Origin of the sequence: Paenarthrobacter sp. NPDC091669 (assembly GCF_044756725.1) — a bacterium.
GTDB lineage: Bacteria > Actinomycetota > Actinomycetes > Actinomycetales > Micrococcaceae > Arthrobacter > Arthrobacter bambusae_C.
In genome coordinates this window covers 1-55,223 of sequence record NZ_JBIVTK010000011.1, presented here as the reverse complement: position 1 = coordinate 55,223, position 55,223 = coordinate 1, and the positions used below count along the sequence as shown (strand labels likewise).

Sequence of the window (55,223 nt, the reverse complement as noted above, 5' to 3'; positions counted from 1 at the left end):
CCGTCCAGTTCAATGACCGAAGGCTTCGGCGTCCGGTACTTGGGCCGGCGGACGTGGGGGCTTCTGGTCGGCGGCCCGGCAATCGTCCTGGAGACACCCCAGCGCACGTGGCTGATTTCCACGCCGGACCCCGAGACCACAGCCGCGTCCGTACTGGCCCACGCCAGCAAACTGAAGGACAGATGACGGCGGGTGGCTTCCAACCATCGTCGCAACAGATTTGCTGTGAACATACACGGTAGAGGGCCTGATCGAAGAGCACCGCTACATTCGACGTGGACGTGTAGCGTTTAGGGCCCCTTCACCGGGCAATTTTGCGGGCGGGTCTTACGGGAATCCAAGGGCTCCGGAGTTACGGGGATTTGGTTTGGAGCTTCTCACGAGCGAAGAGCGGCCTATGGGGGACCGTCTTACGGACGCCACGAATCGGCGAAAATATGGGAATGAGGATTGGAGAACTAGCGACGAAGACTAGCGTCAGCGTCAGATCGTTGCGTTACTACGAACAGCAAGGCTTACTTAAGCCACAACGTACTGCGTCGGGTCATCGTGATTATGCCACCGAGGACGAGCGTATTGTCCTTCAGATCTAATATTTGTTTGAAGCTGGTTTTTGCAGCCCCGTAATTCACGCGATGCTTCCAGCGCTGGTTAATCCCGAAGAAAACCGTGATCTGCTTCAGGCCGTCCTGGCTGCTGCACAGGCGCGGCTTCGTAGCGAAAAGGAATCTGTTGAAGCCGAACTTCTAAAACTGAAACGGCTAGTGGATCGATACGGGCTTGCACCTGACACGCATGTCACCCCCCCAAAAAAATCATGAAGATGACTCCTTCACAGCAGCCCATGCAATTACGTTTGATCATCGAGACAGACGACTTCGAAAGCGCCCTACGCTTTCACCGCGATGTCCTTGGCCTTACAGAACAGCCCCCCTTTGCAACTGACTGGGCACGGCATCTGCGCTCCCGCCGCACTTTCGGCGGGCCGGGCAGGGAACGGACCGGCAAGCATCCTGCCCGCTCCCCGGCGTGTCTAGTCGAAGTAGCTGAGCTACTTGGCAACGAATCCGAGGGCTCTGCGCCTTGCTACGCGCTCTTCTTTGGTGAGCTTTTGACGTTGGGTGTAGGTGACCCTAGCCTTACGTGCAGGGTGCCAAATTTGGGATCCGAACATCAATGGGGGAACGAATGCGGAAAACTGATGGTAAGTCGTGGGCGGCGGTTATGTTGATTAGCGTCTTAGCCAGCATTGCGACAGCAGTTCCGGCAGCGGCCGACGACACACAGGGGGAACTGTCAGCGACTGATGCAGTTGCAGCCGTTCAGGAGGTGGCAAGCCAGTCAAACACCGGACCAATCGAGGAAGCTGAAACCTTCACGGTTGAATCCGACGGGTCGCGAGTGGTTGTCGGTGAAGGAACGGAGGTGGCGATCGAGGCTGGCAATTCGCCGACGATCACTCTGGAATCCGAAATCTATGAGCCACTCCACGTGAACGGTGGTCTTGAAGGCGAGGTCGAGGTGACTTCGGACGGCACAAGTGTCTACGAAACAAAGCAGAACTACTCCGTTGTTCCGCTGCCGTACAAGGATGGCTCTATCCAGTTGATCAACGTAATTGCTGACTCAGCTGCTCCGGAGAGATACGAGTATGACTTTTCGTCGACGACGCCGGTGAGTATCACGCTCAAAGACGGTGTTGCTGTCATTTTGGACGTGAACGGCGACTTCATTGGCGGCGTCACGACACCCTGGGCTTATGACGCCCGCGGGGTCGCGGTTCCTACCCACTTCGAGATTGCTGGCAGCACCCTGATCCAGGTTGTTGAGCACTCGTCGGGATCATACACTTATCCGATTTCCGCCGACCCTTATTTGGGTCAAAAGCTTTTTTCATGGATCTCGGTTGACAGCTACTCGGGAGACTCTCGGGTAAACCTACAACCGACAGACTTCGGTCGGGGTATGCCGCCATGGGTGATGACCGGTGCTGGCTGGACGGAAGCAGTCGGTTGGGGAGGTGCGGCTCCAGTCGGATCCATCCTGCAAAGCAAGGCGACGATGCGCCAGCAGTTCGACTGCCACGCGTTCGGAAACGCCTTTGCTGGTACTTGGAACCTTGAGCGGTTCCGTCCGAACCGCACCACGGTCTGGAGCTGGGGCGTTGCTATCCACCGTTGCAACTGGACAACGGCGAACCAATATTGAGTCGAAATGAATGGAGTTTGCAGCATGAGCCAACAGCGCAAGGGGCTGAAAATATTTCTTTATGGCTCGATCGCCAGCGGAGTACTGGCGCTACTAACGGCATTACTGACTTCGGTTTTGTTCCAGGAAATTGAGAGCAAGGGAGACGTCACCAACGCGCAGGATTTCGGTTGGCGCGCAGTTGCGCTTGCCGTGTTGTCCGTCGTGCTTTTTACTGTTTATCTGATTCGTCGCAAGACTCTGAGTAAAAGGTTCAAGCAAACGCAAGAGCACTACCCAGCCCCGTGATGGGATTACGGCGTCGATGAAACGAGCAATAACAGGTAATGACTCGAGGCAGATTTTGCCTCGGGTCATTACCTTGTCGCTTCGCTTTGCGCCGATCTCTCAGTGGAGCTCCCCGCACCTAATTAAACCGGCTCATCGCAGTGCGCGCAGCAGCAGTGCCGCGCTAGCCCGTGGGCTGGCCCAGCCCGATCAGCGCGGGGTAAAGCGCATGTTTGCCGGAACGGCGCCGGCTATCTGGCAGACTTCGCAATAGCGCTGGCCCGCGGGCGGTTCATAGCGATCGACGAACTAGCCAGAGCCACCGAAGCCCCGTCTGAGCAGCTGCTCGACGTCCTGGAAGTCCAGGCCCTAGAAGGCCACGATGGCGGCTAACTCAGGTCATGGAGGGGGCGCAGGCCTCCCGGATGGCCTCGTGCCTCCGGTGCAGGTTGCGCTGGCCCGCGCCGTGGAGTCCATGCCAGCTAGCGGCGCACTGCCAGGGGAACTGCTCTTAGAACGGAAATGGGACGGGTACAGGAGCGTCGCGGTCCGCGACAACGCAACGGCCACGCTGTGGTCCCGGCAAGGGGGTACCAGAATTGGGCGCTGATAGACTCCTGCCGTGCAAAAGCAGCCGCGGTCGACCAGAGAGCTCCGCGTCGCGGCAGGCTTGCTCATTGCACAGGGTGTCCTGATGGAGGGCCTAGTATTCATCGGACTCTTAGTGTTCCTAGTCCTAGGCGTCACCCAGGACGCCATTACCCGGAATGCTCATATATTCGCCCTGCCATACCTGCAGGACAACCTCTATCTCATGATGACGATGAGTGGAGTCTTCGGTGCTCTCCGGGTGGTTGGCGGCATTGCACTCTGGAGGGACCGCCTTTGGGGCCTGGCACTTTCACTCGTCAACTGCGCAGTCACGCTCGTGCTCATGATCTTCCTCTTGCCCGCTGGCATCGCTGACGGGTTGCTTTCAGGTGCCGCGCTTGTGCTCATGCTTCACGGATGGCTCGGAACCCGATCCGTCAGCAAGGCGAACTTTCAATCCGATCTTCACTCCAGCGCGCGCTGAGGGATCCTTACCGGACGAGGCCCGCTCAGACGACGGAGGGCCGACTGACGTCGTAGGGGTCCCAGTCGAGATCCCAGAAGGCCCCGATGCCGTGATCCTGGATGTAGCGGCGCTCGGCCTCATGAATCGGGTAGAGACCACAGAGGTTTATTGGCAGAGTCTCGCCGATGTTGATGCCGGTGTAGTCCTCACGGTCAAGGACGGCGGGGGCGAAGATGACGAATGCGGTCATGTGGGAGTCAGGAGCGATCCTCTCGCCGAAGTTGATCGTGTCGCCGATTTGGAACGGGTTTCCCCGTTGGCCCTCTCCGATGTGCGCGAGGGCCAACGGCAACGGACGTCGTTTGACTTCACGCTGATACAGAGCTCGGGTCTGCCGAAGCGCCAAAGAGGGTGGTTGGCTAGGCTGATGCCGTAGGTGAAGCCGGTGATCATCCCGCACTCGGGAAGGTTGTCGTAGACGATCGCAGTCACACCGGGCAGCCCAGGATGGCCCTTTTCGATCGGAAAGAACCGTGGTTCGATCCCGCCGCTGAGGTCGTCGAGATGGGAGAGGAACTGCTCAAGGCGGGTGGGCATCCCGCTACTCTAGCAACGCTTCGGCTGATGGGACACGGGAGACAGACAGGAATCCCCGTCGATCAATCGGACCTACTCGCCGCCAGAATCACCCCTTGCGCTACCAGCGCATGCACGGTTGGGGATCGGCTTAAGTACTTCTGGCTCTACGACGCAGTAGGAGCGCGTTGCCCTGATGTGACCGCTAGCGTTGGCGCTTAGCTTCGCGGTCGGAACTTTCGGCGCTCGGCATTCCCTTTGATCCCGCGATGACGCCACCGATCAGGAGCACAAAGCCAAGTCCACCGATGGCGAACGGAAGGATAAAGGTTGGGGGCTCAACCCTAAGGGAGCCAGCTTCGTCGATCCAGGTTCCGTATTCGGTGCCGTAAAAGAAGATCAGCACCACAATCGCAGCCCCAATCAGAGCGCTGGCCCACGCCCACAAATTTCCTCGCATGGTCCCTATCCTCTCAGCTCAATTCACTTTCGGCGGCGGCTGCTTGCTGGCGCCCGTTCAGGGTTGCCCCTCCAGCCGCTGCAGGGCTGCGGTGGGAGTGCCCGGTGAGGGATCGGCTAACGGGCGTTCGACAAGCCAGCTGGGGGCTGATCGGCAGACTACCGTGTCACACTTCGCTGGCTTTTTGGACCGGCCCACCAGCAGGCTTCGGAGACGCTGAGTGGGATCAGCGCCCGACACCCTCGAGGAAGCATGTTTGAATGGATCATCATGGAAGCCGCGAATTTTCCGCTTGGCTCTGAATCCGATCTGCAGCACGCAATGGAACAGAATCTAGCTGAGCATGCCAGTCACTTGCACCGTAACCGCCTCGGTGCCTCCGTTGCGAAAACAGCCGATCTCCTGATCGCCGATAGCGGCCTGGCCGACGACACCTTCAACATCGTCGCCGCAGCCCAATTCGCTCAGGACACAGCACAAACCCGCACCGCGGAGACGGTCCGAACTCTGGCATCCACCGGCCGCCCGTTCTCCTGGTGGGTAGGCCCGGCCTCTACTCCTGGCAATCTTGCCGAATACCTTGAGAACGCCGGCCTCGAGGCGTCAGAGACAGAGACAGGCATGTGGAAGGGCCTGCACGGCGATCTCCCTGAGACGCGAGTGGAAGACCTGACAATCCGTCAGGTGACCACCCCGGAACAGCTCGCCGATTACGCCGCGATCCTCGCTGCAAATTGGAGCCCGCCAGCAGCCACGGTCCAGCAATTCTTTGCCGAGGCCGCAGACTCTGCCCTCGCCACCGATTGTCCCGCTCGCTACCTGGTCGGATACATAAACGGTCGCCCCGTCTGTTCGGCCGAAGTGTTCTTGCATTCGAGCGTCGCCGGGATTTACAACATTGCCACGCTTTCCTCCGACCGCCGACGAGGCTACGGCGGCGCAATCACCGTGGCCGCACTCGACACCGCGCGCGAAGCCGGATACGAAACCGCAGTATTGCAGGCCTCCGAGGACGGAGAACCCGTGTACCGCCGTCTCGGGTTTAAACCCTGTGGCCACTTCACGGAATACGCCATCAGTCCCTAACTCCGCCTTGCCACCTCACGTCCCCTCATCGGCACAAGAAACCCCTGTCCGTCACAGAGCCCATGGGATTGTCCGTGGAAGTGTGCGTGAAGGTTCGTTCTTGCTGGCTCTTCAACGTCCTGAACTCTGGGCGAATCGGGACTGCCCCAGATCAGTGTCACCCGCTTTAGTCCCTCGAGCGCATCAGTGGCGGGTTCAGTACCGCGCGGGCGGGTTGGCCCGGCGTCGGGCGTGCTTCAGGGGCGAGCCTGAACAGCGCAGCCGGCCGTCCGGCGTCGCCCACTGTCATCCGCCCGGTGTCCTCGAGGAAGCCGGGCGTCCCCGTCGCTTTCCGGTGGAAGTTACGCGGGTCCAGGCGGGTCCCCCACACTGCCTCGTAGACGGCGCGAAGCTGGGCGATGGTGAATTCGTCGCCACAGAAGGCAGCACCCAACGGCGAGTACTCGAGCTTCGACTTGGCCCGCTCCAGAGCGTCGCCGAGGATGTGCGCATGATCGAAGGCCAGCTCGAGCGTCCCATCCAGGACCTCCCGTACCGGATACCAGGCAGCCTGCTCAGCGTCGCTGCCCGCTGACAGCACCGGAAAGTCGGGCGCGAGCAGCAGGTGCGCGACGGTCAGGACGTCGCCGCGGGGGTCGCGCCCCTTGGGGCCATAACTGCCCAGTTGCTCCAGGTGCCCGGGAAGATGCTCGACGCCGGTCTCCTCCGCCAGTTCCCGACCCGCCGCTTCGAGCAGGTCCTCGCCCGCCAGAACGAAGCCACCCGGGAGGGCCAGCTTTCCTTTGAAGGGCTCGATGAGTCGGGTAATGAGCAGGACGTTCAGCTCACCGTTGCGCACTGTAAGGGCGACGACGTCGACCGTCACCGGGAAGCGCTCGGGCGCGAAATGGGATACAGGCATGTATCAAGCATAGGAAGTTATCGTCATGTTGACAATAAAGGTGAATGCGCCCTAGTGTGTAGTTATCGTCAAGTTGACGACAATAAAGTGAAAGCGAGAACATCATGGCCACCATCAAGCGCTACCCCTGGCTCAGCCACTTCCTCGGCAGCCCCACCGGCTACGTCGTCCACCTGCAAAAGGGGGCCGTCAAGCACCAAGGAGTGGGCCAAGCCTTCTTCTTCCGTCCTGCGAACTCTGTGTTGAGCGAGGTTCCCGTGGACGATCAAGAACTGCCCACCCTCTTCCACGCCATCACCCGCGACCACCAGGATGTCAGCGTTCAGGCCAACGTGACCTACCGCTTCATTGATCCTGTGGCTGTCTCCACCCGGCTCGACTTCGGACTGCAAACCGCAGGCAAGGCGCCGGCCACCGGACGCGAGCAGGTCTCCACGATCATCGGTCAGCTGTGCCAGAGTCACGCGATCGACCAGATCGCCACCACCACCCTCGCCGAGGCACTCGAACGCGGAGTCAGCCAACTCCGTCTGGTCCTCACAGAGGCCCTGCGGGCAGATGCCAGGCTGCAATCCACCGGCATCGAAATCCTCGGCGTGCAGGTGTTGGCCGTCAGGCCCGAAGCCGACGTCGAACGTGCGCTCCAGACGCCGGTGCGTGAACAGCTCCAAGCCGAAGCGGACCGGGCTGTGTACGAGAGGCGGGCAGTCGCCGTCGAACGTGAACGCACCATCTCCGAGAACGAGATGGCGAGCCAAATCGAACTGGCCGTGAGGCGTGAAAACCTGGTGGCCCAAGAGGGTGCCAACGCCCGCCGAGCAGCGGAAGAGAAGGCCGCCGCGGGCTTGATTGAGGCGCAAGGTTCTGCTGAACGGCAAGGCATTGGCGCAGCAGCCGAGGCGAACCAAATCCGTCTGGTTGGTGAGGCAGCCGCTGCCCGCGAAGCCGCCACTATGGAGGTTTATCGCAATATGGAACAGGCCACGCTTTTGGCACTGGCCCTGAAGGACGCTGCCGGAAGCCTCCCGAACATCGGGAACCTGACCATCACTCCGGACCTGCTCAGCGGAGCACTTGCCGGGCTGTTCAAGGAACCCGCCACAACTGAGCTCACCAAGTAAGGATCGTCATGGCCACCCCGCGCATCGTCATCGTCCACCGGCGGACCGAACTCCAGGAACTCCTGGACCGGCACGCCACCCGCGGCCAGGCCGAGTTCTTCCTTAGCACCCGCGGTCGCAGCATCCAGGACGTGCAGGACCGGCACGATCACCTCACCGCGGCCTTGGCCACCGTCCGCGCTGCCGTGCCGTCCGATTGGCGGCAGGCCGAAGTGGAACGCGCAGACCTCAGCCGTTTCCTGCTCACGGCCGAGGACATCATCGCCGTAGTGGGGCAGGACGGGCTGGTGGCGAACGTCGCCAAGTACCTGAACGGCCAGCCGGTCATCGGCATCGACCCGGAGCCCGGCGCCAATCCCGGGGTCCTGGTCCGGCACACGCCGGCCGCGGCCGCGGCACTTCTGACCACTGGCGATGTTGGGCGGCTGCGCTGCCAGGACCTCACCACCGTGACGGCAACGCTCGACGACGGGCAGCAGCTTTCGGCGCTCAACGAAGTTTTCATCGGGCACGCCTCACATCAATCGGCAAAGTACACCGTGACGGCACCCAGTTTCACCCAGCCCGGCGGGCAAACCGAGCGGCAATCGTCGTCGGGCCTTATCGTTTCCACGGGCACCGGCGCCACCGGCTGGTGCGCCTCGATCGCCTTGGAACGCGGTGGTCGGGCACTCCCGGCTCCGACCGATCCGCGGCTCGCGTGGTTCGTCCGCGAAGCATGGCCCTCCCCGGTCACGGGCGCCTCGCTGACCGAAGGCGTGCTCGAAGCCGGCGAAGTGCTGCGGATTACCGTGGCGTCGGATCAGCTGGTGGTCTTCGGCGATGGCATGGAGGATGACCGGCTGACAGCCTCGTGGGGGCAAGAAATCACCGTTCAGTTGGGGAAGCGGCCGCTGCGGTTGGTGGTGTGACCCCTTGGATTAGTCCACTCGGTGTAGTCTTGGCGGTTGGCCCACCTCCTGAAGGTTGGGGCACTCCATGTCAGACTCAAACGAGGAGCCTCGTGAGCCAGCCCGAGCACACTGCACAGCACTCAGTCCCGTCCGGGAAGCCTTCGAACACTTCCGCCCGGGACGCTCTGTGGGGGTGGTTGATCGGACTCCTCGCTGGCGTTCTTGGACTCGCGCCGTGGTGGATTACTGGTGCTACTCTGCCCCTTCAGAACTTGTGGGCTACGCAGGTGATGCCAGATCTGATGCCGACGGCCCTGCTGCCTCTGAGCCAGTACGAGGCGACCACCATCCTGGCACTCCTGACCGTTGGCGGCGCTGCAGCGGGTCTCGCAGTTCGCATCTGGTCACCCGCCCGCCGTCGACTCGTTACGTGGTCCGCCGTAGCCGGAGTCCTCGTGGTGCACCTCGCCGCCACCATCCAGTCGTTCGCGGTACTCAGGGAAGGGCTCTTGCCCGGAAGCCTCTCCGGGCTCTACTTCGGAGGCCTTCTGGCCGGCGTCATCGGTTGCGTGCTTGCAGCGCTGGTCGCGTTGTTGCTTATCGCTTCGTCTTCAACGGTAAAGACGACCATCGGATTCGGACTCATGGCCATACCAGTCACGACGTGGGCCGTGGTGTGGGTGGTGAACGTCGTGGGATTCCTCAACGTTCCGACTGCCGTACCCACTGTTGCGCGACGGGTCCCTGCCGTCCTGGTGGGTTGCGCTCTGGCGTGGTGCGGACTCCGGCCCGCTCGTCGCGTGGTGGCTTGGGTGCTCAACCTTGTCTTCCTTTGGCTGCTTCCTGCACTCTTCACCGCCGTCCAATCAGTTCTGGGAACACGCGTACTGGCAGGAAACGTCCCGGAGATGCTCGCGATGGGACGCGATGTCTTCGGGCGGGCCCTCGGTCCCGACGGAGCCGCGCTGCCCACGATTCTGCTGGCCCTGGTCATGGGACTAACGGGTGTTGGCGCCCGATTCGTTGTTGCTCGTCGGAACTCCCTGGCAGCGGGCTAGTTCGACTGAAAGCTGCGGACCATCCGGATGTCCGTTACGCCGTCGTCGACCTTCACCGCTCCGTCGGCAATAAATCCGTTCTTCCGGTAGAAGGCTTGGGCTCGCGGATTAGGGTCGGCCACCCACAACACAGCAGGTGCGGACGGGCTGATGACTTCGTTGAGAAGCGCCGCTCCCACGCCCGAGCCGTGGGACGATGCATACGCGTAAAGGACGTACAACTCCTGCGGCTCCTCAGCAAGATCAGATGAGGGACCTGACATGGCAATGCCGATCAACCTGTCGTCATGCAACGCGACGGCGACGTTGTTCTTTTCATAGCGGGGATCAGTCAGTGCTGCGGTCCAGAATTTCTCCCGCCACTCAAGGAGACCGGGATCGTCCAGCTCGGAGTCGCTCATCAAGCCCCGGTAGGTTTCGCGCCAGGTATCCACATGCACTCTCGCCATGCCGGGGGCATCCGCTGGCTCGGCACGACGCACGTCAAAGTTGATTGCCATGGCTCAACGGTACCTACTCAGCGGTTCGGTACCACCACTACCTGCACGTCGTCCTCGTAAAGGACACGTCCCGGCGTTGATGAACGAAGTTCTTCCCATTGCACCCCGTGGCGGTCCAATAGGTCCAAATAGCCAGGGATCCTTGTCAGCAGATGCGCAGCAGTTGTTTTGAACCACGCTTGGGCGTGCGGATTGATGGTGCCGTCATAAACCGTGGGATCTAAAAGGTTGGGATCAGGGTAGGCGGCGTCGTACCAAGCATTCGCAGTCTGCCACCAACGGTGGTCCTCTTCGCTTAGCCTTCCGTCCTTCGCCAGTCCATTTGCCAGGCCAAATATGCCGACGTTGATCCCCCGCGCATTCACTTGTGTTGACTGATACCTAACGAATTCAAGGGCATCGTCCATCAGCTAATTTCCCTCGTGACGTTTCCAGGACACTTCAACCCAGACTGAATACCGAGCCTATATGTCCTGCGAGATACCTGCCTGATAGCCGGTGTACCGTTGCCACGACGTAGTGGTTCCAGCCAGAGAGGCATCTATGACAGCAAAGATTGTAGAGATCATCAGGCATGTTCTGCGGGATGTGAGGTCCAGCGGGCTTGAGGAACCACGCATCGAAGATACCGCTTGGAATGACGACCCGCAGGCAATCTCGGCGATGATTTACAGCGCCCGCGACTCATCAGGACAGGGCGTGTCGGTGAGGCGCGATCTACCACGGGCCGAGCAGCTGGTATCAGTAGCGGACCAGGTCCAGGAGTGGGTTATCGAAGAAAACGGCCCCATTAACAGCAATTGGCCGCAGTGCCCTTGGCATCCCAACAATCACCCCATGGCCGCTCGGCTGGTCGGCGACCAAGGTGTTTGGGCCTGCCCAGTTCTCCTAACCCCCGCAGCCATCATCGGTGGTCTCGGTGTGAACGGAGCGGACGCATAGGCTCACTCAAGACTCGCCCTTACTCCCAATCCACCACGAATTTCAACCGTTGTCCCCTGGCAGAGCCCCGGGGTAGGGTGACCGGACCGTCCACCCACATCACCGTCTGGAACAACTCTGGGAGGAACCATGACACATGTGAGACGTCAGCTGGCTGCTGTAACGGCAGCCTTGGCCCTAACCGCGACGAGCGGGGCGATGGCCAGCCCGGCCTTCGCCGATCCCCGCGCCACCGACAAGAACGCAACCGCCACCGGCTACGGGGGTGCCGTGAGCACCGTGGATCCCGAGGCTTCCGCGGCCGCCATTGAAGTACTGAAGAGGGGCGGCAACGCAGCAGACGCCGCAGTCGCAGCGGCAGCCACCCTCGGCGTCACCGAACCGTACAGCGCCGGCATTGGAGGCGGCGGCTACTTCGTGTTCTACGACGCAAAGACAAAAAAAGTGGGCACCATCGACGGCCGTGAAACCGCTCCGGCCGGCATGCCCAACGACGCTTTCATTGACCCTGCCACCAAGCAGCCCTACAAGTTCACGCCCGATCTGGTCACCAGCGGCGTCTCCGTCGGCGTCCCCGGAACCCCTGCCACCTGGGAGCGCGCGCTGGAACGCTGGGGAACCCTGGACTTGGGCGAAGCTTTGAAGCCCGCCATCAAGGTTGCCAACCGCGGCTTCGTCGTGGATGAGACGTTCCGCCAGCAGACCCTGGACAACAAGGTCCGCTTCGACGCGTTCACTCCCACCCGGGACCTGTTCCTTCCCGGTGGCGACGCTCCCGCCGTCGGAAGTGTCTTCCAGAACCACGACCTCGCCGCGACGTACCGGCTGCTCGCCAAGGAGGGCACCGACGCCTTCTACGGCGGCCCGCTCGCAGAGGAGATCGCCAAGACCGTGCAGGCTCCGCCGAAGACCGCCGAAACCAAGCTTCCCGTCCCGGTGGGGTTCATGACCACCCAGGATCTTGCCAACTACAAGGCGCTGGACCAGGACGCCACCAAAGTGGAGTACCGCGGCTATGACGTCTACGGCATGGCTCCCTCCAGCAGCGGCGGCACCACGGTGGGCGAGGCGCTGAACATCCTGGAAAACTACGACCTCAAGGGCATGAAACCGGCCGATGCACTGCACCACTACTTCGAGGCCAGCTCGCTCGCCTTCGCGGACCGCGGCGCCTACGTAGGCGATCCCGCATTCGTGAAGGTCCCCACCAACACGTTGCTGAACGACGTCTTCGCCAAGGAACGCTCCTGCGAAATCGATCCGACGGCGGCCGCTCCCAAGCCTGTCGCCCCCGGCAATATAGAAACGTACGACGGCGCGTGCCCGGCTGCCGTGGCGCCCCTCGCCAATGAAACGGATACGGAGAACATCTCCACGACGAACCTGACGGTCGCCGACAAGTGGGGCAACGTAGTGGAGTACACACTGACCATCGAGCAGACCGGTGGTTCGGGAATTGTTGTTCCGGGCCGGGGTTTCCTGCTGAACAATGAGCTGACTGACTTCAGCACGGTCTACGATCCGAAGGATCCCAACCGGATTGAACCCAACAAGAGGCCGCGTTCCTCAATGTCGCCCACCATCATTCTGAAGGACCAAAAGCCGTTCCTGGCACTGGGCTCCCCCGGTGGATCGACCATTATCACCACCGTGCTGCAGACCATCCTGAACCGCGTCGACCTGGGAATGACAGTCTCCGAGGCCCTCGCTGCACCACGGGCTGCACCCCGAAATGGAGCGACTGTCAGTTCCGAGCCCGCCTTCATTAATGCCTATGGTCCTGCACTGGAGTCGCTGGGCCACGACCTGGTTCCGGCGGGTGATGCCTTCACGTCGGCGGCCGAGATCGGGGCAGCGACGGCCATCGAGTTCGGCAAGGACGGACAGATGACCGCGGCTGCCGAGCCGACCAGGCGTGGCGGTGGTTCGGCGATAGTGGTCAAACCGGTCAAACCCGGCAGGTAGCGGGTTGGGCCCCGGAAATTCACTCCGGAGGATCCAGCCTGCACCTGGAGGTGTCTTTAGTCGTGGGGAGGTTCCCCGGTTAGGCGGTGGTCGGCATGATTGACGGTTTCCCGGATCAGCCGTATCAGGTGCCCGTCATGCAATGAGTAAATGACGTGACGCCCATCTTTGCGGGTGTCCACCAACCCGCTGAGGCGCAGTTTCGCCAGATGCTGGCTGATCACGGTCCGTGGCGCCCCTGCGACATTGGTGAGCTCGGTGACAGTCTTAGGACCGTCCGCGAGTTGCCAGAGCAGGTGCAGCCGGGTCGGTTCGGCCAGCATCCGCAGCGTCTCAGCGGCGGTGTTCAGCAAAGCCGGACCGGGGATGATCTCGTGAACAAGTGAAGATTCCCCTCGCCCGGGAGTGGCATCAGGTGTTGGACTCGACTGGGCGGTCATTGGTCTGCTCCTTGGCGATGGTTGGTTCTGTTGCTGGCTTACCGTGTCTTGGCCAGGAAAGGAACGCGGCAACGGCGCCCATAACGCCGATAGACGTCAAAGTTGCAGCAGCCCAACCCAATCCCGCGGTGGCCCCGATCCAACCTGCCAGCGGATATGTCAGGATATAGCAGGCATGGGACAGGGAGAACTGAGCGGTAAAAACGTAGGAACGGGTTTCATCAGTTGACGCATCGCGCAGCAGCCGCGATGACGGGGTCAGGATAGTGGAGTTCGCAGCCCCCAGCACAAACCACAAGGCCAGCAGGAACCACCACCCCGCCCCGGCAACCCCGCCAGCAGTCATGATTGTCGCCACGGTCAAAGCTGAGGGGATCAGGGCGGCTCCGGTGAGCATCACGGCCCTGTCCCCGAACCGGTCCAGGAACCGTGGAGCAGTGAGAGCAACCATCATGGAACCGACGCCGAAGCAGGCCAGGGCAAGCGCCAGATCCGATTCCGGCCGGTGCAAAACGTTCCGGACGTAGACCACGGTGTTGACCAGAACCAGAGCCGTCGGCGCGGCAACCACCAGGTTCAAGGCCAGCAAGGATCGCAGCCGCCGGTTTCGCCAGAAGATCCGGGTACCCAGGGTAGTCCGGTGCCAAAGCGACGTGGTCGGCGATCCAGTCCCTGTGGCTCCCCTGGGCAGGCTTGTGAGCGCCACGAGCAATGCGGAGAAGAGGAACCCAGCGACCGTGCCCACGAAGAGGTTGTTGTAGCTGGTTACGGTCAACAGCAGCGCTGCGAGGGCAGGGCTTACCAATGCTTCCATGTCATATGCCAGACGGGACAGCGACAAAGCCCGGGTGTAGTCCCGCTCCGCGGTCAGGATGGTCGGAATCAGAGACTGGAAGGCCGGAGTGAACGTCGCCGATGCCGACTGCAGCAGGAAGATCACCACGTAGATCTGCCACACCTCAGTGATGAAAGGCAGGCACAACGCCATGGCAGCACGGATCAGATCCGCCCCGATCAGCACGCGCTTCTTCGGCAAACGAGCAACCAGGGCATTGATCACCGGTGCCAGTCCCACGTAAGCGAGCATTTTGATCGTCAACGCGGTCCCGATCACGCCCCCGGCGCTACTCCCGGCCAGATCGTAGGCCAAGAGGCCAAGAGCAACCGCAAGAAGGCCCGTGCCAATCAGCGCCACAATCTGGGCGGCGAACAATTGCCGGTACGTCACGTTCCGCAGAACCGCTAACATCTACCTATCCCTTAGGTGCACAAGTACATATGTGTGCACCTATAGTAATAGAGTCAAGCTCATCCCGGAGCCTCCGGTTGCGGTTTCTTGGCTGGGTGACCGATGTCCCGCCCCTTTTGTCCCGCCCCGTCAAGATGGGCGGTTGTTCCGGAGCTCCCACCTGTATCTCCACACCATGACCACCGATGCGGCCGCCATGATGATTCCGGTGATCATGGACCACGGCGATTGGTCTGGATTGGAGACGAAGATCGAGACAGCATAGGCGGCGAGCACCAAGGCCAACAGCAGCCAGATCAAGGGTTTGCGATTCATTGTTGTATTCCTTAGGGAAAGGGTTGAACAGTCAGGCGAGGTCGCGCTTCAGGAAAACGCCGAAGGCTAGTGCTGTGACTACTAAAAGCCAGCCCGCTGCTCCGATGAAAGAGCCCCAAGCCGGTATGTTGACAGCTGTTTGGTTTGCCCAGTCGGCGGCAATTGCCGGGAAGAAAGTGGTATCCGGTCCCACCAGCATCTCCGGGAGCAGCAGGGAAAGTGGTACGGCGAACAGGCTCACCAGATGGTTGCGGATGAGGGAACCCGCAGCGAACCCCCACACCGATCCCATGGCGGCGAGACCCGCGAAGGCCGGGACAGCGGTCAAACCCACGTGCCACGATTCATCCAGCAGTTTCCCGGACAGGACAACGATCAGGCCAACCACTGCGCCGCTGAACACGCCAGCCAGTGATGTGGTGGCTGCCCTGCCCAGGAACGCCGGGCTCCGCTGGAACAGCAGGACCCGGCGACTGAAGCTTCCATTGCGGTAGTCGGAGGTAAAGGCGAAAGCGCCCACCACCGCGGCCGCAGTCAGCGTGAGCGTCAGGCCTGCCTCCACCAAGGGTTCGTCGAAGCCCTCCATGGACGGGCCGGATTCAAGCGCGGCGGCGGCAAACACCAAGGCCATGAAGCCCAGCACCAGCACGGCCCCAACACCCGAACCCTTCCACAGCCAAGGGCGCCGGAGGTCCGAGAGGAATGCCGACACCACGTCAGAGCTCCTTCCGGCGAAGGGACCACACGGCGCCAAAGCCCGCGAACAGCAGCCATCCCACGGACACGAAAAAAGCCGCAAGGGGTTCAAGTAAACCCTCGAAGGGAACAGAAGCGATTCCCGCCAACGCGCCGGACGGAAGCCAGCGGGCCATGTCCGGAGCATTCGCCAACAGAGGCAGTTCGACGGCGAGTGGAATCACCAAGGTGAGGATCGTCGTCGCGTAATAGTGCTGAAAGATCCACCCCAGAGAGCAACCCCAGACGGCAGCGAGAGCCGAGGCCACCAGCACCCCCGGCAACAGCCCCAGCGACTCCGAAGCCAGGAGCTGGGAGCCAACATCCGGTCGCAGTGAGAAGGCGATGGTCCCACCCCACACCACGATTCCTGTGACGACGGAGCCGAGCCCCACCACCACCGCGGCAAGGTATTTACTCACCAGCACGTTCGACATTCCGGCTGCCACCACGGTTCGGCGGAGCGTCCCGTAATAGGCTTCGCGGGTGACCAGATAGCTTCCGGCGAATGTGGCTACCGGCGCAATGCTCGCGGCCAGCGACCAGAAGATCCGGATGTTGTCCGAAACGGACAAAGCACCCGAGCTGTCCGGCCAGCCAAGGAAGTTGGCCACGAACCACGGCACCAAAGCACTGAACGCCACGATGCCCAGGATGGAGTATCCGCTGAGGTATCGGAGGAGCTCGGATCGGATCCCACTTGTTGCTGTGGCCAAGGTTCCACCGTTCATTGGGCACCCGCCAGGATCTTGAAGTAGGCAGCTTCAAGGCTGCCGCCGCCAAGTGCTTTGGCCTCCTCGAGGGTTCCGCGGAACAGGACCCTTTGCTTGAGGATGACAACCTGGTCCGCCACTTGTTCCAGTTCCATCAGTTGGTGGCTTGAAACCAGCGCGCTTCCACCGGCGGCGGCGAACTCCCGCAAAAAACGTCGCAGCCATTGAATGCCTTCAGGGTCCAGTCCGTTGGCGGGCTCATCGAGGATAAGTAACTGGGGATTACCAACCAGCGCGGAGGCAATTCCCAGGCGTTGCTTCATGCCCAGCGAGTAATCCCGGACCTTTTTGTTGGCTTCCGCCGCCAGATCCACCTGTTCCAGCACCCGCTCCACGTTTTCCCTGTCCACTCCGGCGGCGAGCTGGCAGATCTGCAGGTGCCGGCGCCCCGTCAGCCCGGGCTCCACGTCCATCCCGTCCAAGTTCACGCCCACCCTGCTGGCGGGCCTCCGGAGGGATCGGTAGTCCACGCCGAACACGGTTGCGCGACCGGAAGTCGCCTCCACCAGCCCTGTGAGGCCGGCGAGCGCGGTACTTTTCCCAGCACCGTTGGGGCCTATCAGTCCCACCACCTGTCTTGCGGGCACATCGAACGTCAGCCCTTCGACGACGAAGCGCGTTCCCCTTTTCTTGCTGAACTGCTCAAAGCTGGCGTGAATGGTCACTGCTGCCCTTTCGTGGAGTCTCCAGTTGGTGCGGCTTGCCCTGGCCACAGGGGCGAGCTGGTGATGGTCGCCCAGAGCCACTCCCCCAAGCTCGTCTCGTGTTGGCTGGCTACTTCGGCCCGCCCGGAGGATGAAAGGTTCGTCCCGGATTCCAGGTGGCCGGAGAAGGCCATCACCGGCAAGGCGTCGCCTGCGAGGGCTACGGGGACCAGCGTGTCCAGCGGTGCCATGGAGTTCGACGGCGGTTGGTCACCGATGGTTGCCCGGCCCAGGTTTTCGTGAAGGATCATTCCTTGCGATTGCAGCGTGACTGTGTCTCCGGGGGACAGTGCCCGGGACGGACCTTGGACCGGCATCACGATCTTCAGCTGACCGCCCTGGTAGGTGTACCCAGCTACGGTCACCGCCCTAACGGGAACGATCGCCAGGAGCACCCCGACGGTCAAAAGCCCCAGCAGCACCACCAGGATCCGCCTCCAGCGCGGACTCCCCTTGGCGGCCGCAGCTTGAAAGAACCGGATCACTCCCCTGAGTGCCATGACGAGCAATAGGCACAGGACCGCAAGGACCACCAAGTGGCCCACAAAACCCAGCTGAAGGAAGATCGGCACCAGTCGTTGGTAACCGATCACCATGAAAACTGTTCCGGCGACAAAACTGGCGAGTCCAAACCATAGAAGCAAGCCGCCGCGGTCCAGTGTTCGTCGGGATCCCAGGACCCGGAAGCTGACCACCTCGGCCAAGGCATCCAAGGACTTCTTCCGGAGGTGTGGGATGTCTACGGCAGACATCAAGGCCACGTAACCATCCAGCTTGATGAACGGGAACAGGTTGAGCAAGGCCACGGCGTAGCAAATGACGCCATAAAGGACAGCGGCATCCTTAAGCGATGACTCGGGAAGCAGCGCTTGGCCAGCCAGAACCATGCTGCCCAGAGCCACGTGGACCAAGGGCCCCGCCAAGGCAACCAGCACCCGTTGCTTCCTGGAGCTCAGCCGCCACCCATCCGTCACATCGCAGAAGAACGCAGGCGAGAGATAGAACAGCATGATCCCAATGCGGCGCGGGGTCCCGCCGAAGTACGTAAGTGCCATGCCGTGGCCCAGTTCGTGCAGGAGCGTGGACACGAACATCGCGGCCACTACGTACAGGTACGCCTCCATTGGGAGGGGCGTCGCCAGGACCCGCCACATGCTGGGCCCCGCAATGAAAGCGCCCACCAATCCGCCGAGAAGAAGAAGCAGGGCCACCGCAGCCATTCCGGGCCGCGCCATGGCCGCCACCATCGGCCGGAAGAACTCCAGCAAGGGCGCGGGATTGAACAAGGTGAACTGCACTGTCAGTGGCGGCCTGAACTGGACCCGTCGCATCGCAACGGGCGCCGCACCGCCGTCGAATATTCCTGTGTGCGCCAACTGGCCGACGATCCCCATGACATCCTCGGCTGTCCACGGAAATCCGAGAAAGAGTGCCACTTGAGCCGCATCCTTCTTGCCGTCCACTGCTTTGAGGACGTTTGCGACGTCGGCGGAGACGCGCGCTTTCGGCACACCGTTGACGGCCACGATCCAGGGGCCGGCAGCCGCCAGCGGCGCATCGATGGACCCCGCCGGGGAAAGCTGCACTGGCCACTCGACCGCCCGGCCAGTGGGCACTTTGAGCCTGCTCATATCAGCGGGTGCGGGGTGGAGAAATGGCCGGGCAGGAACAGTCCTTTGGTTTCGTCCATGGTGAGGGGAACGGTGCCGGGGCAGATCGCTTTTCCGGCCACCCAGCCCATGTCCTGGATCGCTGCGGGCAGCCTGTGGGTGAGGCTTACCCAGTGCGTTTGGATGTCCCTTTCCGCGAGGTATCGCACCAAGGTTTCAACGTCCGGCGAAGGTTGGATGTCGGGGAGACCCGCTGGCTGGAAGGACTGGACCCACCGGAGCAACCCGTCAATGGCGGCCGGCGTCGTCCAGAAGTCGGCCCGGGAATCGTCATCCGTCACCGCCGCGGGAGACTGCGGACGGGAACGGGTTTGGAACAGCTCCCGGATTTGGAGTCCTTCCTGAAGTGCCCCGCGCAACGCGGATACAGGGTGGGCGGCTGCTTTGAGCCCTACCGCACCAAAGTGGGCCTCGTCGGCAATCACGCACACCGCCGTCGTCAGCGGACTGCCCTGCTGCGGGATGAACGCCAACAACGGTTCGACGCCGGCAGACCTCGCCGTGTCGAGGAGCAAGAGGAAGCTCCGGGTCTCCTGGGTGGACCACACAGCCTCGGGCAGGGACGCCACATCGAAGCTGAGCAGGGGCGTCCGCTGGTGCCATGCGGCCAAAAACGCGTCCCGTTCCAGCACTTCCCCGATGCCCGCAACCTGCGCAAAGGCCTCCGATGGACCCGATGCTGCGCCATTGGGAGACGGATCGAAGAAGCGGTCCCACGGATTCGCCTCCATGTGTCCGGGGCAGTAGTCCACTACCGGCGCCGGAACATGCGAGGCCTTTCCGGTCAGAAGGTTGGTGGCCCGGTACCAAGGAAATTCGTAGGCGAGCGCTGATGGTCGCCCAAGCCCCGCCGTGATGAAGTCGATCCGCAGGTCCACACTCCCGGCCCCAGCAATAAGGTGCTCGGAATCCGCCGCTGCCGGAGCCAGCGCAAACCGTTCCACGGCTTCTCCCGCACCCCGGGTAATGGAGTCGCGTTTCCTGACGTCAAAGGCCCCGACGGCGGAGGCGAACCCTGCTCGCGATGCCCGCCCATGTGCCAGCACCCCGGCAGTCCGCCACAGCCCAACCTCGTTGGGAACGTACACCCCCGATTCGGACACCAGACCCAGCGCCGGATCGAGAGTCCGTACAGGATCGATGCTCATACGCCGCACACCCACAGCTCAATGTCGTCCAGGCCAGGGGTCCGTGTGGCGATGCGGACCGGCCTGCGTTCCAGGATGGTCAAGCCTTCAGCAGTGATCTCTTCCTCGATGAGGCTGTTGCTGACGAACGCGATGTCGCTGGCGTACGCCGAAGACCGGTACGTGCCACCTTCACCGAAATTGACGTGGATCATGGTGACGTGGCGGGCACCGTTGGCTGGGTCGCGGCTTTCCGTGGTGATCAGGAACGAGTCCTTGCCCAACGGCGAAACTGTTGTGCCGCCGTCGTTTTCTTCTGACTCATGGTGGCTGTCCGCGTTCAGGACCGTGAGAAGGAAACGGCCCTCCGGCGCCAGGCAGCCGCGGACCCTGCGGAACAACGCACGCCTGCCTGCCGGGTCAAGGAGGGTGATGGAACTGGCGCCGAGAACCACGCAACCGAATCCGCCGTCGAGCTCAAAGCTGGACATGTCAGCCTCCACCATGTCCACCACGACTCCGCGCGGGTTGAAGGCCTGCGTTTCCACCTTGGTCTTGAGCAGGGCCAGCATTTCCCTGGAGGAGTCGACGGCGGTCAGCGGACGTCCCAGCGTCAGGAGGGGACGGGTAATCCGTCCGGATCCGGCAGCCAACTCAAGGATGGGCCCCGCGGTTTTGCGCGCCGCGGTGAGGATCTCGGGCAGCTCCGTCAGGTCGTTGGCGGTGACAAGGTCATAGAGGCGGGAGCCTGAAACGCTGTACAGATCCTCTGGAGGATCCACATGGCCCAGGATCCGCAGAACGGCGTCGGCGGTCTTATCTTTTGCGGTGTTCATCAGCTCGTGTTCTCCGGGAGGTTGAGAGTGGTCCGGGGATGCACGCGGGTGGGACGGAACGTGGCACCACCCGCGTGCACCGGCTATGTGGCGGCGATTCCGACGACGATGCCGGCGATGATGATGACGTCACCAACCCGGATGTACCACGGTGTATCGTCCGGGGTGTCGAGGTTCTCCAGCTCTTCGATGGACAGCTGGAGCGTCGAGTTTGCGATCATTGGTTCCTCCTTCCTTGTTGTTGTGTGGATGCTGCAGACGGGCACTACGTGATGCTGACGGCGATGATGCCGATTGCGACTCCCTGGGAGACCCCGATGAACCAGTTCTGGAAGTCAGGGGTGTCCAGCGACTCGATCTCCTGGATGGAAATGTTGAGCTGTTTTTGCATGCGCGTTCACCTCCCTTCGCTGCTGCTGTGGTGGCGGCCTGCGGGAGATCAGGTGATGGCGACGGCGATGCCTACCAGTGCCAGCCCAGCTGAGATGCCCTTGATGCGTTCGTCCCAGTCATCCGGAACGTCCATGGGCTCCAGCTCCTGGATGTGGAGGTCCAGGCTCTTGAGTGTGTTGGTGCTGTTCATGTGTTCACCCCCTCTCTCCTGCCTCTCGTAGATTGCCCGTGGGGCCTGGCAAGATGTGGGGTCCTCCCGCAGCAGCGTTGAGGACGTGCTGGATCTGTGCGGCGTCGATGCCTCGCAGCATCGGAAGCCCGCCACCCCAGTTGCGGATGGACGCGTCCGTGGTGCGTACCAGGATTTCCTCGGTGATGGATGGGAGCCCCGTGATGCCCCACTGCCACATCAACTCGTCAATGCCCCGCCCAGGATCGGGATCCAGTGAAGGTTCCGTTGCCGTCACCATGTTCCAGAGGTGCTTGAGTCGTGTGGAATCGCCCCATCCTGCGGCGCCTTGGCCGATTTCCGTCCAGATAGGGCCAATTACCGAGGACGTCGCAGTCATTTTCCGCGCCCCCGTGACGTAGGCGAGCTCGTTCGCGACGTACCAGTGCTTGGCGCCGTAAGGGTTGCGCCCCATCAGCGCCCAGCCGGTGTGCGTTTCCATGCTCAGGCGGGCGGCGGCCAGCCTCAGCTGCGGAGCATCTTTGCGGGACAGTTGCTGCCCCAGCCGCACTATCCGCTGGATGAGCGTATGGCCGTCGTCGTCAAAGATGCTGTGGTGGCTGCCGATCATGGTCCCGGCCACCCTCAGAAGCGCTTCAAGCAGCCCCTCGTAAACCAGCTTTTTGGGCAGGGTGGCGAAGTGTCCGGCGTCAAGCAGTGCAGCGTCACCTGTCAGGTGCCGCGAGACAATCAAACGGCGTCCGACGGCGGTGTCCAGGCACGCTACTGCGCTGACTTCCGCGCCGGTCCCCACGGTGGACGGCATCAGAATGGTTTTGGGACGTTCCTTGGGGTTGGTCACCGGCGGGAGGACCAGGAGGCCTGAGCGTTTGGCATGGCGTTCAGCGAAGATCGCCAGGCCCGGATCCGCGGTGAACAGCGCGGCGAGCTTGACCGCGTCCAGAACTGAGCCGCCGCCGAGCCCGGCAACGGTCTGAAGTCCGTTTTCGCGGATGAAGCTGCCCACCGTCCGGACGGTTTCCACGGTGACCGGAGTCGCGTCCAGCTCCAGGACCGGGGCACCGTTGAGGTGTCCGGCCAACAGCTTGTCCCGGTGTCCTCCCAAGTGGCTGTCCACCACCAGTCCCGTCCGTCCGCGGGTCAGGCCGCCGATGTACTTGGCTGCCGTGCCGTCGTCGAGGATGACACAGCGGGTCCTCCAGATGTGGTCGGCAATCATGCGAAGACCCCATCTTTTTCGGCGGCGGCCAGGCCGGTTCTTATGGCCTGGCGCAATTCCTCGAAGTTCTCCTCCGTATAGATGAGTGCGGGCAGGAGTTGAATTCGTCCCGGCCCTGCCTGCACGATTGCCCCGGCGTCGTGGATGCTCCGGACTACGGCAAGGACCCCGCTTGATGGGAGGGGCGTTCCGTTGTGGGAACGCAGTTTGATGGCCCTCATGCAGCCGCGGCCCGTGGAATTGCCTATTCCTCGCGTGTTTTGCAGGTCCTCAATGAGGCTGCTGAGGCCTGAGGCCACCTGCTTGGTCAGGGTGTTGTGGTCCAGTCGTTTCATCTCGGCGATGGTGCTGAGGATCGCCGCACACGTTGCCGGCGTGCCGGCCTGCGTTTCTCCGTGAACGAAGACGGATTCGTTCTTGTCGAAAGTCTCCGTGACCCGCTGTGCGATCAGGAGGGCGGCGCAGGCGCTGGTGCCGTTGGTCAGTCCCTTGGACGTCACGATGACGTCCGGTTGTTGGGGCCATTCGTCTGAGGCGAACCAGCCATTCACCCTGCCGAATCCGGTGGCTACCTCGTCGGCTACCACGAGGAAGCCGTGCTGGTCCCGGTATTTGATAACCGCTTCGATGAAAGCGTCCGGGACCGCTTCCGCCCCTGAACCCAGCACGGGCTCCATGACGACCGCTGCAACCCTGTGGCCTTCCCTCTGCATGAGCTGCGCCAGTTCCGCGCCGTCGTCGTCAAAACTGATGTGCCGGATGTTCCGCCGGTCCACTCCGTACACGGCTTGTCCCAGTTCGTCGCCGCTCAGTGCCTGGCTTCCGTACGTCAGCCCGTGATAGCTGCCCTTCAGCCCGACGACAAGTCTCCGTTCAGGCTGCCCGTCCAGGACGAAGTACTGACGAGCCAGTTTCATCACAGCATCGTTGGCAGCGCCTCCGGAGGTAGAGAAGAGGACGCGCTGGAAGCTGTGGGACGGCAGGTTCACCAAGGCCTTGGAGGCTTCAACGGCCGCGCGATGAGCCGTGCGAAAGAGCGGCAGGTAGGACGCCTTGTGGAGTTCCTGGGCTACGGCCTCAGCGATGTTCTGGTTTCCGTAGCCCAGGTTGGTGTTCCAGAGCCCGCTCTTGGCGCAGAGGCGTTGCCGTCCGTCGTCGAAGGTGACATGGACTCCGTTGGCACTGACCGCTGTGTGGCTTTCCCCTGCAAAGTCATGCTGGGAGACGAGTGGTACCCAGAGTGGAAGTTGGGTCCTGGGGGTGGGAAGGATCGGCACAACGGTCATCAGCGTGCACCAACAATGTCGATACCGAGTTGCCCAAACCGGTCAAGGACAGCATGGGCGGCTTCCTCGGCGAGCGCGGCTGAAACTTTGAGGGCCGGCGCCGCTGCGATGGCAGCTACCTTGACGTCGCGAAGGTTGGAAACGGCTTCGATAATGGCTGCGGCGTCAGGACCGATCTTGAAGAGACGCCCGGTCTTGGCGTCCAGAAGGGTATGGTCACTACCCTGCTTCAGAATGAAGGGAGCATGTGCCGACGGCAGGCCATCGCGCAGCGCGGCGCCGTAGAGGCTGGCTCCGAATCCCACCAACTTGGTACCGGGACGGTCCTCGCGGGCTACAAATTTCCAGGCGTCCAAGGCTGCCAGGTAGCGGGCGATCCACGGCTTGGCGGCCAGCGACTCGTAGATGTCCCAGGGGTAGTAGGCCGCTGCAACGGCGGACTCGGGCCGGAGCGCAATGGCCCTGATCCGCAGGTCAGCAAGAGCGTCCCCAACCGTGCCAATCTTGGTTCCGTAGGGTCCGCTGAGAATGGATCCGTCCCAGGTGATATGGAGACGGGCCAACAGGAGGTTGTCCTTTGGCGCCCCGCTCAGCAGTCCCCGCTCAGCCAGCACCGCATTGACCTCGGTAAGTTGCTGAACGAAGTGCCCCGTACGGCAGGCTTCCTCGGCGTCGTCGAAGAAGGCCTGCCAGTCCTCTTTAGTGGTGATCCTGACTACCGTCACACCCACCAGGTTCACGAACGGGATGGCCACATAGTCCTGGATTTCCAGGCTCAGCGCGCCGTCCACCAGGAGTTCTTCCCCCGCGACATCGAAGGATCCCGTGACGGGCACAATGCCCGGGTCCGTGTTGTCCCCGTTGAGGACCAGGATGGTGGAGTCCTCACCGGCCAGCGTCTTCGCGTAGCCGGTATGGTCAGGATTCTCGACAAAAATGACGTGGCCCGGGATACGCCCCGGAATGCCGGTGATCCACTGATCCACAGCGGCGGCAATGCTCTGTTGCTGACTCAGCTTCAATGACCCAACCCCCAATAGTTGTGCACTCTTCTCCGGAGCAGTCCCGGCATCATTTCCGGGTGCTCGTTATGAGAAGGACACTATGGGCGGGCCGAAGGGCCACAGGGCGGAAAGCGGAAACTAGGTGGTGAATCGGCCGAAATTAGGGGTCATTTGGGGGCGTCTAGGTGGTGGTTGGGGAGTGACCTAGGTGGTGGAAGAAACAGGGCCGGATCCCAAGAGATGGCTCAGTGCCCGGGCATCTCCAGGCAGCCGCCGTCCATAATGCTGCCGCCGGTAGAAATGTCGACCTTGCCGTCGAGAGCCACGTATCCGAAGAGGCATCCGCCTTGCGGCGACGCTGCCCCAAACCGCACACCATTTCCGTTGTCATCCGTCTGCACCGCGTCCGTAAGTCCAACAGAGCCGAACGCTTCCACTACGGCAGGTGCGGTGGTGGGCTCGCTGAGTGATTCAAGTGCCTTTCGAGCGGGTTCAAGATAGGAATTGAGATGTTCCCGCATGTCCGGCGTCAGGGCTCTTCGCTGGCGGTACAGCTCGTTCGCCGCCATGGCCGCTTCAGGATCCACCACCACACAGTCATCCGTCACCACCGGGATTCCCTCCACAGAGCGACACACTTGCGGGGGCGTGTTTGGTGTCGGAGCATCAGTCGGCGCCGTGCTCACCCCTCCCGGAATCGCACAGCTGGTGGTCCCCAGGATGGCTGCCAGGATCAAACAAGACAGCAGTGTTTGGCGTAATTTTTTCCCCATCCAAGGACCCTACGGGACTTCAACAGTTCGGACCAGTCAATTCATCCATCGATTTTAGGTTGTCGCGAACCAGTCGCGGAGTAGCATGCCTTATGGAATCTTTCACCTGGGCAAAAGCCTCCCCCGATCACCCGGAGAAAACCAAGGTCGCTGTTCTGCTTCCCGGTTCCGGATATCCCGTGGAGGGTCCGGTCCTCTTCTGGGCTGGCGAAATGCTGGGATCTCTGGGCTGGCATGTTCAGGCCGTCCGGTGGACTGCTGACGATTCGCCCAGTGCTGCCCCTCACGAGTTCGCGGCCGAGGCTGCCGAGCAAGCTTTTGCCGCCTCACCCGCCGCCGATCAACGATTGATTGTCGCGAAGTCGTTCAGTACTTTGAGCATTCCGTGGGCCGAGGAAGCTCGCATCCCCGGCATCTGGCTGACACCACTGCTCACAGATGAGCGGGTCAGAAGCACCATCGGTGCTTCGTCGAAGGACGACCTGTTCATCGGTGGTTCGCAGGACAAACTGTGGGACGGCGGTCGTAAATCAGAGAGTGAAAAAACGTTCTTTGAAGTGCCTGGAGCCGACCACTCTTTGCAGATCCCTGGAGATTGGCGCGCCTCCCAACAAGCCCAAGCTGAAGTGTTCACACGGATTGAGGAGTTTGTCGTGGGGCTGGCCTAAGCCCCAACGTTCAGCAGGCACAGTCTCAGCGGGTACAAGAAAGAGGTTGGATTGGGCGCTGATGTGCACCCAACCCAACCTCTTTCAAGCTAAACGAACCTAAAGAACCGTGGTCCGCGACAGCGACAGGTCCTTTGTCTCGCGGAAGAACAGGACCACAACTACTGCGGACACCAATGCCATTCCCATCAGGTAGAAGGCCGGAGCCAGCGGTGAGCCAAAGCCCGCAACCAAACCGGTGGCTACAAAGGGAGCCGTTCCACCGAACAGCACGTAGGCCAGGGTGTACCCGATAGCTGAGCCGGATGCCCGGACCGAGGAAGGGAACATCTCCACCAGTGCCGGTACGTTGGACGTTCCAATTACGGCCACCAAAGCACCCAGAACACTGGTTCCCAGGATCGCGAAGCCGAGACCCAGCGGCATGATGGAGAACGCGGGGATGGTCATCACCACGAAGCCAACGCACGCCACCAGCAGCATCTTTTTACGACCAAAGCGGTCGCTCCCACGCGCAGCCAGAGGACAAACTGCCGTGTACACCAGCATGGTGATCACGCTGGTGATCATCGATTCGGCAGAGGAGTAGCCAAGGCTCGAGGTCATGTACGCGATCATGTAGCTGCTCATCAGGTAGTAAGCGATGGCGTTGGTGATGCTGTATCCGAAAAGCGTGAAGATCTGGCGAGAGCACATTCGGATGGCATCACCCAGGGGCCGCTTTGCCACTTCGCCAGTCTTTTCCAAACCGCGGAACACGGGAGTGTCGTCCACCTTGGAGCGGATATAAAGGCCAATCAAACCAAGAGGTGCCGCGAGCAGGAACGGAATCCGCCAACCCCAGGCCTGAAGGTCTGCAGTGCTCAACGTTGCGGTAATTGCAGCACCCAGCAGCGCACCGGCAACCGAGGCCAGCCCAACGGTGGCCGGGATAATGCTGGCGTACGTGGCGCGCTTTCCTTCCGGGGCGTACTCAACAATGAAGGCCGAGGAACCCGTGTATTCGCCGCCCGTTGTGAAGCCCTGCACCGCGCGGAACAGGAACAGCAGGATCGGAGCCCAAATGCCGATCACCGCAAACGTCGGCAGGATACCGATGCAGAACGTCGCCGCGCTCATGATCAGCACGCACAGGCCGAGCATCTTGTTGCGGCCAATCCGGTCACCGTAGCGTCCAAAGAACGCCGCCCCGAGCGGCCTGGCGATGAAGCCGCCGGCGAAGATCGCCCACACGGCCAGAAGTGACGCCGTCGTGGAGTAATCCGGGAAGAAGAGCTTCGCGATGGTGACGGACATGACCGCATAGGCCGCGGAGTCGAACCATTCGACGAAATTCCCGACGGCGGCTGCCGCGGCGACGCGCTTCAGGCTGCGCCGCGGGGAAGACTCGGTGTCAGCAACTTTCTGGGTCATCGTATTCATGATTGTTGTCCTTCGAGGCGGGGAGAGGCTACAACGTGTGGGAGTTCGCGGAGTTGGGCCCGCTGGACTTTACCGGTGGCCGACTTCGGCAGCGCGGTGACGTATTCGATGAATCGCGGGTACGCGAAGCGGGAGAAGTTTTCCTTCACGTGCGCCACGATGGTTTCGCTCAGTTCCGCTCCCCCAGCGTGACCGGGCATTAGTTCGATCCAGGCTTTGATGGACTGGCCACGGAGCTCGTCGGGCACGCCGGTGACGGACACGTCTCTGACGGGATCGAGCTCGCGAATGACTGCCTCCAGCTCATAGGGTCCAACGCGGTAGCCGGAGGTTTTTATGACGTCATCGGTCCTCCCCAGGAACCAGAAGTAGCCGTCGTCGTCCGTGTAGGCCTGGTCCTTGGTGTGGTACCAACCGCCTCCGAACGCGGTGGCGGACGCCTCCGGCATGTTCCAGTATCCCAAGGGAAATTGCGGGTTGGATCGCGCGCGGAGGCAGACCTCACCGGTCTCGCCCGGGGCCACTTCCCGCTCGTCTTCGTCCAGCAACCGGACTTCCCATCCAGGAAGTGGACGCCCCATGGACCCCGGCTTCACTGGCACGTCCGGGTAGTTGCCCAGCAGCGGGTAGGACTCGGTGGAACCGTAGTAATCGAGCAGGGTCACCCCGTACTGCGCTTCGAACCATGTGATCAAGTCCGGAGTCAGCGGCTCATTGGACGAACAAACCGTCCGCAGTGAGAGCGGGAAGCGAGCACCGGCGTCGGGCACGTCTTCGCGCATCTTGCGCAGGAACGTCGGATTGACCAGCGCGCTGGTGACGCGGTGGCGGCTCATGCTCTCCAGCAGGGCTACGGGGTCGAAGCCGCCACTGGGCCGGAAAACCAAGTGCGTGGCGCCGAGCCTGAGCGGGCCCATGAGCTTGGCCAGCGACCATGCCCAGTCCCCCGCACCGTAGAACACGTCGCCGTCGCCAATCTGGTGGCAGTACTCGAACTCGTTGTGGCCAAGCAGGGTCCGGTGCGCGTGAACGATTCCTTTCGCGCGGCCGGTGGTGCCCGAGGTGTAGAAGATCAGGGCGGGGTCGTCAGCCTTGGTTTCGACGTCCTGGAATTCTGTGGGCGCCTCCTTGACGGCCGGGCTGTCGATGTCGATGAACGTGCCCTCGTAGTCCTCGAACAGGTGCTTCGCTGAGTCCTCGGCGATGATCACCGACGCGCCACTGTCTTCCAGCCGGAAGCGGATCGGCTCAGCCGCCCAGAGCAGGGACATCGTGACCAGGATGGCGCCGGTCCGCAGCACACCCAGGTACGCGGCCGGGGTGTCTGCGCGTTGCGGGAGCAAGACGGCGACCCGGTCACCTTTCTTGATGCCGGCCTGTCGGAGCGTGGCGGCAATCTGCCGCGAGCGGTCCTGGATCTCGCCCCAGCTCACCTCACGTTGACCTTCGACGGCGGACTCCAGGATGAGTGCGCGCTTGTCCCTTGGGTGCCGGTCGGCGACGTCGACGGCCATGTTGTAGAGTTCCGGCACCTCCCAGTGGTGGCTGTTCCGTAGTTCGGTGTAGCGGTCCTGGGTTGCTGTTTTCATGGTGTTTTCCCGTCCGATCAGCGGCGGCCGGCGAGGAAGCGGGCCATTTCGCGCTGGGGCTCGCCGGTGCCGTAGGCCTCGCGGTGCACGCGCTTGGCTTCTGCCATGGCATCGGTGAGGTCGTCGTCTTCGAGGCTGCGCAGTCGGTTCTTGGTCAGGCGGACTGCGCCCGGAGGAAGGAGGCTCAAGCGCGAGGCGAGTTCCAGGGCGTAGGCCAGCGTGCCGCCGTCGTCCGCCAAGTAGTTAAGGAGGCCGAGCCGCTGGGCCTCCGCAGCGTCCACCAGTTCGCCGGTGAGGACGAACTGGGAGGTCTTGGACTTGCCGAGGATGCTCCACATGGCCCAGATGCCGGTGATGCTGGGGATGCCGGAGAGGACTTCGGGCTGGCCCATGCGGACTTTGGAGTCGCCGACGCGGAGGTCCGCGAGAAGCGAGTACTGGAAGCCGGAGCCGGCGGCGACGCCGTTGACTGCGGCGATGGTGATCTGGTCGAGGTTGCGGACGGCCCGGTAGAGGCGGTCGAAACCGTCGATCCACGCTTCCGCGGACTCGTGATCCTCTGGGTTCATAGACGCGGTCTCAGCCAGATCCTGCCCGGCGCAGAACGCGCGGCCGCTGCCGGTGAGGATGACGGTGCGGACTTCATCGTTGCCTTTGAGGCCTTCGAGGTAGTCGATGAGTTCGCTGCGCATGGCCTCGGTCCAGGCGTTGAGCTTCTCCGGGCGGTTCAGGGTGATGGTGGCGATGGGGCCGTTTTGTTCGAAGAGGACATCCTGGGACATTGGGGGTTTCCTTCGGTTCGTTGGGGCTTCTTGAGTCCCATCTGACCATCGGAGAATGTGACCCGTCTAACATCAATATCTACTCACCTTGATACCAAACTGATATGGTGCCGCGATGGACCTCCACCATCTCAAGTACTTCGTGGTGCTCTCCGAGGAGCTGCATTTCGGGCGTGCTGCACAGCGTTTACACATGGCTCAGCCCCCGCTTTCCCAGCGGATCAAGGACCTGGAGAAAGAGCTCGGAGTGCAGTTGTTTCACCGTCGACGGACCGGTGTGGAGCTCTCCGAAGCAGGGGCGTTGCTGCTGGAGCACGCGCGTGGGGTGCTGGATCACGTGGCCATGGCGCAGGAATCGATGCGTCGGATCCGGCCTGGCGCTTCGGGAATCCTGCAGGTTGCCGTGCCGCCTGATACGAACCCGGTTGCCTTGTCCACGATGGTTTCTACGTTTGCTGCGTCTGCGCCTGACGTTCTGCTGAACCTGCACGAGCTCACCACCGTTGAGCAGGTTGAGCGACTGCGCGACGGCGAACTGGACGTCGCGGTGGTGCGTCACCCATTGAGTAGCGTGGGTTTCGAGTCGGGGGCTTTGTATTCGAGGGCTCTAGGCGTGGTGCTCAATGCTTCGCACCCGCTGGCTTCGCGTGAGTCTGTGCGGCTTGGCGCTCTTGCCGGGAGCCCGTTGATCATCTTCCCGCGGCACATGGCGCCCACACTGTACGACTCGTTCCTGCACACATGTCGCGACGCTGGCTACCTGCCGGCTGCGATTGTGCACGCGAGGAACCAGCACTTCACGCACGGGCTGATCATGGCCGGACGAGGGGTGCACTTCAACGAGGCGCCTTGGACGCCGCTGCCCTCGGGCATTGTGTGGCGGCCGCTGGAAGGTGATCCCTTGGCTTGGCGGACGTCCGCACTGTGGTTGAAGAGCCGACGGTCAGCGGAGACGGACGCGTTTGTTGCGGCTGTGGGGGCTGGGTTGGAGGCCGGTGGGCACGGGTAGCGGACCGCGTTTGCAGTCCACCCCTTGAAGGTCGTCGCGCCTGAAGCGTAACCTGCACGCAAAGAAGCAAAGATTGCAGGATTTGCTAGGAGCACGGCATGAATTTGCTGAGCCAGATACTCGCAGGATCCACCGGCCTTGCGCTGACCAGCGTTGGCATCCTGGAGATCTTCTTCCATGGCGATCAACGTTTCCACCGGATCTTCCTGATCCGACCTGACGACGTGCCGGCAGTGCGGATGTGGGCGATGAACGTTGGCGCCTACAACATCACATTCGGCCTGGGCATCGCTGTGGGCCTGTGGCTGGTGAACTTCTCAAGCAGTCCCGCCAGCGGGTCGGCGATAACCATCTTCTGCTGCGCGTGCCACGTCTTCCTTGGTTTCTGGCTCTGGGTCACGGAGAAGCGCCTTCTGGTCAGCGCCATCGGCCAGTCGCTCTTTCCCGCACTAGCGATCGTTTTCTACGTTCTCCTCCACTAGAAGGGGGCGGATTCGTTCATACCCTGGTAGCGCACGAAGCGTTGTTCCATGCTGCCCAGCCAACCAGCAATGCAATCGGTTCATAGGAATTCACTGAGTGGCGCCCCTTTTGTCACCGAGCCAGCCGCCCCTCCGGACGTTTACGCAGGGACATCAAGGCGAAGGCATACAGCAAGCCACGCGCCACACCGAACAACCAAGGAAACGGCAGGTCGAAGCCCAACCAGAACACTGCTTCCGCTGGGAGAAGGGCCAGCCCAAGAACCAGCCCGGACTTGCGCCCCCTCCATGCCAGCCAAGCCGCCCACGACGCAGCCAGGACTACGGCCAGGAACACCATAAGCAGCGACACGAAGGTCCATCTTTGCAGGCCGTCCCAAGGACCTGCGTACATCGGGAACAGGTCCATGAACATCGGCAGATACCCGTTCTGGAGGAGGTAGATGCCGACTGGAATAGCGGGAATCCCGAAAGCTGCGGCATAGATCCATGTCAGCACGGCCGCCACACGCGCTTTCTGCATAGCCTTCCTCGTTTCGGCCCGCCCCATGCATTTCCGACTGCCAGTGGAGCCGGTTACAACCAGTGTGGAGCAGGGCGCTCCTCGACGGAAGCGGGCAGCGATTTCGATCTTAGGAACCCAGGGCAAAATCCTGTACGTCCATTGATTGATGTCGGATTATGGAGTTTGAGTTTCATACCGCCCGAGCTGGCTCGGAGTCGAGGGATAGGGAAAGTGTTCGCATGAAAGAAAGCCGGTCCAGCCGAGCCACGGAGGATATCGCTGTCGCCCAACTTGCCGGCTCATTCGTCGCCTATGGTCTTATGCTGTTGGCGTTCCTTGTCCTCCTCATATTCCGACCCAGTGCCTACGACCCGAGTACCTACTGGGCCATGGCACTCATGGCGTTCCTCTTCGTTACCGCACTACTCATCGTCATAGTACGAGGCGTGCGAGGCCTGAAACGCCTCAACGCATCGGTGAAGGAGGACCGCCGACGCAGCGCCGCGGGGCTCCCATTGGAGCGGGAAGACCCGCAACGACCAGAAACACCGTCCGGCCCGGGGGCGGAATAGCTATGCCAATGCCCTATCCCCCGGGAGCTGGCCACATCCATCGAAAGACGGAACCGCCGTCGCCATGCTCCTGTTCCTTGCGGACTCTTCGACGGCAGCCAGCGAGATAAAAGGAAGCCCTCGCGGCCTACGCCCCCTCGAACCAGCCCCGCGCAGGGTTACTAACCTCAGGCGCCTCCCGGAACACGCCAGGCTGGGCAACCCACCCGACACCGTTGGCGATCACCTTCTGGATCTGCGGCTGGTGGTACACCGGGTATTCCTGGTCGCCGGGGCTGAAGTAGAAGATCCGGCCCTTGCCGCGCGAGAACGTCACGCCGGAGCGGAACACCTCTCCCCCGGTAAACGAACTGATGAAGATCAGGTCATCGGGCTCGGGAATGTCGAACAGTTCGCCGTACATTTCCTGCTTCGGGATAATAAGCGGGCTTTCAACGCCGGCCGCGATCGGGTGCGACGGCTTGACCGTCCACACGAGTTCCCGCTCCCCCTCGTTGCGCCACTTCAGGGAGCAGGTAGTCCCCAACAATCGAGTGAAAATCTTGGCAAAGTGCCCCGAGTGGAGCACCACCAAGCCCATGCCTCCCAGCACATGGCGCTGCACGCGCTCCACCACTTCATCACTAACTTCCTGATGCGCGATGTGCCCCCACCACAACAGCACGTCGGTCTGCTCCAGAACTTCCTCGGAGAGTCCGTGCTCGGGGTCGGCGAGTGTCGCCGTCGAGATTTCGGAGTCCGGGTAGAAGCCGCGGAGCCCGGCGGCGATGGCGCCGTGGATCCCTTCGGGGTACATCTCGCCGATCGTGGCGGGCTCGTTGCGGGCCTCGTGGACGGCCTCGTTCCAGACGACAATCTTCAATTTCGAATCAGACATTTCAGAGCACCACTTCACGTTGTTCAAGGGCGGATTTGTAGCAGGCATCGAGCACCAGGGCACGGCTGAGGGCGAGTGAACCGTCGTGGCTTCCCCATACGGTCTCGCCGCCGCGCACAGCGGCGATGAAATCGTCGACGACGGCCTGATGGGCTCGCCCGGGTTCGGCCACCACTTCGAAGTCAGCGTTTTCGCCGTCCTTCTCGGTGAAGACGTGAACGTCCGCCACGGGGTTCTCGGAGGCGCCGACCGAGCGCAAGTCCGCTCCGCCGTCGGTCCCGTAAACGGTGAAGTCCATGAGGTCCCGCTCGTCGCGGTACGTGGCCCACCCCGCTTCCAGGATCAAGGTACCGCCGCCTTCCAACCGGATAAACGCCGAAGCGAAGTCTTCCACTTCAAACTTATGACTGGAGTTCGAAGCTGTGTAGCGGGCGTTGCCGCCGAGGCCGCGCGGGCCGAGTTCGGAGTGGGTCGACGCCGAGACGGACAGCACCTTAGGCTCGCCGAGGAGGTGCAGCGAGTAGTCCAGGACGTGGACACCGATATCAGCCAGCGGACCACCGCCGGCGAGTTCCGGGTTGGTGAACCAGCTACCCAGCATCGGAATGCCTTGGCGGCGGAGCCACGACGCCTTGGCGTAGTACGGACGGCCCAGCGTGCCGGCGTCGATCACTTCCTTGAGCGCCTGGATGTCGCCGCGGCGGCGGTGGTTGAACGCGACGTCCAGGACACGGCCGGCCTTACGGGCGGCGTCCACCATCTGTTGACCTTCGACGGCGTTACGCGCCAATGGCTTTTCGCTCAGCACATGCAGTCCCCGCTCGAGCGAGGCAATGGCGATCGGCGCGTGCAGGAACGTCGGCACGGCGACGCTGACGGCGTCGAGGCCTTCGAGCTCGATCATGTCCTCCCAACGGGCGAACGCGTGGGGAATGCTGTACTCCTCCTTCAGCTGGGCAAGAAGGTCGGCTTCCATGCCCGCGACGGCGACAATCTCGACGCCGGGAATGTTGCTGTACGCCTTGAGGTGCTGCTGGCCGGCCCAACCGATGCCCACAACTCCCACCTTGAGGGTTGCGGACGGGGCCTGCTGCTGAATGCTCACGTTGTTCCTGTTCTTTCTGGGGTTTCTTAAAGTCTGTGAGGGGTTTGGGGACTTCGTGACGGGGCCTAGCCCTTGACCGCTCCGGCCGTCATGCCGGAAACGATGCGCTTCTGGCACACGAGCACCAGGATCACCAGCGGCACTGTGATGATCACCGACGCGGCGCTGATGGTGCCGAGGGGTTGGTCGAACTCGCTGGTTCCACTGAAGAACGCAATCGCGACCGGAACGGGCCGGGCCTCCGGCGAGGTGGTCAGCGTGACGGCCAGGAGGAATTCGTTCCAGACCGAGATGAACACCAAGATCGCCGTCGTCGCCAGGCCGGGGACCGCAAGCGGGAGGATCACCTTGCGGAAGGCGACAAACGGCGTGGCACCGTCCATGTACGCGGATTCCTCCAGCTCACGCGGGATCTCCTTGAAGAACGACGTCAGCGTGTAGATCGCCAGCGGCAACGCGAACGTCAGTTTCGGGATGATGAGGCCCAGCAAGGTGTCGTACAGGCCGATCTCGCGCCAGATGGAGAACATCGGGGCCGCGATGGCGATGGCCGGGAACGTGGTGACCGAGAGGATGAGCGTCAGGATCATCGCCTTGCGGCGCATCTTCAGCCTGGCCAGCGCATAGGCGGCGAAGGACGCGAACACCAGCGCCACCGTTGTAGTCACGACGGCGATAATCACCGAGTTGCGCAAGGCCAGGAGGAACTCGGGGTTCTGGAAGACCACCAAATAGTTCTCGAGGGTCGGCTGGCTCGGGAAGAGCTCGCCTTGGGACAGGCTCGCTCCCTTCTTAAGGGAGGTGTTCACCAGCCAGTAGAACGGGATAAGCGAGAAAGCCATGACGGCCACCACGAACACCCACACCAGGGGATGCAGTTTCGATTCCCCACGCAAGCGACGCTTCGGCGCCTTGGGGCGCGTGGCGAGTTCCGCCGTCGGGCGTTCTGCAGTCAGCGTGCTCATTGTTCCTCCTTCGCGACGTCGCGGATGTTGCCGCCAGCGAAGCGGACGTAGATGACCGAGACCACCATGACGGTGAGGAAGGTCAGGATGGACAGTGCCGAGCCTTCGCCCACCAACCGGTTTTCGCGCAATTGCGTGTAGGCGAGCATGGACATGGATTCGGTGCCGTTGGCGCCGCGGGTGAGCACAAACGGGAGGTCGAAGACGCGGAGGGCGTCCATGGTGCGGAAGATCGCGGCGAGGACGATCGCCGGACGCAGCAGCGGCAGAGTGATGTTGACGAAGGTCTGCCATTTGCTGGCGCCGTCGAGTTCTGCGGCCTCGTACGTTTCGGCTGAGATGACCTGCAGGCCAGCCAGGATGATGAGCGCCGCAAAGGGCGTGGTCTTCCAGACGTCGGCCATGACGATCACGGCCATCGCGTAGCCGTGCTCACCGAGCCAGACCACGTCGCCGCCCGGCAGTCCCAGCGTGGAGAGGACGTTGGTGACGAGGCCCATGTTGGGCTGGAACATCGTTTGCCAGGTGATGGCGCTGACCACTGTGATGATCGCGTAGGGCAGCAGAACCACGGTGCGCAGGACGGCGCGGCCCTTGAACGCGAGGTTGAGCAGTAACGCCATGGCCGTGCCGAGGATGAGTTCCAAGCTGACAGAGAGGCCCGCGAACAGGAACGTCTGGCCGAAGGCGGCCCACCACTCTTGGCTTGCCAGTGCTGTGACGTAGTTTTCCAGTCCGACGAAGCGTGACAGGCCTGCGGTGCGGACGCTGTACTGGTTCAGCGAGAGCCAGATCGCGTAGCCGATGGGCACCGCCGCAACCAGCGCCATGATAACCAGCGACGGCGCGGTCATGCGGAACGCGAGCTTGCGTTCGGCTCGGTCGCGGCCGCTGACTCGGCTTGGTGGGATTGTTTTGATGGCCATGACTAGAAGCTCGCCTTGGCGGTGGTGATTTCGTCAGCCATCTTCTGCACAGCTTCTTCGGTGGAGGCGGTGCCGGAGAGGACGGCGTAGACGTTCTTGTAGATCGCCTGCGAGATCTGCGGGTAGACCGGGGAGATCGGGCGCGGCTTGGCACCCTTCACTGAGGCGAGGAGTTCCGTGGCGAACGGCATCTTCTGCAGGACCGCCGGGTCAGAGTAGGCGGCCTCGTTGACCGGGGCCTGTGAGTAGTCCATGGCCACGTGCTTCTGCCAGTCCGGGGTGGTTGCGAAGTCGATGAACGCGACAGCTCCGGCCTGGTTGGTGGAGTGGGCCGAGATCGCCAGGTTCCAGCCGCCGAGCACGCCGGAGGCCTTGCCGCCTTCCCATGCCGGCAGCGGCGCGACCGCGAAGCTTGAAGCCAGCGGCGTCGCGTTCAACAGCCGGTACACGTGCGGCCAGTTGCGCTGGTATCCGAAGTCGCCGGACTCGTAAGCGAGGCGGGCCGGGTCTTCGTTGTAGGTGAGGACGGCGCGGTCGGCTGAGCCGTTCTTGAGGCCGTCGCTCATGAAGTTCAGGACGTCGCGGGTTTCCTTGGAGTCGATCTTCACCTCGCCCTGATCGTTGAGGACTTCGCCGCCTGCCCTGTAGAGCATTTCGAGGAAGTTCACCGTGAGGCCCTCGTACTGCTTGCCCTGGTAGACGTATCCGTTGCCGGGGGCCTTGGCGGCTTCCGCGTAGAGCTGCTGCCAGGACTCGGGCTTGGCTACCTTGTCCTTCTGGTAGTAGATCAATCCGGCGTTGGTGAAGAACGGCGAACCCCAGTACTTGTCCTGGTACTTGGTGGTTTCCACAGTGGAGGGAATGAGCCGGTCCTTGTTGGCTTCCACCAGCTTGGTCTGGTCCAGCAGCCAGCCCTGGGAGGCGAACTCGGAGGTCCAGATCACGTCCGTGATGAAGAGGTCGCACTCGGTGGACTTGCCCTCAAGCCGCTGCACAATCTGCGTGCGCGCCTCATCCGTGGTGGCACCGATCTCCGTGTACTTGGCCGTGACCTTGCCGTTCGCCTTGGTGAATGCTTCCGCCGTGCCCTTGTAGATGCCGCTCGCGTCCTTGACGCCGCAGATGTTGACCGCGCCGCTGGCATTAGCGCCCGACGCCGGATCAGCAGCTGCCGCTTGTTCCGCACCTTGGGGTGCCGCTCCCCCGCCGCACGCGCTGAGGAGGAGGGCTGCGGCTACTGCGGTCGCCGCGAGGGCCTTTCGGTTTCGGGGGGCTTTCTTCTGGAGCGGGAGAGCAGGTCGGTTCAAGTCCACAAGTGGCTCCTTTGGTGACTGTGGGCGGTGGCCTTCAGTGCGCGTTTTGGCTGTCCCGCGCCCTGAGGGTGGCTTCTTTGCCGGTGGTTCTTATGATCCATGGAATCGATTCCAAATGTGTTCAAAAGAATCGGCCTTGCGGCCGTGGAATCGATTCCAGAGTAGTGTGACAGGGACCACTGAGGGCTGTCAACCCTCTTTATTTGGTGGAGTCCCGGATCACGAGTTCGTGAGGGAGGAAGGTTCTTCCCTTGCGATGGGAACCCTCGACTGTCATTCGTTCGAGGAGTTCCGCGAAGGCGACTCGACCCATTTCGTAGGCCGGTTGGCGGACTGTGGTCAGCTCCGGGACGCACATTTCTGCCTGGGCCGAGTCATCGAAACCTGCCACGGCGATGTCATCCGGGACCTTTAGGCCTGCATCCGTGAGTTCGCGGACGCAGCCGGCCGCGACGATGTCAGTACCGCAGAAGACGGCGTCCGGGAGGTCTTTTGCTTTGAGGAGCTTCTTCGTGAGATTGCGGCCGGAGTGGAAGCCGAAGTTGCCTTCGGCGAGCAGGATCTGATCTGGTTCCAAGCCCGCTTCCGTGAGGGCCTGGCGAAATCCTTCCTCGCGTAGCCGGCCCGAGCGGGCTCCTCTGTGGGCGAGCATCGCCAGCTTCTTGGCGCCGGTGTCGATCAGGTGCTTGGTGATGTCGTACCCGGCTTGGCGGTCATCGATGGACACTCCGAATGCCGCCTCGGCGTCAACGATTTCACAAACCTGGATGACACTGAGCTGCTCGGCGACTGTGTTGACTTCGTCGTCCTGCATAGTTGGTGAGAAGATCACCAGTCCGTCCACGGAACCATTCCGCAGCATGTCCACGAGCTGCTGCTCGCGATCCAAATTTCCGTCGGTCGCCGCGATGAGGCTGACGTATCCTGAGACCGCTGCAGCGTCGCCGACTCCCCGGAAGACTTCGCTGATCACGAGCGAGTCCAGGTTCTTGGCGAGGGCCAGCACGCGCATCGTCCGGTCTCTTCTGAGGTCCCTCGCCGAAGCAAGCGGGCGATAGCTAAGCTCCCGGATGGCGGCGTTGACCTTATCCTTCGCAGTTTCGCTGACAGCCGGGCTCCCGTTCAAAACGCGCGAAACCGTCCCCACAGACACACCAGCAGTCCTGGCGACGTCCTGCACTGTCGGCCGAGCCATTCGATTGTCCTTCCGCGAGCACCGACGATGGTCCTTGCCGCCACGCCTCTGCGCGCCCACTCTAGCGATTCCACGGCGGCTAGGCATTTGTCTGGATGGGTTCAGGTCTGGGCGCTAGTCACACCACTTCTACGCCACCTGGCAGCAACTAATTCATGCCTGCCCAACACCAACTTTTGGTCAAAAGAGCCAATTAATTCCACCCTTTCGCCACCCCAGCCTCAGTTTCTCGCGCACGCTTGGCCAACTACGAACTGCCCTCGCAGACCCGCCAATTCAACTTCTGCAGACTCGCTGGCCGGCCCCTGAGCTCCTCCCCAGAACTGTCGAGGCCAGGGGACGTTGCTGCTGCTTAATTATGTGTGGCGTTGACCTAGCCATGTCTAGCGCGTTGCCAACGCTTACTCCTCTTCTTCGGCCTCTGCCTGCTCCCATTCCTCGACGATGGAACCTGGCAAATCGATTCCCTCAAGAAGCTCTTCAGGGTCCTGTTGTCTTAACCAAATTAGGAATGAACGGTCTACCACGTTGAGCTTCTTTAACGCTGAGTCATAATCAAGTACTAAAGGGGTGATCCCATGTTTTACCTGAAGAGATGCGACGCTCTTCAGCGCTTGGGAGACGCTGCCCGCATTAACGGGTTTCTTCGGATGATGACGGTCGATGCGCTTTCGGAGCCAGCGGTATGCGAGGCCACGCTCTAGTTGCTCAGGTGGCGCCATAATAACGGGCAGCAGCAGCCATTTGTACATCTCAAATTCTGTTTCACCGAAACCACCGGCAAAGTTCACCAGAAACTCACTGTACCTACCGGACTGTGCGTCAACGACAACTCGGAGAATCTGCTGCGCATCGCCTTGAATCACCGGTGGAGTACCGTCAGACCTCAGGTTGACGCCAGCTTTTTCACACGCGTGGAGGCAGCTCTCCTGAACTACATGGATACTGTCGTTGCTCCCATCGAGGAGTGCTGATACGAAAGATTCTTCGAAGCGGACATTAAGGTGCTGCTCGCCGATGGTGATAGCTTCGAAGAGTTCCTCACGTGTCCACGCATCGGCATTGACCGTTGCAATTCGTCCAGCGAGGTCACCATTGAACTGGACCAGCCGATTCTGCTGCAACCAAACACCGACGATAATGAAAACCAAAGATGAGTTTTCATGAAACGCTTTCAAAGCGATTGCAAAATCTCGTTGTGTTGCTTCCGGTAGGTAATGGAAGTCTTCTAAAACGATCCACCTATTGAATCCAATGCTTTCCAGGGCTCCTATTACCTCATTGACATCGGCGGGGTCGAGTTCAAGCGGCTTCGATGCCACGCTGTCGGAATGGCCTTTGTCCCCAGAAGCTTCCAGCCCTCCTTCGACACCTTTTCCGAAGAGCGTTGCCTTCAACGTCGCCTTAGCCGTGATCTTGGCGCTACCTGTCTCCGTACGGGTACGACTCATCTCGACTTCAAACCCTGCTTGCTTCAAGATGGCCGTGTTCAACTGAGAGAGGTTCTGCTTATTTGAGCACGTCACGACTTGATACTCATCTGGTTTCAGATGAAATTTTCTGAGGCTGGTTTTGCCTTGCTTCGAACTTCCGTAAACAATGACGTGCTTGTCACGTGTTAGGCTCGCGACGAACTCATCGTCCACTGCTGGCCGGGTTACGTAGTTCATAGGCAACTCGCGGCTAACCCCAAAAACATCAGTTGCTCGCACCAAACCCGGTGTCGACGAAAACATCCTGCCCCCTTCGGTACTTCCAACGAGGTAAACAGTACCCGACCCAACCAGTCTCTCCTGGTGGCAGTTGTAACCGACAGATCTCGCGCAACCGCCATCGGACGTCTCCAGCTACAGCTCCTTCACAGGGCGGCCAACTCAGAACCAAGGGCACGGGACTCCAGGACTTCATTTTCGCTAAAGGCAACTCCAAGGTCGTATACATTAGCGGGATAGGGCATCCGAACTGGGTCTCTAGGCTCACCAAAAGTCACCCCGAAAGGCCCAAATCGTTGTCCACCGGATACCTAGACTTTGTGCCACCGCCACTACTCGATCAACTCGTAGAAGGTCAGTGGCTCCCACTTATTGGGGCTGGCTTCTCGCGCAACGCATCAGTACAGATTGGCGAAGCGCCTCCGGATTGGAAGAATCTTGGCAAGGCTTTGGCCGAGCACTTACCAGATTTTGACTCCACGGTGGGCCCCCTCGAGATAGTCTCCGCGTACGAACATGCTTTCGGTCGGAGCACACTCGTCGATAAGATCGCGCGCCTTACACGGGTCTACGACGCACGCCCCGGGAAGACTCACACCGCCTTCGCGGAACTTGGATTCGAGACTGTGTTGACAACCAACTTCGACTTCCTTCTTGAGCGTGCGTATGAAACGGCGGGTAGACCCTGCGTGCCTCTGATAGGGGAATCTCAACTTGCTGGACTGAGCCTTTCGACGGGACCGAAGCTCTACAAGCTCCACGGAGATATCCACCATCCTGAGAATCTTGTAATGACGGAATCCGACTATGACCTCTTTCTGAACCGCTGGCCCTTGCTCGCTACGGCCGTGACCTCACTATTCATCAGCCAGACACCAGTACTCATTGGCTACAGCTTCGATGACCCAGATACACGGCAACTCATGGCCTTGATCAAAGAACGGCTTGGCGGACTCAGCCGCCAGGTGTGGTGCTTGCAGATTGGGGCTTCCGCCCAGGAAATAGCCCGATTTGAGCGTCGTGGTGTCCGCGTTATAAACCTTCCACGAAAGCAAGGCCTTTCGTTTGACGAGCAGTTGCGAAGGTTCTTCAGTGAAATCGGAACATATTGGCGCCGGACACTACTTGAACGTGGCCAAAGCACAGATGAGAAGGTCAAAGCTGACCTTCTGGTCCCGGCTGAGAGCAGTGTTACGTGCTACTTCGAAGTACCGCTAAGCTCAGTTGCTTGGTATAAGGAAGCTGTGTTTCCACTCGTTGAGGAAGCAGGCTTCGCGCCGGTGGTAGCCAGTGATGTCCAAACACCCCCGGGAACAGAAACCACCAAAGGCGATGCCTTGGCACAACGAGCCAGGATCATCCTCGTAGATGTAAGTAGCGAGACGGGCCTGCAGTATGCAGCTCTTGCCGCATTGAAACGAGACGTTCGCCATGTGTTATTGGTCAAAGGAGTCGGAGATTCGGTCCCCGATATCCTGAGCGGCCTCACGACTCTCATCCGTAATGAAAAGAACGCGGAGGCATTTCAGAAGTCATTTCGTGAGTGGATCACAAAGTTTCAAGACAATGCTTTAGAGTCCAGGCGAAGTGAGGCCGAAAGGCTGCTTGAGAAGGACGACCCAGAAGGAGCCCTCGTCTCAGCCGTGGCTTTACTTGAGGCAGAGTTGAGTAGGCGAATGGATAAAACTAAGACGTCAAGCATTCCTCGGTCTAATCCCAATGCTTGGTTGTCCACGGCCGTCGAGGCAGGTCTGATAAACAAGAGTAAGTATGGGGAGCTCGCCAACGCAGTTCGAGCCCGCAATGAGATCGTCCACGGCAAAGCCACCGTGCACATGAAGGAGGCCGCCCGGCATGTCTCCGTCATACTGAAAGTCGTCAGAGAATTACCCTCACCTCGCTCTGACTGATCGAAAGTTGTAGGCGACAAACGCTCCGGCGGAGATATGGCGCCTATCGATGGTTAGCACGGTACGGATTCTCGCTACCTGACCCGGTTCTCACCAGATTCCGAATGAGGAGCCCGAAGTTGCCAGACCATCACAGGGCGCCGGGACGAGTCTGGTACAGCTACCGCCTCAGGGTGGTACTTCGCGTCGAGATGAGTACGGACGTGCAATCGTGGACCGCTGCTTGGGCCCGTCCTCGACCTTCAGCTCCCGCCAAAGTCCGTTGAGCCCGTTTGCAGCCGCCGTGCGAGGGACTTTTGGTTCCGTCTTTCCGATGTGGGACCCAACGATAAGGATGTGGCCGTTGCCACTGTCGCCTGTGGCGTTACTTATCGCGCCCCACCGCCAATCGGTTTCCCGTCGGCAGCCTCCAAACCGTAGAGACGACACTGGCAATCATTAATCACCCTAATTGGTTGCAGATCTGGGCGCGTCCACTTCAGTCGCTAATCCGGAACGCTCTGAAAGCATCCAGATGCCTGGCAGTCACACAAAATCCCGTCCAGCCATTGTCAGTACACAAACGTGGTCGAGCAAGCGCCTTTCCCCGCGGTTATCAGCGGCAGCCCCCAATGCCTTGGTATCCCAAACCCCCAACCCCACGCCCGCCCCCTTGACTCCCACCCCCACCTTCCCTAAACTTTTCATAAAGCAGAATCTAAATTCCACAAAGCGGAAACTGAGGCCAAGTACCAAGGCAGCAGCCAAGCAGCAGGAAGATAGATCAAAGCCCCTCCTCGGAAGGACCTACGATGACGTACACAGTGAACTGCTCCATCCTCCTGACGGAGCTGCCCTTGCTCGAGCGCCCCGCCGCCGCGAAGGCAGCCGGTTTTGACGCCGTCGAGTTCTGGTGGCCCTTCGCCACTTCGGTTCCCACCGACAAAGAGGCAACAGAGTTTGAAACAGCCATCAAGGACGCCGGCGTTCAGCTCACAGGCCTGAACTTCAACGCCGGCAACATGCCCGGCGGTGACCGCGGCCTGGTTTCCTGGAAGGGACGTTGCTCCGAGTTCAAGGACAACATCGACGTCGTAGCCGGCATCGGTGAGCGCCTCGGCTGCAAGGCCTTCAACGCCCTCTACGGCAACCGCCAGGACGAGTTCACCCCTGAAGAGCAGGACGAACTCGCGGCCAAGAACCTCGCCGCAGCAGCAGAAGGCGTCGCCCGCATCGGCGGCACCGTCCTCCTCGAACCGGTCAGCGGCGCACCCAAGTACCCGCTCCTCACCGCCGAAGACGCACTCAAGGTCATCGCCCGCGTCAAGGCAGAATCCGGCGCACAGAACATCAAGCTCCTCGCCGACTTCTACCACCTGGCAGTCAACGGCGACGACGTCGAATCCGTCATCGAGAACCACGCCAAGGACTTCGGCCACATCCAGATCGCCGACAACCCCGGCCGCGGCGCTCCCGGCACCGGCACCCTCCCCCTCGGCGAATGGATCGCCCGCAGCCGCGAACTCGGCTACGACGGCTACATCGGCCTCGAGTACAAGGAACCGCAGGAATCGGCTTTCAGCTGGGCCATCCGCCAGCGCGCCAACGCCAACTAGCGAACGACGGCGGCACCCGCCTAAGCATCCAGCACACCTGAGCTAAAAAGACTTTCAGAAAGAGAACCACAATGAGCAACGTTGCAGTCATCGGCCTCGGAATCATGGGCCTCCCCATGGCCATCAACCTCGTCAAGGCCGGCCACACGGTCACCGGTTTCAACCGCAGCCAGGACAAGATCGACAAGCTCGTCTCCGAGGGCGGCCAGGGTGCCACGAGCATCGCGGACGCAGTCAAGGACGCCGACGTCGTCATCACTATGGTCCCGGACTCCCCCGATGTTGAGAGTGTTGTCAGCGGCAAGGACGGCGTCTTCGCCAACGCGAAGAAGGGCACCATCTGGATCGACGCATCCAGCATCCGCCCGGACGTCGCCAAGCGCCTCTCCGAAGATGCAGTCGCAGCAGGCATCCGCCCGCTCGACGCTCCCGTATCCGGTGGTGAGCAGGGCGCCATCGACGCCGTTCTGTCCATCATGGTCGGCGGCGAAGCTGCTGACTTCGAGGCAGCACAGGATGTCCTCAACGCAGTGGGCAAGACCATCGTCCACGTCGGCCCGTCCGGTTCCGGCCAGACCGTCAAGGCAGCCAACCAGCTGATCGTGGCCGTCAACATACAGGTCCTCGGCGAGGCAATCGCCTTCCTCGAGGCTTACGGCGTAGACACCGACGCAGCACTGAAGGTCCTTGGCGGCGGCTTGGCCGGCTCCAAGGTCCTCGACCAGAAGGGTCAGAAGATGCTCGACCGCAACTTCGACCCCGGCTTCCGCCTGGCCCTCCACCACAAGGACCTGGGCATCGTCACCTCCGCAGCCCGCGAAGCCAACGTCGCTGTCCCGCTCGGCGCAGTCGTCGCCCAGCTCGTCGCCGCAACCGTCAACCAGGGCGACGGCGGCCTCGACCACTCGGGCCTCTTCAAGCAGGTCCTCCAGCTCAGCGGCCGCAAGTAAGCCCAAAGGCACCAAGCAACAAAAAGCAGGGAACCCGCCGTCGTAAGTAAACGACGGCGGCTCCCTCACCACACCCAAAAACACCACAGACTTCGCCCGAAAGGGCAAAAAACAAGGAGTACACCATGGCAAAGATGCGCACCGTTGATGCGGCCGTAGCCATCCTGGAAAAGGAAGGCGCAACCGAAGCTTTCGGTCTGCCCGGCGCAGCGATCAACCCCTTCTACTCAGCAATGCGTGCCCACGGCGGCATCCGCCACACGCTGGCCCGCCACGTTGAAGGCGCCAGCCACATGGCTGACGGCTACAGCCGCGCAGCTGATGGCAACATCGGCATCTGCATCGGCACGTCGGGCCCCGCTGGCACGGACATGATCACCGGCCTGTACGCAGCCCAGGCAGACTCGATCCCCATGCTCTGCATCACCGGCCAGGCACCCGTTGCCAAGCTGCACAAGGAAGACTTCCAGGCCGTGGACATCGAGTCCATCGCCAAGCCGTTGACCAAGTTCGCCATGACCATCCTGGAGCCAGGCCAGGTTCCCGGCGCGTTCCAGAAGGCGTTCCAGCTGATGCGTTCGGGTCGCCCGGGCCCGGTTCTGCTGGACCTGCCCATCGACGTTCAGATGGCCGAGATCGAGTTCGACATCGACGCCTACGAGCCCTTGCCGGTGGAGAAGCCCAAGGCTTCCCGCAAGCAGCTGGAAAAGGCACTGGACCTGCTGACCGCAGCCCAGCACCCACTGATCGTTGCCGGTGGCGGCATCATCAACGCCGGCGCTTCGGCCCAGTTGGTTGAGCTGGCCGAGATCCTGAACGTTCCCGTTATCCCCACGCTGATGGGTTGGGGCGCCATCCCGGACGACCACCAGCTGATGGCCGGCATGGTTGGCCTGCAGACCTCGCACCGCTACGGCAACGAGACGTTCCTGCAGAGCGACTTCGTGATCGGCATCGGCAACCGTTGGGCCAACCGCCACACCGGCGGCCTGGACACCTACACGGCTGGCCGTAAGTTCGTGCACATCGACATTGAGCCGACGCAGATCGGTCGCGTTTTCTCGCCTGACTTGGGCATCACGTCCGACGCCGGTGCGGCGCTGGACGGTCTGTTGGAGCTGGCTCGCGAACGCCAGGCTGCCAAGACCCTGCCGGACTACTCGGGTTGGGTTGCCGAGTGCCAGGAGCGCAAGGGCTCCCTGCACCGCAAGACCAACTTCGACAACGTGCCGATTAAGCCGCAGCGTGTGTACCAGGAGATGAACAAGGCCTTCGGTCGCGACACCACCTACGTGTCCACCATTGGTCTCTCGCAGATCGCCGGCGCACAGATGCTGCACGTGTTCGGTGCCCGCAAGTGGATCAACGCTGGGCAGGCCGGCCCGCTGGGTTGGACCGGTCCCGCCGCCTTGGGCGTAGTTCGTGGCACCCCGGACGCCACTGTTGTTGCCCTGTCCGGTGACTACGACTTCCAGTTCATGATCGAGGAACTGGCCGTTGGCGCACAGTTCAACCTGCCGTACATCCACGTTGTGGTGAACAACAGCTACCTGGGCCTGATCCGTCAGAGCCAGCGCGGCTTCAACATGGAACAGAACGTTTCCCTGGCCTTCGAGAACATCAACTCCCCGGAGACCAACGGCTACGGTGTTGACCACATCAAGGTTGCTGAGGGCTTGGGCGTCAAGGCCATCCGCGTTGAGGACCCCAACGATCTGCCTGCCGCCTTCGATAAGGCCAAGGCACTCATGGGCGAGTTCAAGGTTCCCGTGGTTGTTGAAGTAATCCTGGAAAAGATCACCAACATCTCCATGGGCGTTGAGATCAGCGGCGTGAACGAGTTCGAAGAGTTGGCAGAAACCGCGGCGGACGCACCCACCGCGATCCTGACCAAAGCGTAAGTAAGTAAAGGAAGGAGGCACCGGAATGCGTGTTGTCATCGCCCCGGACAAATTCAAGGGCTCGCTGTCCGCGCCCGACGTCGCCGAGCACCTGGCAACAGGACTGCTGGCGGGGTTCGGCCACGGTATACAAGCAACACGCATTCCGGTGGCCGACGGCGGCGAAGGAACCATCGACGCCGCCATCGGCTCCGGCTTCACCCGCCGGACCACCACCGTCACCGGCCCGCTGGGCGATCCAGTGAAGGCCGACTTCGCAGTGCGGGAACAGGAAGCTGTCATCGAAATGGCGGCAGCTTCCGGTCTCGCCCTCCTCCCGGACGGCCCCACCTCCCAGACGGCCAAAACGGCAACCAGCATCGGCACGGGTGAACTCATCCGCGCCGCGCTGGACCTCGGCTGCCGCAAGATCATCCTGGGTGTGGGCGGCAGCGCCAACACCGACGCCGGCGCAGGAGTCCTGCAGGGCCTCGGCGCCGTGTTCCTGGACAAGAACGGCAACGAGCTCCCCGGCGGCGGCGCGGCCCTGGCCGAGCTGGACACCATCGACTTCTCCAACTTCGACGTCCGCGTCGAAGCAACGGAGTTCGTGTTGGCGTCCGACGTCGACAATCCCCTTTTGGGGGCCAGAGGAGCCCCAGCCATCTTCGGTCCGCAGAAGGGCGCGACGCCGGACGACGTCGCCGAACTGGATGCGGCCGCAAGCCACTTCGTGGACGTGCTCGCAGCCACAACCGGCCAGCACGCCAAGTATGCCGCCAAGGCAGAAGGCGCCGGAGCAGCCGGCGGCGTTGGCTACATTGCCATCGCGGCGCTGAAGGCAGAGCGGCGGCCGGGCATCGACGTCGTGCTTGAATTCACTGAACTCGAGCACAGGCTCAAAGGCGCCGATCTGGTGATCACTGGAGAAGGCAGCCTGGACGAGCAAAGCCTGCTCGGCAAGACGCCCATGGGCGTCTCGCGGGCGGCACAACGGAACGGGGTTCCCGTGATCGCAGTGTGCGGCCGGAGTACCCTGAGCCGTGAACAACTCACGGATGCCGGCTTCCACACGGTCCATGCCCTGACCGATCTGGAAAAAGATGTCCAAAAATGTATCGCTGAAGCAGGTCCGTTGCTTGAACAATTAGGTAAGCACATAGGCGTGTACCTGGCGGAACGGACCGAAAACAAGGAGTACCTCAATGTCTGAAGCAATCGGCGCCTATGACCTCGTTATCCGGGGCCAGCGCATCCTGACCACCGCCGGCCTCGCAGCACGCGAAGTTGGCATCCGCGACGGCATCATCGTCGCCATCGAACCCCTGGGCAACGGCCTGACGGGCAACGAGGTCATCGAACTCGCAGACGACGAGACCCTCATCCCCGGCCTGGTGGACACCCACGTCCACGTCAACGAGCCCGGCCGCACCGAGTGGGAGGGCTTCGCCTCCGCTACCCGTGCCGCCGCAGCCGGTGGCGTGACCACCATCATCGACATGCCGCTGAACAGCATCCCGCCCACCACCAGCGTGGACGGCCTGGAGCAGAAGCGCGTAGTCGCCAAGGACCAGGCGTTCGTGGACGTCGGATTCTGGGGCGGTGCCATCCCGGGCAACAAGAGCGACCTCCGCCCGCTGCACGACGAAGGCGTTTTCGGCTTCAAGTGCTTCCTCCTCCACTCCGGCGTGGACGAGTTCCCGCACCTGGATGCGGACGAGATGGAAGAGGACATGGCTGAGCTCAAGTCCTTCGACTCCCTCATGATCGTGCACGCCGAGGACTCCCACGCGATCGACCGCGCCCCGCACCCCGGCGGCGACCACTACGAAACCTTCCTGGCCTCCCGCCCCCGCGGCGCCGAGAACAAGGCCATCGCCGAGGTCATCGAGCGCGCCCGCTGGACCGGCGCCCGCGCCCACATCCTGCACCTCTCCTCGTCGGACGCCCTGCCGATGATCGCTTCGGCAAAGCGCGACGGCGTCAACCTCACCGTTGAGACCTGCCCGCACTACCTGACGCTCATGGCCGAAGAAATCCCCGACGGCGCCACGGCCTACAAGTGCTGCCCGCCCATCCGTGAGGCCTCCAACCGCGAGCTCCTCTGGAAGGGCCTGCAGGACGGCACCATCGACTGCATCGTCTCGGACCACTCCCCCTCCACACTGGACCTGAAGGACCTGGAAAACGGCGACTTCGCTGTGGCATGGGGCGGCGTTTCCTCGCTGCAGCTGGGCCTGTCCCTGATCTGGACCGAAGCCCGCCACCGCGGCATCCCGCTGGAGCAGGTCGTCTCCTGGATGGCCGAGAAGCCCGCCGCCTTGGCCCGCCTGCACAACAAGGGCCAGCTCGCCCTGGGCTACGACGCCGACTTCTCCATCTTCGCCCCGGACGAAGCCTTCGTTGTGGACGTCACCAAGCTCAAGCACAAGAACCCGATCACGCCGTACGACGGCCGTCCTCTGGCCGGCGTCGTCCGCAAGACCTACCTGCGCGGCACCCCGATCGACGGCCAGAACCCCGGCGGCAAGCTGCTCCGCCGCGGCAACGTTTAGGTCAACCGCCATGGCAGTCAATGCCTACGGGCCACCGCCGGCACGGGGAACTTCCCCTCGACGGAACGGCATGACCGCACACGGCCTGGCGCTCTGGGTCAACCCGGCCGAGGGCGACGAGATCGATCCTGCAGTCTGGGAGCGGGCCGCACGCCTTGTGCTGGCCCGCGCCATGAAACTTGCCCCGGAGGCGGAAGTCCGCATCTGGCCCGCCACCGGGGCACAGCACTCCGGCGTCGGCGACACTTCCTGGGGCGGCACTCCGCAGGAAGCCGCCGACGCCGGTACCACCGGGTCGCAGGCAAGTACCGTCTCGCTCGCCGATGCCCTCGCGGAGGCGCGTTCGGTGAACCGTTCTGAAGCCGTTTCCGACGGCGGCGACCGCGCCGAAGCGGGCGACAGCACCGCCGTCGAGCCCGTAACGTTGGCCAGCCGCCGCAGCCAACTTGCGGTGGACCTCGCCGCTGAAGTAGTGCTGCTGGACGGCCAGCCGGTTTCCTTTACTGGCATGGAATACAAGCTGCTGCGCTACCTCGTGGTCAACTGCTCGCGGGCTATCAGTCGTGAAGAATTGCAACGTTTCCTGGAGTCATTTGACCTCCCTGGCGCGGCATTTCGCTCGATCGACGTTTATGTTGGAAGGGTGCGGCGGAAGCTAGGCTCCGCCCGACACACCGTCGCCACCGTCCGTGGTGGCGGCTACCAGTTCGTGCCAGGGCCCTATGCCACAGTGCGCGGACCTGCGGAATACAGCATCTAGATTCGCTGTTCTGTCCATTAGACAATCCGTTTTTGAATGATGAATGCCGGCTGTTTGCCGGTGAAACGTAAAGGATCGCCATGACCCAGAAACTCCTCGTCGGAACGCAAGCACCTGATTTCGCGCTTCTCGACGCCGACGGCACCAAGGTCTCGCTGTCCGACTACCGCGGACGCAACGTCATTGTGTACTTCTACCCGAAGGCAGCCACCCCCGGCTGCACCACCGAGGCTTGCGACTTCCGCGACAACCTCGCCAGCCTCCAGGGCAAGGGCTACGACGTCATCGGGATCTCCCCGGACGGCCCTGAGGCCCTCGCCAAGTTCACCGGCGAATTCGCCCTGACCTTCCCGCTGCTCTCCGACGAAGACCACTCCGTTGCCCTCGCCTACGGCGCCTGGGGCGAGAAGCTGGTTGACGGCGAGATCGTGGAAGGCCTGGTCCGCTCCACCGTTGTCCTCGACGGCGAAGGCACCGTGAAGCTTACCCAGTACCAGGTCTCCGCGCAGGGCCACGTCCAGGCGCTCAAGGAAGAGCTGGGCGTCTAACCCTCTCCCACATCCCACGGGCTTGAGCCGCACGCTCTCTCACATCCCACGGGCTTGAGCCGCACGCTCTCTCACATCCCACGGGCTTGAGCCGCACGCTCTCGCACATAACTGAACAAAACCTGTAACGCCCGCCCACTTTTTGTGAGCGGGCGTTTCATGTGTCGTGACTAAACGTGACAAATACCCAGCAGCATTAGTTAATGGAGCCATGGTCTCTTCCCCACCCGTGCGCCACGCTGTAGTCGTCGAAGATGACGCCGACATCCGCGGACTCCTTGTCCTGGTCCTCGAGCAGCTCGACTTTGTGGTGACCGAAGCACCTGACGGCCTGTCCGGCGTCGAGGCTGTCCGCAATACCAACGCGGAACTCGTGACTCTCGATGTGAATCTTCCGGACATTGACGGCATGGAAGTCTGCCGCCGCCTCCGGGAATTTTCGGACGCGTACATCCTCATGCTCACGGCACGGGCGGACGAGATCGACCGGCTCAATGGCCTGGACATCGGCTCGGACGACTACATCAATAAGCCCTTCAGCCCCAAGGAACTCCAGGCCCGCATCCGTGCACTCTTCCGCCGGGCCCGCACGCCCGCTGCCCCTGCCGAGGACAGCCGCCAAACGGACGAACTCGAGCGCGCCGCGGTGGTGCAAAAGAGCCTCCTCCCGCGCGAAACAGTCCGCCTCGAAGGATACGACGTCGCAGGCGCCTTCCGCCCCACCCGCAGCGTTGGTGGGGACTTCTACGACTGGTACCAGACCCGCGACGGCATGCACCTGACGTTCGCGGACGCCATGGGCAAGGGCATGGGCGCGGCCTTGATCGCAGCCACCGTGCGCGCCGTGATGCGTTCAGTGGCTGACACCCCGGCCATCGACGCCGCCTTCGCATCAGCCAGCGCCACCATCACCTCGGACCTGGACCAGTCCGGCTCCTTCGCCACCATGTTCCACGCGCGGCTGGATGCTCCGTCCGGCAGACTCAGCTATATCGACGCCGGTCACGGACTTGCCCTCTACATCCCGGCTGAGGGGGCGGCGCAGAGGCTTGTCTCCGCAGGGCCCCCGGTGGGCATTCTCGACGGTCAGCACTGGCCCGCCGCTGAGCTCCTGCTGGAGCCAGGCGACACGCTGGTCATCGTCAGCGACGGTGTTCTGGACGCCCACGCTTCCCTCGAGGATTTCATCCGGAACGTCGAAAAGGCAGCCCGGAGCGAGGAAACCTCGGACGATGTGTGCGCGGCCCTGCTGGAGTTGGCACCTGCGGAAACAGCGGAAGACGACGTGACCGCCGTCGTCGTTCGCAGGAAACCTGACGTCCAGCACTAAAGACCACAAAAAGGGGGGATTGTGACACGTTTCTGGACCCGGCTGCTGGTTGTCCTTACAGTCATTCTGGGCGTCAACTATGTGGCGTGGCGTTGGATGGCATCGCTGAACTGGGACGCGTGGTGGATCGCCGTTCCGTTGGTGATCGCCGAAACGTACAGCCTCATTGACGTGATGCTGTTCGGCCTGACGGTATGGAACCTGAAGATCCGCAAGCCCCCACCCCCCGCGCCGGCCGACGCCACCGTGGACGTTTTCATCACCACCTACAACGAGCCGCTGGACCTCGTCATGACCACGGCCCTGGCAGCCAAGGACATCCGCTGGCCGCACAGCACCTGGATACTCGACGACGGCGATCGCCCCGAGATGCGCCAACTCGCCGAGTCGAACGGGATTGGCTACGTGACGCGTGGCGCGGACTGGACACCGGACATGCCGCGGCACGCCAAAGCCGGCAACCTGAACAACGCCCTGATGGTCACCTCCGGCGAGTACCTGTTGATTCTCGACGCCGACCAGATCCCCGAGCCGGACATCCTGGACAAGACGCTGGGCTACTTCAACGACGACCGCGTGGCGTTGGTCCAGACTCCGCAGTACTTCATCAACGTCCCCGCCGACGATCCCCTGGGCAGCCAGGCACCCTTGTTCTACGGACCCATCCAGCAGGGCAAGGACGGCTGGAACGCGGCGTTCTTCTGCGGCTCCAACGCCATCCTCCGCCGGGAAGCACTCATGCAGCTCGGCCTGGTGGGCTACGTCAAAGCCACCGAGGAAAGCGTGCGCCGGGCCCTGGCGGCCTCCAAGCAGGCCATCAAGAAGGCACGCCGCTCCGAAGAAGCCCGCAACCCGCTGGTGGAGCAGATGCTCAACGAGGTGGAGGCAGCAACCAACACAGCCCAGCAGGAACTCGAAGCACGCGTATCCCTGAGCGAGATCACGTACCGTGTGCGCCGAAAAGTGGACGAAGCCGTGCGCACCCTCGTGGCCGCCGATTTCTCCGCACTGCAGGCCGACCTCGAAGAGATCGCCGCCATGGAACTCGCCCACATCGGCGAGTCCGGCGTGACCACTGTGGCGAGTGACGCCGTCGACCGTATGTCCGGCCGCGACTGGTCACCGTTGGGTGCGCTCGAGTCGGTCCACGCGGTTCTGGACGCCATCTCCGTGGAACGCACCGACGAAGCGCAGCCGATCATGCCACTGGCCACCATCTCCGTCACTGAGGACATGGCCACGTCCATGCGCCTGCACGGCCTCGGCTGGAAGAGTGTCTACCACCACGAAATCCTCGCCAACGGCCTGGCCCCCGAAGACCTCAAGACCATGCTGACCCAACGCCTTCGCTGGGCCCAAGGCACCATGCAGGTCCTCCTTCGCGAGAATCCGCTGGTGCAGCGCCGCATGTCCTGGGGCCAGCGGCTCATGTACTTCTCCACCATGTGGAGCTACCTCAGCGGCTTCGCGGCCGTGGTGTACTTCGCGGCACCCATCATCTACCTGACGCTCGGCATCTTGCCTGTGAGCAGCCTCAGCTTCGACTTCTTCATCCGGTTCATCCCGTTCATGGTGGTCAACCAGTTGCTGTTCGTGGTGGCCGGGCACGGCATCCCCACGTGGCGCGGACAGCAGTACAGCCTTGCGCTGTTCCCCACCTGGATCAAGGCGTGCACGACGGCGGCACGGAACGTTTGGTTTGGACGACCCCTCGGGTTTGCCGTCACCCCCAAAGCCCGGCAGAGCGGCGGCCCGAGTTGGAGCCTGATCCGGCCGCAGATCATCGTGGCGGTATTGCTGGCCATTGCGCTGGTGGTGGGGATCGCCCGGCTGTTGACTGGTCTTTCGGAGCCCCTCGGCACGCTGGTGAACGTCGCCTGGGTGGCGTTCGACCTCGTGGTCCTGAGCGTGCTGGTCAAGGCAGTTTTGTACAAGGGTTTTATCCCTGAAGATGTTGGGCCTGAGCGCCCCGAGGAAAGGAATGCAGATGCAGTTCAGCTATGAGGTCAAGGACTCCTACGCGGAGGTGAAGAGCGTGGGCCGCTTGAACATGGTGGCAGCGCCCAAGCTCCGCGAGGTCGTGAACGAGGTTGTTGCCGGCGGTTCCAGCCGGGTTGTGGTCAACCTGTCGGAGACGGACTTCATGGACTCCTCAGGCCTCGGAGCGCTCATCGGTTGCCTCAAAGCCGCACGCCAGGCAGGTGGCGACCTCCGCATTGCCGGTGTGCAGCCACAGGTCAAAATGGTCCTGGAACTGACCAACATGGACCGGGTGCTCACGGCGTACCCCTCAGCCGAGGAGGCGTTCGGAGATGACTGAGGTTATTGCCCGCCGGGGGTTCCACGGGCCTTCCAATGAGGAAGCGATCGAGGCCATCCACAACGAGTTGGACGCGCTGTGGGACGACGCCGCCTTCGTGCCGGACATGGACCGGATGACCTTTGCCACCGCAGTCATCGAGGCCGCGGCGAACATTGTGCAGCACGCTCTTCCTGTGGCAGAGAAGCCCGTGGAGATCGACGTCGACATCAGCGTCCGGCCCTCCCGGCTGGTCGCGAGGGTCAGCGCGTACAACGCCCGTGAGCCCTTTGCGAGCGACATGCAGGCGTCCATGCCCGACTCGGACGCTGAATCCGGGCGCGGGTTGGCGCTCATCGAGGCCTTGGTGACCACGGTGACGTTCGAGCGCCAGGACGGCACCAACACCTGGATCCTCACCCGCAACACCTGACCCTCGTTACCTTTTTCGTAGCCCGTTTCCTGGTGCAGGATATGGGTGTGCTGGCCTGCTGACCCCGGCATGATTGCGACCCTCTGTTGATTC

The 55,223-nt window shown here is 62.1% G+C and carries 59 protein-coding genes and 1 pseudogene (1 of these 60 running past the window's edge); 27 read left to right on the top strand and 33 right to left on the bottom strand.

Features of this window, described 5'->3' with window-relative positions; genetic code table 11:
- The 5 genes from ACIQLI_RS17840 to ACIQLI_RS17820 all read left to right on the top strand — a co-directional run.
- Window positions 1-186, top strand: partial view of a hypothetical protein gene (locus ACIQLI_RS17840; protein WP_400390793.1) — the 3' portion only. Its footprint begins 270 nt before the window's first position; the window shows 186 of its 456 coding nt (coding positions 271-456); its start codon lies off the left edge, out of view; the stop codon is at window positions 184-186.
- A gap of 251 nt (window positions 187-437) precedes the next feature.
- Entirely contained in the window at window positions 438-593 is a 156-nt protein-coding gene (locus tag ACIQLI_RS17835; protein WP_400390791.1) for a MerR family DNA-binding transcriptional regulator, read from the top strand.
- Window positions 594-1,188: 595 nt separating this feature from the next.
- Window positions 1,189-2,208, top strand: coding sequence for a DUF2599 domain-containing protein (locus tag ACIQLI_RS17830; protein WP_400390789.1), 1,020 nt, complete (start codon window positions 1,189-1,191; stop codon window positions 2,206-2,208).
- Window positions 2,209-2,232: 24 nt separating this feature from the next.
- Window positions 2,233-2,496, top strand: a complete 264-nt coding sequence (locus tag ACIQLI_RS17825; RefSeq protein WP_400390787.1) for a hypothetical protein — start codon at window positions 2,233-2,235, stop codon at window positions 2,494-2,496.
- Window positions 2,497-3,097: 601 nt separating this feature from the next.
- Window positions 3,098-3,550, top strand: coding sequence for a hypothetical protein (locus ACIQLI_RS17820; protein WP_400390785.1), 453 nt, complete (start codon window positions 3,098-3,100; stop codon window positions 3,548-3,550).
- A gap of 25 nt (window positions 3,551-3,575) precedes the next feature.
- Here ACIQLI_RS17820 and ACIQLI_RS17815 read toward each other — a convergent pair whose 3' ends face one another.
- The 3 genes from ACIQLI_RS17815 to ACIQLI_RS17805 form a co-directional block, all read right to left on the bottom strand.
- Window positions 3,576-3,878, bottom strand: coding sequence for a suppressor of fused domain protein (locus ACIQLI_RS17815; protein WP_400390940.1), 303 nt, complete (start codon window positions 3,876-3,878; stop codon window positions 3,576-3,578).
- Entirely contained in the window at window positions 3,779-4,129 is a 351-nt protein-coding gene (locus ACIQLI_RS17810) for a hypothetical protein (RefSeq protein ID WP_400390948.1), read from the bottom strand. The genes ACIQLI_RS17815 and ACIQLI_RS17810 overlap by 100 nt, the downstream gene beginning before the upstream one ends.
- Window positions 4,130-4,313: 184 nt before the next feature.
- A complete protein-coding gene (locus ACIQLI_RS17805; protein ID WP_400390783.1) occupies window positions 4,314-4,568 on the bottom strand; it encodes a hypothetical protein in 255 nt (84 codons plus the stop codon).
- Between the two features lie 252 nt (window positions 4,569-4,820).
- Between ACIQLI_RS17805 and ACIQLI_RS17800 the strand changes: the two genes are divergently transcribed.
- Complete coding sequence (locus ACIQLI_RS17800) at window positions 4,821-5,654, top strand: GNAT family N-acetyltransferase (RefSeq protein ID WP_400390781.1); 834 nt, start codon at window positions 4,821-4,823, stop codon at window positions 5,652-5,654.
- 166 nt (window positions 5,655-5,820) lie between these two features.
- On the opposite strand, the gene ACIQLI_RS17795 is transcribed toward ACIQLI_RS17800, so the two are convergent.
- Window positions 5,821-6,555, bottom strand: a complete 735-nt coding sequence (locus ACIQLI_RS17795) for an NUDIX hydrolase (protein ID WP_400390778.1) — start codon at window positions 6,553-6,555, stop codon at window positions 5,821-5,823.
- A 104-nt stretch (window positions 6,556-6,659) separates the two neighbouring features.
- On the opposite strand from ACIQLI_RS17795, the gene ACIQLI_RS17790 reads away from it, so the two are divergent.
- The 3 genes from ACIQLI_RS17790 to ACIQLI_RS17780 all read left to right on the top strand — a co-directional run bounded on the left by ACIQLI_RS17790 (window position 6,660) and on the right by ACIQLI_RS17780 (window position 9,627).
- On the top strand, window positions 6,660-7,676 hold the full coding sequence (locus ACIQLI_RS17790; RefSeq protein ID WP_311213586.1) for an SPFH domain-containing protein: 1,017 nt from the start codon (window positions 6,660-6,662) through the stop codon (window positions 7,674-7,676).
- Window positions 7,677-7,684: 8 nt separating this feature from the next.
- Window positions 7,685-8,587 (top strand): hypothetical protein, encoded by a 903-nt coding sequence (locus ACIQLI_RS17785; RefSeq protein ID WP_400390776.1) that lies wholly within the window; start codon window positions 7,685-7,687, stop codon window positions 8,585-8,587.
- Window positions 8,588-8,859: 272 nt separating this feature from the next.
- Entirely contained in the window at window positions 8,860-9,627 is a 768-nt protein-coding gene (locus ACIQLI_RS17780; RefSeq protein WP_400390774.1) for a hypothetical protein, read from the top strand.
- Here the strand turns inward: ACIQLI_RS17780 and ACIQLI_RS17775 are convergent.
- Both ACIQLI_RS17775 and ACIQLI_RS17770 read right to left on the bottom strand, forming a co-directional pair.
- Entirely contained in the window at window positions 9,624-10,127 is a 504-nt protein-coding gene (locus ACIQLI_RS17775) for a GNAT family N-acetyltransferase (protein WP_400390772.1), read from the bottom strand. The two genes, ACIQLI_RS17780 and ACIQLI_RS17775, sit on opposite strands and share 4 nt — an antisense overlap.
- A gap of 17 nt (window positions 10,128-10,144) precedes the next feature.
- Complete coding sequence (locus tag ACIQLI_RS17770) at window positions 10,145-10,534, bottom strand: hypothetical protein (protein WP_400390770.1); 390 nt, start codon at window positions 10,532-10,534, stop codon at window positions 10,145-10,147.
- 136 nt (window positions 10,535-10,670) lie between these two features.
- Between ACIQLI_RS17770 and ACIQLI_RS17765 the strand changes: the two genes are divergently transcribed.
- Together ACIQLI_RS17765 and ggt are read left to right on the top strand one after the other, a co-directional pair.
- Complete coding sequence (locus ACIQLI_RS17765; protein WP_354227809.1) at window positions 10,671-11,069, top strand: hypothetical protein; 399 nt, start codon at window positions 10,671-10,673, stop codon at window positions 11,067-11,069.
- Window positions 11,070-11,198: 129 nt separating this feature from the next.
- Window positions 11,199-13,034 (top strand): gamma-glutamyltransferase, encoded by a 1,836-nt coding sequence (gene ggt, locus ACIQLI_RS17760; RefSeq protein WP_400390768.1) that lies wholly within the window; start codon window positions 11,199-11,201, stop codon window positions 13,032-13,034.
- 56 nt (window positions 13,035-13,090) lie between these two features.
- On the opposite strand, the gene ACIQLI_RS17755 is transcribed toward ggt, so the two are convergent.
- The 16 genes from ACIQLI_RS17755 to ACIQLI_RS17680 all read right to left on the bottom strand — a co-directional run bounded on the left by ACIQLI_RS17755 (window position 13,091) and on the right by ACIQLI_RS17680 (window position 25,601).
- Window positions 13,091-13,474 carry an ArsR/SmtB family transcription factor gene (locus ACIQLI_RS17755; RefSeq protein ID WP_400390766.1) on the bottom strand — a complete coding sequence of 128 codons (384 nt, stop codon included), beginning with the start codon at window positions 13,472-13,474 and terminating at the stop codon, window positions 13,091-13,093.
- Window positions 13,446-14,723 (bottom strand): MFS transporter, encoded by a 1,278-nt coding sequence (locus ACIQLI_RS17750; RefSeq protein ID WP_400390764.1) that lies wholly within the window; start codon window positions 14,721-14,723, stop codon window positions 13,446-13,448. Before ACIQLI_RS17750 ends, ACIQLI_RS17755 begins: the two co-directional genes overlap by 29 nt.
- A 129-nt stretch (window positions 14,724-14,852) precedes the next feature.
- Window positions 14,853-15,038, bottom strand: a complete 186-nt coding sequence (locus tag ACIQLI_RS17745; protein WP_354227805.1) for a hypothetical protein — start codon at window positions 15,036-15,038, stop codon at window positions 14,853-14,855.
- A gap of 31 nt (window positions 15,039-15,069) precedes the next feature.
- The gene (locus ACIQLI_RS17740) at window positions 15,070-15,753 is read right to left on the bottom strand and encodes a hypothetical protein (RefSeq protein ID WP_400390762.1); all 684 of its coding nucleotides are present in this window, start codon (window positions 15,751-15,753) and stop codon (window positions 15,070-15,072) included.
- 1 nt (window position 15,754) lies between these two features.
- Complete coding sequence (locus ACIQLI_RS17735) at window positions 15,755-16,489, bottom strand: hypothetical protein (protein ID WP_400390760.1); 735 nt, start codon at window positions 16,487-16,489, stop codon at window positions 15,755-15,757.
- An 11-nt stretch (window positions 16,490-16,500) separates the two neighbouring features.
- Window positions 16,501-17,211 carry an ABC transporter ATP-binding protein gene (locus ACIQLI_RS17730; protein WP_400390758.1) on the bottom strand — a complete coding sequence of 237 codons (711 nt, stop codon included), beginning with the start codon at window positions 17,209-17,211 and terminating at the stop codon, window positions 16,501-16,503.
- The gene (mpaP, locus tag ACIQLI_RS17725; protein WP_400390756.1) at window positions 17,208-18,866 is read right to left on the bottom strand and encodes a daptide biosynthesis intramembrane metalloprotease; all 1,659 of its coding nucleotides are present in this window, start codon (window positions 18,864-18,866) and stop codon (window positions 17,208-17,210) included. The genes ACIQLI_RS17730 and mpaP overlap by 4 nt, the downstream gene beginning before the upstream one ends.
- Before the next feature lie 11 nt (window positions 18,867-18,877).
- The gene (locus ACIQLI_RS17720; protein ID WP_400390754.1) at window positions 18,878-20,068 is read right to left on the bottom strand and encodes a YcaO-like family protein; all 1,191 of its coding nucleotides are present in this window, start codon (window positions 20,066-20,068) and stop codon (window positions 18,878-18,880) included.
- Window positions 20,065-20,883, bottom strand: coding sequence for a daptide-type RiPP biosynthesis methyltransferase (gene mpaM, locus ACIQLI_RS17715; protein WP_400390752.1), 819 nt, complete (start codon window positions 20,881-20,883; stop codon window positions 20,065-20,067). Before mpaM ends, ACIQLI_RS17720 begins: the two co-directional genes overlap by 4 nt.
- Before the next feature lie 83 nt (window positions 20,884-20,966).
- The gene (locus tag ACIQLI_RS17710) at window positions 20,967-21,104 is read right to left on the bottom strand and encodes a daptide-type RiPP (RefSeq protein WP_157731903.1); all 138 of its coding nucleotides are present in this window, start codon (window positions 21,102-21,104) and stop codon (window positions 20,967-20,969) included.
- Window positions 21,105-21,148: 44 nt separating this feature from the next.
- Window positions 21,149-21,274, bottom strand: a complete 126-nt coding sequence (locus ACIQLI_RS17705; RefSeq protein ID WP_256378406.1) for a daptide-type RiPP — start codon at window positions 21,272-21,274, stop codon at window positions 21,149-21,151.
- A gap of 48 nt (window positions 21,275-21,322) precedes the next feature.
- Entirely contained in the window at window positions 21,323-21,466 is a 144-nt protein-coding gene (locus tag ACIQLI_RS17700; RefSeq protein ID WP_280623723.1) for a daptide-type RiPP, read from the bottom strand.
- A gap of 4 nt (window positions 21,467-21,470) precedes the next feature.
- Window positions 21,471-22,685 (bottom strand): daptide-type RiPP biosynthesis dehydogenase, encoded by a 1,215-nt coding sequence (gene mpaC / locus ACIQLI_RS17695; protein ID WP_400390749.1) that lies wholly within the window; start codon window positions 22,683-22,685, stop codon window positions 21,471-21,473.
- The gene (gene mpaD / locus ACIQLI_RS17690) at window positions 22,682-23,971 is read right to left on the bottom strand and encodes a daptide-type RiPP biosynthesis aminotransferase (RefSeq protein ID WP_400390747.1); all 1,290 of its coding nucleotides are present in this window, start codon (window positions 23,969-23,971) and stop codon (window positions 22,682-22,684) included. Before mpaD ends, mpaC begins: the two co-directional genes overlap by 4 nt.
- A complete protein-coding gene (mpaB, locus tag ACIQLI_RS17685; RefSeq protein WP_400390745.1) occupies window positions 23,971-24,993 on the bottom strand; it encodes a daptide biosynthesis RiPP recognition protein in 1,023 nt (340 codons plus the stop codon). Before mpaB ends, mpaD begins: the two co-directional genes overlap by 1 nt.
- Window positions 24,994-25,220: 227 nt before the next feature.
- Window positions 25,221-25,601 (bottom strand): hypothetical protein, encoded by a 381-nt coding sequence (locus ACIQLI_RS17680; RefSeq protein WP_400390743.1) that lies wholly within the window; start codon window positions 25,599-25,601, stop codon window positions 25,221-25,223.
- Window positions 25,602-25,927: 326 nt separating this feature from the next.
- Between ACIQLI_RS17680 and ACIQLI_RS17675 the strand changes: the two genes are divergently transcribed.
- Window positions 25,928-26,416 (top strand): hypothetical protein, encoded by a 489-nt coding sequence (locus tag ACIQLI_RS17675; protein ID WP_400390741.1) that lies wholly within the window; start codon window positions 25,928-25,930, stop codon window positions 26,414-26,416.
- Between the two features lie 99 nt (window positions 26,417-26,515).
- On the opposite strand, the gene ACIQLI_RS17670 is transcribed toward ACIQLI_RS17675, so the two are convergent.
- Genes ACIQLI_RS17670 through ACIQLI_RS17660 form a run of 3 tightly spaced genes read right to left on the bottom strand, consistent with a single transcriptional unit; the run spans window position 26,516 to window position 30,209 of the window.
- Window positions 26,516-27,838 (bottom strand): MFS transporter, encoded by a 1,323-nt coding sequence (locus tag ACIQLI_RS17670; RefSeq protein ID WP_400390740.1) that lies wholly within the window; start codon window positions 27,836-27,838, stop codon window positions 26,516-26,518.
- The gene (locus ACIQLI_RS17665) at window positions 27,835-29,427 is read right to left on the bottom strand and encodes an acyl-CoA synthetase (RefSeq protein ID WP_400390738.1); all 1,593 of its coding nucleotides are present in this window, start codon (window positions 29,425-29,427) and stop codon (window positions 27,835-27,837) included. Before ACIQLI_RS17665 ends, ACIQLI_RS17670 begins: the two co-directional genes overlap by 4 nt.
- Window positions 29,428-29,444: 17 nt before the next feature.
- Entirely contained in the window at window positions 29,445-30,209 is a 765-nt protein-coding gene (locus tag ACIQLI_RS17660) for an enoyl-CoA hydratase/isomerase family protein (RefSeq protein WP_400390736.1), read from the bottom strand.
- A gap of 115 nt (window positions 30,210-30,324) precedes the next feature.
- On the opposite strand from ACIQLI_RS17660, the gene ACIQLI_RS17655 reads away from it, so the two are divergent.
- Complete coding sequence (locus tag ACIQLI_RS17655; protein WP_400390734.1) at window positions 30,325-31,218, top strand: LysR family transcriptional regulator; 894 nt, start codon at window positions 30,325-30,327, stop codon at window positions 31,216-31,218.
- 98 nt (window positions 31,219-31,316) lie between these two features.
- Window positions 31,317-31,700 carry a DUF1304 family protein gene (locus ACIQLI_RS17650; RefSeq protein ID WP_400390732.1) on the top strand — a complete coding sequence of 128 codons (384 nt, stop codon included), beginning with the start codon at window positions 31,317-31,319 and terminating at the stop codon, window positions 31,698-31,700.
- A gap of 112 nt (window positions 31,701-31,812) precedes the next feature.
- Here ACIQLI_RS17650 and ACIQLI_RS17645 read toward each other — a convergent pair whose 3' ends face one another.
- On the bottom strand, window positions 31,813-32,223 hold the full coding sequence (locus tag ACIQLI_RS17645) for a hypothetical protein (RefSeq protein WP_400390730.1): 411 nt from the start codon (window positions 32,221-32,223) through the stop codon (window positions 31,813-31,815).
- A gap of 221 nt (window positions 32,224-32,444) precedes the next feature.
- Between ACIQLI_RS17645 and ACIQLI_RS17640 the strand changes: the two genes are divergently transcribed.
- Window positions 32,445-32,777, top strand: coding sequence for a hypothetical protein (locus ACIQLI_RS17640; protein ID WP_400390728.1), 333 nt, complete (start codon window positions 32,445-32,447; stop codon window positions 32,775-32,777).
- Between the two features lie 127 nt (window positions 32,778-32,904).
- Here the strand turns inward: ACIQLI_RS17640 and ACIQLI_RS17635 are convergent, their stop codons facing one another.
- The 7 genes from ACIQLI_RS17635 to ACIQLI_RS17605 form a co-directional block, all read right to left on the bottom strand.
- Window positions 32,905-33,654: a ThuA domain-containing protein gene (locus ACIQLI_RS17635; protein ID WP_400390726.1), complete on the bottom strand. Its 750-nt coding sequence runs from the start codon at window positions 33,652-33,654 to the stop codon at window positions 32,905-32,907.
- 1 nt (window position 33,655) lies between these two features.
- Window positions 33,656-34,759: a Gfo/Idh/MocA family protein gene (locus tag ACIQLI_RS17630; protein ID WP_400390724.1), complete on the bottom strand. Its 1,104-nt coding sequence runs from the start codon at window positions 34,757-34,759 to the stop codon at window positions 33,656-33,658.
- Between the two features lie 65 nt (window positions 34,760-34,824).
- Window positions 34,825-35,724 carry a carbohydrate ABC transporter permease gene (locus ACIQLI_RS17625; RefSeq protein WP_210065905.1) on the bottom strand — a complete coding sequence of 300 codons (900 nt, stop codon included), beginning with the start codon at window positions 35,722-35,724 and terminating at the stop codon, window positions 34,825-34,827.
- Entirely contained in the window at window positions 35,721-36,650 is a 930-nt protein-coding gene (locus ACIQLI_RS17620) for a carbohydrate ABC transporter permease (RefSeq protein ID WP_400390722.1), read from the bottom strand. The genes ACIQLI_RS17625 and ACIQLI_RS17620 overlap by 4 nt, the downstream gene beginning before the upstream one ends.
- A 2-nt stretch (window positions 36,651-36,652) precedes the next feature.
- Complete coding sequence (locus ACIQLI_RS17615; protein ID WP_400390720.1) at window positions 36,653-37,963, bottom strand: ABC transporter substrate-binding protein; 1,311 nt, start codon at window positions 37,961-37,963, stop codon at window positions 36,653-36,655.
- A 199-nt stretch (window positions 37,964-38,162) separates the two neighbouring features.
- Window positions 38,163-39,158: a LacI family DNA-binding transcriptional regulator gene (locus tag ACIQLI_RS17610; RefSeq protein ID WP_400390718.1), complete on the bottom strand. Its 996-nt coding sequence runs from the start codon at window positions 39,156-39,158 to the stop codon at window positions 38,163-38,165.
- Window positions 39,159-39,559: 401 nt separating this feature from the next.
- Entirely contained in the window at window positions 39,560-40,894 is a 1,335-nt protein-coding gene (locus tag ACIQLI_RS17605; RefSeq protein WP_400390716.1) for a hypothetical protein, read from the bottom strand.
- 272 nt (window positions 40,895-41,166) lie between these two features.
- Here ACIQLI_RS17605 and ACIQLI_RS17600 point away from each other — a divergent pair, with 272 nt between their 5' ends.
- From ACIQLI_RS17600 to ACIQLI_RS17545, 12 genes and pseudogenes are all read left to right on the top strand, one after another.
- Window positions 41,167-42,780: an SIR2 family NAD-dependent protein deacylase gene (locus tag ACIQLI_RS17600; protein WP_400390714.1), complete on the top strand. Its 1,614-nt coding sequence runs from the start codon at window positions 41,167-41,169 to the stop codon at window positions 42,778-42,780.
- Window positions 42,781-43,571: 791 nt separating this feature from the next.
- Window positions 43,572-44,375 carry a hydroxypyruvate isomerase family protein gene (locus ACIQLI_RS17595; RefSeq protein ID WP_400390712.1) on the top strand — a complete coding sequence of 268 codons (804 nt, stop codon included), beginning with the start codon at window positions 43,572-43,574 and terminating at the stop codon, window positions 44,373-44,375.
- A gap of 53 nt (window positions 44,376-44,428) precedes the next feature.
- Window positions 44,429-45,325 (top strand): annotated as a pseudogene (locus ACIQLI_RS17590) (2-hydroxy-3-oxopropionate reductase); the annotation flags it as partial.
- A gap of 125 nt (window positions 45,326-45,450) precedes the next feature.
- Window positions 45,451-47,226, top strand: a complete 1,776-nt coding sequence (gcl, locus tag ACIQLI_RS17585) for a glyoxylate carboligase (RefSeq protein ID WP_400390710.1) — start codon at window positions 45,451-45,453, stop codon at window positions 47,224-47,226.
- 25 nt (window positions 47,227-47,251) lie between these two features.
- A complete protein-coding gene (locus ACIQLI_RS17580; RefSeq protein ID WP_400390708.1) occupies window positions 47,252-48,418 on the top strand; it encodes a glycerate kinase in 1,167 nt (388 codons plus the stop codon).
- On the top strand, window positions 48,411-49,760 hold the full coding sequence (gene allB, locus ACIQLI_RS17575; RefSeq protein WP_026547015.1) for an allantoinase AllB: 1,350 nt from the start codon (window positions 48,411-48,413) through the stop codon (window positions 49,758-49,760). The genes ACIQLI_RS17580 and allB overlap by 8 nt, the downstream gene beginning before the upstream one ends.
- 10 nt (window positions 49,761-49,770) lie before the next feature.
- Window positions 49,771-50,520, top strand: a complete 750-nt coding sequence (locus ACIQLI_RS17570) for a winged helix-turn-helix domain-containing protein (RefSeq protein ID WP_400390706.1) — start codon at window positions 49,771-49,773, stop codon at window positions 50,518-50,520.
- An 80-nt stretch (window positions 50,521-50,600) separates the two neighbouring features.
- Window positions 50,601-51,068 carry a thioredoxin-dependent thiol peroxidase gene (gene bcp / locus ACIQLI_RS17565; protein WP_400390704.1) on the top strand — a complete coding sequence of 156 codons (468 nt, stop codon included), beginning with the start codon at window positions 50,601-50,603 and terminating at the stop codon, window positions 51,066-51,068.
- A 211-nt stretch (window positions 51,069-51,279) separates the two neighbouring features.
- The gene (locus tag ACIQLI_RS17560; protein WP_400390702.1) at window positions 51,280-52,398 is read left to right on the top strand and encodes a PP2C family protein-serine/threonine phosphatase; all 1,119 of its coding nucleotides are present in this window, start codon (window positions 51,280-51,282) and stop codon (window positions 52,396-52,398) included.
- Window positions 52,399-52,419: 21 nt separating this feature from the next.
- Window positions 52,420-54,402 (top strand): glycosyltransferase family 2 protein, encoded by a 1,983-nt coding sequence (locus tag ACIQLI_RS17555; RefSeq protein WP_400390700.1) that lies wholly within the window; start codon window positions 52,420-52,422, stop codon window positions 54,400-54,402.
- Window positions 54,386-54,718, top strand: coding sequence for an STAS domain-containing protein (locus ACIQLI_RS17550; RefSeq protein ID WP_354227729.1), 333 nt, complete (start codon window positions 54,386-54,388; stop codon window positions 54,716-54,718). The genes ACIQLI_RS17555 and ACIQLI_RS17550 overlap by 17 nt, the downstream gene beginning before the upstream one ends.
- Window positions 54,711-55,130, top strand: a complete 420-nt coding sequence (locus ACIQLI_RS17545) for an ATP-binding protein (protein WP_400390698.1) — start codon at window positions 54,711-54,713, stop codon at window positions 55,128-55,130. Before ACIQLI_RS17550 ends, ACIQLI_RS17545 begins: the two co-directional genes overlap by 8 nt.
- The last annotated feature ends 93 nt before the right edge of the window (window positions 55,131-55,223 follow it).

Excerpts from the sequence above, each read along its gene's own strand:
- ACIQLI_RS17835 (WP_400390791.1), top strand. The coding sequence starts at position 438 with ATGGGAATGAGGATTGGAGAACTAGCGACGAAGACTAGCGTCAGCGTC.
- ACIQLI_RS17830 (WP_400390789.1), top strand. The coding sequence starts at position 1,189 with ATGCGGAAAACTGATGGTAAGTCGTGGGCGGCGGTTATGTTGATTAGC.
- ACIQLI_RS17825 (WP_400390787.1), top strand. The coding sequence starts at position 2,233 with ATGAGCCAACAGCGCAAGGGGCTGAAAATATTTCTTTATGGCTCGATC.
- ACIQLI_RS17810 (WP_400390948.1), bottom strand. The coding sequence starts at position 4,129 with ATGCCCACCCGCCTTGAGCAGTTCCTCTCCCATCTCGACGACCTCAGC.
- ACIQLI_RS17805 (WP_400390783.1), bottom strand. The coding sequence starts at position 4,568 with ATGCGAGGAAATTTGTGGGCGTGGGCCAGCGCTCTGATTGGGGCTGCG.
- ACIQLI_RS17800 (WP_400390781.1), top strand. The coding sequence starts at position 4,821 with ATGTTTGAATGGATCATCATGGAAGCCGCGAATTTTCCGCTTGGCTCT.
- ACIQLI_RS17795 (WP_400390778.1), bottom strand. The coding sequence starts at position 6,555 with ATGCCTGTATCCCATTTCGCGCCCGAGCGCTTCCCGGTGACGGTCGAC.
- ACIQLI_RS17790 (WP_311213586.1), top strand. The coding sequence starts at position 6,660 with ATGGCCACCATCAAGCGCTACCCCTGGCTCAGCCACTTCCTCGGCAGC.
- ACIQLI_RS17785 (WP_400390776.1), top strand. The coding sequence starts at position 7,685 with ATGGCCACCCCGCGCATCGTCATCGTCCACCGGCGGACCGAACTCCAG.
- ACIQLI_RS17780 (WP_400390774.1), top strand. The coding sequence starts at position 8,860 with ATGCCAGATCTGATGCCGACGGCCCTGCTGCCTCTGAGCCAGTACGAG.
- ACIQLI_RS17775 (WP_400390772.1), bottom strand. The coding sequence starts at position 10,127 with ATGGCAATCAACTTTGACGTGCGTCGTGCCGAGCCAGCGGATGCCCCC.
- ACIQLI_RS17770 (WP_400390770.1), bottom strand. The coding sequence starts at position 10,534 with ATGGACGATGCCCTTGAATTCGTTAGGTATCAGTCAACACAAGTGAAT.
- ACIQLI_RS17765 (WP_354227809.1), top strand. The coding sequence starts at position 10,671 with ATGACAGCAAAGATTGTAGAGATCATCAGGCATGTTCTGCGGGATGTG.
- ggt (WP_400390768.1), top strand. The coding sequence starts at position 11,199 with ATGACACATGTGAGACGTCAGCTGGCTGCTGTAACGGCAGCCTTGGCC.
- ACIQLI_RS17755 (WP_400390766.1), bottom strand. The coding sequence starts at position 13,474 with ATGACCGCCCAGTCGAGTCCAACACCTGATGCCACTCCCGGGCGAGGG.
- ACIQLI_RS17750 (WP_400390764.1), bottom strand. The coding sequence starts at position 14,723 with ATGTTAGCGGTTCTGCGGAACGTGACGTACCGGCAATTGTTCGCCGCC.
- ACIQLI_RS17745 (WP_354227805.1), bottom strand. The coding sequence starts at position 15,038 with ATGAATCGCAAACCCTTGATCTGGCTGCTGTTGGCCTTGGTGCTCGCC.
- ACIQLI_RS17720 (WP_400390754.1), bottom strand. The coding sequence starts at position 20,068 with ATGAGCATCGATCCTGTACGGACTCTCGATCCGGCGCTGGGTCTGGTG.
- mpaM (WP_400390752.1), bottom strand. The coding sequence starts at position 20,883 with ATGAACACCGCAAAAGATAAGACCGCCGACGCCGTTCTGCGGATCCTG.
- ACIQLI_RS17710 (WP_157731903.1), bottom strand. The coding sequence starts at position 21,104 with ATGATCGCAAACTCGACGCTCCAGCTGTCCATCGAAGAGCTGGAGAAC.
- ACIQLI_RS17705 (WP_256378406.1), bottom strand. The coding sequence starts at position 21,274 with ATGCAAAAACAGCTCAACATTTCCATCCAGGAGATCGAGTCGCTGGAC.
- ACIQLI_RS17700 (WP_280623723.1), bottom strand. The coding sequence starts at position 21,466 with ATGAACAGCACCAACACACTCAAGAGCCTGGACCTCCACATCCAGGAG.
- mpaC (WP_400390749.1), bottom strand. The coding sequence starts at position 22,685 with ATGATTGCCGACCACATCTGGAGGACCCGCTGTGTCATCCTCGACGAC.
- mpaD (WP_400390747.1), bottom strand. The coding sequence starts at position 23,971 with ATGACCGTTGTGCCGATCCTTCCCACCCCCAGGACCCAACTTCCACTC.
- ACIQLI_RS17670 (WP_400390740.1), bottom strand. The coding sequence starts at position 27,838 with ATGAATACGATGACCCAGAAAGTTGCTGACACCGAGTCTTCCCCGCGG.
- ACIQLI_RS17665 (WP_400390738.1), bottom strand. The coding sequence starts at position 29,427 with ATGAAAACAGCAACCCAGGACCGCTACACCGAACTACGGAACAGCCAC.
- ACIQLI_RS17660 (WP_400390736.1), bottom strand. The coding sequence starts at position 30,209 with ATGTCCCAGGATGTCCTCTTCGAACAAAACGGCCCCATCGCCACCATC.
- ACIQLI_RS17655 (WP_400390734.1), top strand. The coding sequence starts at position 30,325 with ATGGACCTCCACCATCTCAAGTACTTCGTGGTGCTCTCCGAGGAGCTG.
- ACIQLI_RS17650 (WP_400390732.1), top strand. The coding sequence starts at position 31,317 with ATGAATTTGCTGAGCCAGATACTCGCAGGATCCACCGGCCTTGCGCTG.
- ACIQLI_RS17645 (WP_400390730.1), bottom strand. The coding sequence starts at position 32,223 with ATGCAGAAAGCGCGTGTGGCGGCCGTGCTGACATGGATCTATGCCGCA.
- ACIQLI_RS17640 (WP_400390728.1), top strand. The coding sequence starts at position 32,445 with ATGAAAGAAAGCCGGTCCAGCCGAGCCACGGAGGATATCGCTGTCGCC.
- ACIQLI_RS17635 (WP_400390726.1), bottom strand. The coding sequence starts at position 33,654 with ATGTCTGATTCGAAATTGAAGATTGTCGTCTGGAACGAGGCCGTCCAC.
- ACIQLI_RS17625 (WP_210065905.1), bottom strand. The coding sequence starts at position 35,724 with ATGAGCACGCTGACTGCAGAACGCCCGACGGCGGAACTCGCCACGCGC.
- ACIQLI_RS17620 (WP_400390722.1), bottom strand. The coding sequence starts at position 36,650 with ATGGCCATCAAAACAATCCCACCAAGCCGAGTCAGCGGCCGCGACCGA.
- ACIQLI_RS17610 (WP_400390718.1), bottom strand. The coding sequence starts at position 39,158 with ATGGCTCGGCCGACAGTGCAGGACGTCGCCAGGACTGCTGGTGTGTCT.
- ACIQLI_RS17605 (WP_400390716.1), bottom strand. The coding sequence starts at position 40,894 with ATGTTTTCGTCGACACCGGGTTTGGTGCGAGCAACTGATGTTTTTGGG.
- ACIQLI_RS17595 (WP_400390712.1), top strand. The coding sequence starts at position 43,572 with ATGACGTACACAGTGAACTGCTCCATCCTCCTGACGGAGCTGCCCTTG.
- gcl (WP_400390710.1), top strand. The coding sequence starts at position 45,451 with ATGGCAAAGATGCGCACCGTTGATGCGGCCGTAGCCATCCTGGAAAAG.
- ACIQLI_RS17580 (WP_400390708.1), top strand. The coding sequence starts at position 47,252 with ATGCGTGTTGTCATCGCCCCGGACAAATTCAAGGGCTCGCTGTCCGCG.
- allB (WP_026547015.1), top strand. The coding sequence starts at position 48,411 with ATGTCTGAAGCAATCGGCGCCTATGACCTCGTTATCCGGGGCCAGCGC.
- ACIQLI_RS17570 (WP_400390706.1), top strand. The coding sequence starts at position 49,771 with ATGGCAGTCAATGCCTACGGGCCACCGCCGGCACGGGGAACTTCCCCT.
- bcp (WP_400390704.1), top strand. The coding sequence starts at position 50,601 with ATGACCCAGAAACTCCTCGTCGGAACGCAAGCACCTGATTTCGCGCTT.
- ACIQLI_RS17560 (WP_400390702.1), top strand. The coding sequence starts at position 51,280 with ATGGTCTCTTCCCCACCCGTGCGCCACGCTGTAGTCGTCGAAGATGAC.
- ACIQLI_RS17550 (WP_354227729.1), top strand. The coding sequence starts at position 54,386 with ATGCAGTTCAGCTATGAGGTCAAGGACTCCTACGCGGAGGTGAAGAGC.
- ACIQLI_RS17545 (WP_400390698.1), top strand. The coding sequence starts at position 54,711 with ATGACTGAGGTTATTGCCCGCCGGGGGTTCCACGGGCCTTCCAATGAG.